General features: G+C 65.8%; 55 protein-coding genes and 1 tRNA gene (2 of these 56 cut by a window edge). 32 read left to right on the top strand and 24 right to left on the bottom strand.

All coding sequences use genetic code 11. The annotated features are described in order from the left end of the window. The 8 genes from ACVOLJ_RS01585 to ACVOLJ_RS01620 form a co-directional block, all read left to right on the top strand. On the top strand, positions 1–336 hold the final stretch of the coding sequence (locus ACVOLJ_RS01585) for a sensor histidine kinase (protein WP_475280534.1). It extends 1,014 nt beyond the left edge of the window; 336 of the gene's 1,350 nt are visible here — the last part of the coding sequence; its start codon lies off the left edge, out of view; it ends in the stop codon at positions 334–336. Between the two features lie 147 nt (positions 337–483). Then, entirely contained in the window at positions 484–1,080 is a 597-nt protein-coding gene (locus ACVOLJ_RS01590) for a hypothetical protein (RefSeq protein WP_475280535.1), read from the top strand. A gap of 134 nt (positions 1,081–1,214) precedes the next feature. Then, positions 1,215–2,405 (top strand): efflux RND transporter periplasmic adaptor subunit, encoded by a 1,191-nt coding sequence (locus ACVOLJ_RS01595; protein WP_475280536.1) that lies wholly within the window; start codon positions 1,215–1,217, stop codon positions 2,403–2,405. Beyond that, on the top strand, positions 2,402–4,366 hold the full coding sequence (locus ACVOLJ_RS01600; protein ID WP_481563282.1) for a MacB family efflux pump subunit: 1,965 nt from the start codon (positions 2,402–2,404) through the stop codon (positions 4,364–4,366). Before ACVOLJ_RS01595 ends, ACVOLJ_RS01600 begins: the two co-directional genes overlap by 4 nt. Positions 4,367–4,456: 90 nt before the next feature. Beyond that, a complete protein-coding gene (locus tag ACVOLJ_RS01605; protein WP_481563283.1) occupies positions 4,457–4,855 on the top strand; it encodes a hypothetical protein in 399 nt (132 codons plus the stop codon). A gap of 27 nt (positions 4,856–4,882) precedes the next feature. After that, positions 4,883–5,260 carry an EF-hand domain-containing protein gene (locus tag ACVOLJ_RS01610; protein ID WP_481563284.1) on the top strand — a complete coding sequence of 126 codons (378 nt, stop codon included), beginning with the start codon at positions 4,883–4,885 and terminating at the stop codon, positions 5,258–5,260. A 273-nt stretch (positions 5,261–5,533) separates the two neighbouring features. Next, the gene (locus tag ACVOLJ_RS01615) at positions 5,534–6,100 is read left to right on the top strand and encodes a UDP-N-acetylglucosamine acyltransferase (protein WP_481563285.1); all 567 of its coding nucleotides are present in this window, start codon (positions 5,534–5,536) and stop codon (positions 6,098–6,100) included. Continuing rightward, on the top strand, positions 6,097–6,567 hold the full coding sequence (locus tag ACVOLJ_RS01620) for a hypothetical protein (RefSeq protein WP_481563286.1): 471 nt from the start codon (positions 6,097–6,099) through the stop codon (positions 6,565–6,567). The genes ACVOLJ_RS01615 and ACVOLJ_RS01620 overlap by 4 nt, the downstream gene beginning before the upstream one ends. Before the next feature lie 152 nt (positions 6,568–6,719). Here the strand turns inward: ACVOLJ_RS01620 and ACVOLJ_RS01625 are convergent, their stop codons facing one another. Next, positions 6,720–7,127: a hypothetical protein gene (locus ACVOLJ_RS01625; protein WP_475280540.1), complete on the bottom strand. Its 408-nt coding sequence runs from the start codon at positions 7,125–7,127 to the stop codon at positions 6,720–6,722. Between the two features lie 552 nt (positions 7,128–7,679). Between ACVOLJ_RS01625 and ACVOLJ_RS01630 the strand changes: the two genes are divergently transcribed. Continuing rightward, positions 7,680–8,132: a hypothetical protein gene (locus ACVOLJ_RS01630; protein WP_475280541.1), complete on the top strand. Its 453-nt coding sequence runs from the start codon at positions 7,680–7,682 to the stop codon at positions 8,130–8,132. 58 nt (positions 8,133–8,190) lie between these two features. Here the strand turns inward: ACVOLJ_RS01630 and ACVOLJ_RS01635 are convergent, their stop codons facing one another. Further along, positions 8,191–8,634, bottom strand: coding sequence for a RidA family protein (locus ACVOLJ_RS01635; RefSeq protein WP_481563287.1), 444 nt, complete (start codon positions 8,632–8,634; stop codon positions 8,191–8,193). 487 nt (positions 8,635–9,121) lie between these two features. After that, positions 9,122–9,895, bottom strand: coding sequence for a hypothetical protein (locus ACVOLJ_RS01640; protein ID WP_475280543.1), 774 nt, complete (start codon positions 9,893–9,895; stop codon positions 9,122–9,124). A gap of 203 nt (positions 9,896–10,098) precedes the next feature. On the opposite strand from ACVOLJ_RS01640, the gene ACVOLJ_RS01645 reads away from it, so the two are divergent. From ACVOLJ_RS01645 to ACVOLJ_RS01655, 3 genes are all read left to right on the top strand, one after another. Beyond that, positions 10,099–12,852 (top strand): UvrD-helicase domain-containing protein, encoded by a 2,754-nt coding sequence (locus ACVOLJ_RS01645; RefSeq protein ID WP_481563288.1) that lies wholly within the window; start codon positions 10,099–10,101, stop codon positions 12,850–12,852. 601 nt (positions 12,853–13,453) lie between these two features. After that, entirely contained in the window at positions 13,454–14,275 is an 822-nt protein-coding gene (locus ACVOLJ_RS01650; protein ID WP_481563289.1) for a Fic family protein, read from the top strand. 5 nt (positions 14,276–14,280) lie between these two features. Further along, positions 14,281–14,976: a hypothetical protein gene (locus tag ACVOLJ_RS01655; RefSeq protein WP_481563290.1), complete on the top strand. Its 696-nt coding sequence runs from the start codon at positions 14,281–14,283 to the stop codon at positions 14,974–14,976. A gap of 172 nt (positions 14,977–15,148) precedes the next feature. On the opposite strand, the gene ACVOLJ_RS01660 is transcribed toward ACVOLJ_RS01655, so the two are convergent. After that, positions 15,149–15,238 (bottom strand) — tRNA-Ser (locus tag ACVOLJ_RS01660). Positions 15,239–15,323: 85 nt separating this feature from the next. Next, complete coding sequence (locus ACVOLJ_RS01665; RefSeq protein ID WP_025878750.1) at positions 15,324–16,316, bottom strand: LysR family transcriptional regulator; 993 nt, start codon at positions 16,314–16,316, stop codon at positions 15,324–15,326. 122 nt (positions 16,317–16,438) lie between these two features. Here ACVOLJ_RS01665 and ACVOLJ_RS01670 point away from each other — a divergent pair, with 122 nt between their 5' ends. Further along, positions 16,439–17,026: an FMN-dependent NADH-azoreductase gene (locus ACVOLJ_RS01670; RefSeq protein WP_475280547.1), complete on the top strand. Its 588-nt coding sequence runs from the start codon at positions 16,439–16,441 to the stop codon at positions 17,024–17,026. A gap of 197 nt (positions 17,027–17,223) precedes the next feature. After that, positions 17,224–17,574 carry an SH3 domain-containing protein gene (locus ACVOLJ_RS01675; protein ID WP_475280548.1) on the top strand — a complete coding sequence of 117 codons (351 nt, stop codon included), beginning with the start codon at positions 17,224–17,226 and terminating at the stop codon, positions 17,572–17,574. Positions 17,575–17,890: 316 nt separating this feature from the next. On the opposite strand, the gene serS is transcribed toward ACVOLJ_RS01675, so the two are convergent. Further along, a complete protein-coding gene (gene serS / locus ACVOLJ_RS01680) occupies positions 17,891–19,171 on the bottom strand; it encodes a serine--tRNA ligase (protein ID WP_481563291.1) in 1,281 nt (426 codons plus the stop codon). A 113-nt stretch (positions 19,172–19,284) separates the two neighbouring features. Here serS and ACVOLJ_RS01685 point away from each other — a divergent pair, with 113 nt between their 5' ends. Together ACVOLJ_RS01685 and ACVOLJ_RS01690 are read left to right on the top strand one after the other, a co-directional pair. Beyond that, a complete protein-coding gene (locus ACVOLJ_RS01685) occupies positions 19,285–19,929 on the top strand; it encodes an energy transducer TonB (protein ID WP_475280550.1) in 645 nt (214 codons plus the stop codon). 118 nt (positions 19,930–20,047) lie between these two features. Beyond that, positions 20,048–20,620 (top strand): energy transducer TonB, encoded by a 573-nt coding sequence (locus ACVOLJ_RS01690; RefSeq protein ID WP_475280551.1) that lies wholly within the window; start codon positions 20,048–20,050, stop codon positions 20,618–20,620. A gap of 141 nt (positions 20,621–20,761) precedes the next feature. On the opposite strand, the gene aroA is transcribed toward ACVOLJ_RS01690, so the two are convergent. The 4 genes from aroA to ACVOLJ_RS01710 form a co-directional block, all read right to left on the bottom strand. Continuing rightward, positions 20,762–22,069, bottom strand: coding sequence for a 3-phosphoshikimate 1-carboxyvinyltransferase (aroA, locus tag ACVOLJ_RS01695; protein WP_475280552.1), 1,308 nt, complete (start codon positions 22,067–22,069; stop codon positions 20,762–20,764). Positions 22,070–22,142: 73 nt separating this feature from the next. After that, on the bottom strand, positions 22,143–23,333 hold the full coding sequence (pheA, locus tag ACVOLJ_RS01700) for a prephenate dehydratase (protein WP_475280553.1): 1,191 nt from the start codon (positions 23,331–23,333) through the stop codon (positions 22,143–22,145). A 51-nt stretch (positions 23,334–23,384) separates the two neighbouring features. Next, positions 23,385–24,470 carry a 3-phosphoserine/phosphohydroxythreonine transaminase gene (gene serC / locus ACVOLJ_RS01705; RefSeq protein WP_481563292.1) on the bottom strand — a complete coding sequence of 362 codons (1,086 nt, stop codon included), beginning with the start codon at positions 24,468–24,470 and terminating at the stop codon, positions 23,385–23,387. 254 nt (positions 24,471–24,724) lie between these two features. Then, complete coding sequence (locus ACVOLJ_RS01710; RefSeq protein ID WP_475280555.1) at positions 24,725–25,534, bottom strand: FHA domain-containing protein; 810 nt, start codon at positions 25,532–25,534, stop codon at positions 24,725–24,727. 125 nt (positions 25,535–25,659) lie between these two features. Between ACVOLJ_RS01710 and ACVOLJ_RS01715 the strand changes: the two genes are divergently transcribed. The 3 genes from ACVOLJ_RS01715 (at position 25,660) to ACVOLJ_RS01725 (ending at position 27,777) form a co-directional block, all read left to right on the top strand. Next, positions 25,660–25,935, top strand: coding sequence for a polyhydroxyalkanoic acid system family protein (locus tag ACVOLJ_RS01715; RefSeq protein WP_230111956.1), 276 nt, complete (start codon positions 25,660–25,662; stop codon positions 25,933–25,935). A gap of 81 nt (positions 25,936–26,016) precedes the next feature. Beyond that, complete coding sequence (locus tag ACVOLJ_RS01720; RefSeq protein WP_475280556.1) at positions 26,017–26,508, top strand: phasin family protein; 492 nt, start codon at positions 26,017–26,019, stop codon at positions 26,506–26,508. A 237-nt stretch (positions 26,509–26,745) separates the two neighbouring features. Beyond that, entirely contained in the window at positions 26,746–27,777 is a 1,032-nt protein-coding gene (locus ACVOLJ_RS01725; protein WP_481563293.1) for a restriction endonuclease, read from the top strand. Positions 27,778–27,878: 101 nt separating this feature from the next. Here the strand turns inward: ACVOLJ_RS01725 and hutC are convergent, their stop codons facing one another. After that, the gene (gene hutC / locus ACVOLJ_RS01730) at positions 27,879–28,607 is read right to left on the bottom strand and encodes a histidine utilization repressor (protein ID WP_481563294.1); all 729 of its coding nucleotides are present in this window, start codon (positions 28,605–28,607) and stop codon (positions 27,879–27,881) included. A gap of 28 nt (positions 28,608–28,635) precedes the next feature. Beyond that, the gene (locus tag ACVOLJ_RS01735; protein WP_481563295.1) at positions 28,636–30,006 is read right to left on the bottom strand and encodes a formimidoylglutamate deiminase; all 1,371 of its coding nucleotides are present in this window, start codon (positions 30,004–30,006) and stop codon (positions 28,636–28,638) included. Between the two features lie 67 nt (positions 30,007–30,073). On the opposite strand from ACVOLJ_RS01735, the gene hutI reads away from it, so the two are divergent. The 6 genes from hutI (at position 30,074) to ACVOLJ_RS01765 (ending at position 39,219) form a co-directional block, all read left to right on the top strand. After that, a complete protein-coding gene (gene hutI, locus ACVOLJ_RS01740) occupies positions 30,074–31,297 on the top strand; it encodes an imidazolonepropionase (RefSeq protein ID WP_481563296.1) in 1,224 nt (407 codons plus the stop codon). Next, positions 31,294–32,835, top strand: coding sequence for a histidine ammonia-lyase (hutH, locus tag ACVOLJ_RS01745; protein ID WP_481563297.1), 1,542 nt, complete (start codon positions 31,294–31,296; stop codon positions 32,833–32,835). The genes hutI and hutH overlap by 4 nt, the downstream gene beginning before the upstream one ends. After that, complete coding sequence (hutG, locus tag ACVOLJ_RS01750; RefSeq protein WP_481563298.1) at positions 32,832–33,686, top strand: N-formylglutamate deformylase; 855 nt, start codon at positions 32,832–32,834, stop codon at positions 33,684–33,686. Before hutH ends, hutG begins: the two co-directional genes overlap by 4 nt. After that, positions 33,683–35,350, top strand: a complete 1,668-nt coding sequence (gene hutU, locus ACVOLJ_RS01755) for a urocanate hydratase (RefSeq protein WP_475280563.1) — start codon at positions 33,683–33,685, stop codon at positions 35,348–35,350. The genes hutG and hutU overlap by 4 nt, the downstream gene beginning before the upstream one ends. A gap of 133 nt (positions 35,351–35,483) precedes the next feature. Next, on the top strand, positions 35,484–36,920 hold the full coding sequence (locus ACVOLJ_RS01760) for a serine hydrolase domain-containing protein (protein WP_481563299.1): 1,437 nt from the start codon (positions 35,484–35,486) through the stop codon (positions 36,918–36,920). A gap of 190 nt (positions 36,921–37,110) precedes the next feature. Continuing rightward, on the top strand, positions 37,111–39,219 hold the full coding sequence (locus ACVOLJ_RS01765; RefSeq protein ID WP_481563300.1) for a TonB-dependent receptor family protein: 2,109 nt from the start codon (positions 37,111–37,113) through the stop codon (positions 39,217–39,219). Positions 39,220–39,263: 44 nt separating this feature from the next. Here ACVOLJ_RS01765 and ACVOLJ_RS01770 read toward each other — a convergent pair whose 3' ends face one another. From ACVOLJ_RS01770 to ACVOLJ_RS01785, 4 genes are all read right to left on the bottom strand, one after another. Next, positions 39,264–39,752: a hypothetical protein gene (locus ACVOLJ_RS01770; protein ID WP_475280566.1), complete on the bottom strand. Its 489-nt coding sequence runs from the start codon at positions 39,750–39,752 to the stop codon at positions 39,264–39,266. Positions 39,753–39,828: 76 nt separating this feature from the next. Then, positions 39,829–40,236, bottom strand: a complete 408-nt coding sequence (locus tag ACVOLJ_RS01775) for a hypothetical protein (RefSeq protein WP_475280567.1) — start codon at positions 40,234–40,236, stop codon at positions 39,829–39,831. Next, complete coding sequence (locus ACVOLJ_RS01780) at positions 40,233–40,607, bottom strand: VOC family protein (RefSeq protein ID WP_481563301.1); 375 nt, start codon at positions 40,605–40,607, stop codon at positions 40,233–40,235. The genes ACVOLJ_RS01775 and ACVOLJ_RS01780 overlap by 4 nt, the downstream gene beginning before the upstream one ends. A 488-nt stretch (positions 40,608–41,095) precedes the next feature. Continuing rightward, on the bottom strand, positions 41,096–41,671 hold the full coding sequence (locus tag ACVOLJ_RS01785) for a TetR/AcrR family transcriptional regulator (protein ID WP_475280570.1): 576 nt from the start codon (positions 41,669–41,671) through the stop codon (positions 41,096–41,098). Between the two features lie 68 nt (positions 41,672–41,739). Here ACVOLJ_RS01785 and ACVOLJ_RS01790 point away from each other — a divergent pair, with 68 nt between their 5' ends. Next, positions 41,740–42,285 (top strand): thioesterase family protein, encoded by a 546-nt coding sequence (locus ACVOLJ_RS01790; protein ID WP_475280571.1) that lies wholly within the window; start codon positions 41,740–41,742, stop codon positions 42,283–42,285. A gap of 4 nt (positions 42,286–42,289) precedes the next feature. Here ACVOLJ_RS01790 and ACVOLJ_RS01795 read toward each other — a convergent pair whose 3' ends face one another. Together ACVOLJ_RS01795 and ACVOLJ_RS01800 are read right to left on the bottom strand one after the other, a co-directional pair. Beyond that, positions 42,290–43,030: a hypothetical protein gene (locus tag ACVOLJ_RS01795; protein ID WP_475280572.1), complete on the bottom strand. Its 741-nt coding sequence runs from the start codon at positions 43,028–43,030 to the stop codon at positions 42,290–42,292. Between the two features lie 89 nt (positions 43,031–43,119). Further along, positions 43,120–44,250, bottom strand: coding sequence for an agmatine deiminase family protein (locus ACVOLJ_RS01800; protein ID WP_475280573.1), 1,131 nt, complete (start codon positions 44,248–44,250; stop codon positions 43,120–43,122). A 105-nt stretch (positions 44,251–44,355) separates the two neighbouring features. Between ACVOLJ_RS01800 and ACVOLJ_RS01805 the strand changes: the two genes are divergently transcribed. Continuing rightward, complete coding sequence (locus ACVOLJ_RS01805; RefSeq protein ID WP_475280574.1) at positions 44,356–45,216, top strand: LysR family transcriptional regulator; 861 nt, start codon at positions 44,356–44,358, stop codon at positions 45,214–45,216. A gap of 12 nt (positions 45,217–45,228) precedes the next feature. Here the strand turns inward: ACVOLJ_RS01805 and ACVOLJ_RS01810 are convergent, their stop codons facing one another. Further along, positions 45,229–46,020: an SGNH/GDSL hydrolase family protein gene (locus ACVOLJ_RS01810; RefSeq protein WP_475280575.1), complete on the bottom strand. Its 792-nt coding sequence runs from the start codon at positions 46,018–46,020 to the stop codon at positions 45,229–45,231. A 49-nt stretch (positions 46,021–46,069) separates the two neighbouring features. Then, on the bottom strand, positions 46,070–47,032 hold the full coding sequence (locus ACVOLJ_RS01815) for a DUF2268 domain-containing putative Zn-dependent protease (protein WP_475280576.1): 963 nt from the start codon (positions 47,030–47,032) through the stop codon (positions 46,070–46,072). A 140-nt stretch (positions 47,033–47,172) separates the two neighbouring features. On the opposite strand from ACVOLJ_RS01815, the gene ACVOLJ_RS01820 reads away from it, so the two are divergent. After that, on the top strand, positions 47,173–48,156 hold the full coding sequence (locus ACVOLJ_RS01820; RefSeq protein ID WP_481563302.1) for a hypothetical protein: 984 nt from the start codon (positions 47,173–47,175) through the stop codon (positions 48,154–48,156). 13 nt (positions 48,157–48,169) lie between these two features. On the opposite strand, the gene ACVOLJ_RS01825 is transcribed toward ACVOLJ_RS01820, so the two are convergent. From ACVOLJ_RS01825 to ACVOLJ_RS01840, 4 genes are all read right to left on the bottom strand, one after another. Further along, positions 48,170–48,505: a hypothetical protein gene (locus ACVOLJ_RS01825; protein WP_481563303.1), complete on the bottom strand. Its 336-nt coding sequence runs from the start codon at positions 48,503–48,505 to the stop codon at positions 48,170–48,172. A 147-nt stretch (positions 48,506–48,652) separates the two neighbouring features. Continuing rightward, positions 48,653–48,901, bottom strand: a complete 249-nt coding sequence (locus ACVOLJ_RS01830; RefSeq protein ID WP_481563304.1) for a hypothetical protein — start codon at positions 48,899–48,901, stop codon at positions 48,653–48,655. Positions 48,902–49,053: 152 nt separating this feature from the next. Then, the gene (locus ACVOLJ_RS01835) at positions 49,054–51,516 is read right to left on the bottom strand and encodes a S9 family peptidase (RefSeq protein WP_481563305.1); all 2,463 of its coding nucleotides are present in this window, start codon (positions 51,514–51,516) and stop codon (positions 49,054–49,056) included. A gap of 158 nt (positions 51,517–51,674) precedes the next feature. Further along, positions 51,675–52,004, bottom strand: coding sequence for a hypothetical protein (locus tag ACVOLJ_RS01840; protein WP_475280580.1), 330 nt, complete (start codon positions 52,002–52,004; stop codon positions 51,675–51,677). A 679-nt stretch (positions 52,005–52,683) separates the two neighbouring features. On the opposite strand from ACVOLJ_RS01840, the gene ACVOLJ_RS01845 reads away from it, so the two are divergent. From ACVOLJ_RS01845 to ACVOLJ_RS01860, 4 genes are all read left to right on the top strand, one after another. Further along, entirely contained in the window at positions 52,684–53,190 is a 507-nt protein-coding gene (locus ACVOLJ_RS01845; protein WP_475280581.1) for a hypothetical protein, read from the top strand. 13 nt (positions 53,191–53,203) lie between these two features. After that, positions 53,204–54,640: an XVIPCD domain-containing protein gene (locus ACVOLJ_RS01850; RefSeq protein ID WP_481563306.1), complete on the top strand. Its 1,437-nt coding sequence runs from the start codon at positions 53,204–53,206 to the stop codon at positions 54,638–54,640. A 71-nt stretch (positions 54,641–54,711) separates the two neighbouring features. Further along, entirely contained in the window at positions 54,712–55,488 is a 777-nt protein-coding gene (locus ACVOLJ_RS01855; RefSeq protein WP_475280583.1) for a HipA family kinase, read from the top strand. Next, positions 55,466–55,734, top strand: partial view of a DUF3037 domain-containing protein gene (locus ACVOLJ_RS01860; RefSeq protein WP_475280584.1) — the 5' portion only. Its footprint extends 124 nt past the window's final position; only the first 269 of its 393 coding nucleotides appear in the window; the start codon lies at positions 55,466–55,468; its stop codon lies beyond the right edge, outside the window. Before ACVOLJ_RS01855 ends, ACVOLJ_RS01860 begins: the two co-directional genes overlap by 23 nt.

Consider the following 55,734-nt stretch of genomic DNA (forward strand, 5'->3'; position numbering starts at 1 on the left):
GCCGGTGCGGTCGAACGGGTGATCTCCAACCTGGTGCTCAATGCGGCCGAGCATGGCGGGCGCCACATCATCGTGCGTGTGCAGGGCAGCTGCCTGGAAGTGGAGGACGACGGCCCCGGCATTCCGGTCGACCAGCGCGAACGCGTGTTCGAGCCGTTCCAGCGGCTGCGTCCGCGCCAGACCGGCGCCGGGCTTGGGCTGAACCTGGTGCGGCAGGTGATCGATCGTCATGGCGGCCACGTCACGATTCTGGATGCCCCCGGTGGTGGCGCCTTGATCCGCGTTGCGTTCCCGCTGCACCCGGGCGTTACCAGCGTGCCGCACGCGGAGCACTGACCACATCATCTGGACAGGAGTGACTGCCAGCTGTCCAGGTGCAGGGCACGGCACCAGCAGGCAAGGTTGCGGCAATGTTCGCTGCGCAGCATCGGCTCGACGGCACCTTTGGTGCCCTCGTGTTCCGATCTGACAGGAAGCCTGCATGTGACCCAGGGAACTCCGCCGCCACCCACGTCCGCACGCGCTGCGGCCGCGCGCAATGGGTCCGGCCTGACCGCCGCTGCGTGGAACCGGCGTTCGCCCGAATGGCGTGCGCGCGGGCTGGCACACTGGCCGCACTGGCTGCGGGCAATTGCCGAAACCGAACGGGCGAGCGTACTCATGCGCCTGTTCGCCGTGCTGTTCCTGCTGCTGCCCGGCACCGCACTGCTGATCTCGACCTACCGCCGCGCATCCGCCGTGATGACTCTGGCAGTACTTGCATTCACCGCCGTGCACGCCGCGCTGCACGCGCTGGCCGCGTGGCGGATAGCAACGCCGCGCCCGCTTCCCGCTCTGCTGCGCCGTGCGGATGTGCATGCAACCCGCACGATGCTCGCCGGCACATTGCTGCTGGTCGCCCTGGTCGTGAATGCCCACGACCTGCCCGTTGTGGCGCTGGCCGCCGTGTTGGCGGGCGCGCTATGCCAGCTCTGCAGCCTGCGCGTGGCCCACCATCGCCTGTGGCATGCACTGCTGGTTCTCGGCAGCGGTTTCCAGTTCATCGGCGTCGCACTGATCAGCGCCAGCGCCGGGGGCTGATCGCGCAGCGCCAGCGCAAGGTTCACGCAATCCTGCGCATCGAGACTCGACGGCCGTCCATGCCTGTACTGCAGGCATGGATCCCTTCTGTCGCGAGGATCTCCGATGAATGTCCCCACCTCGATGCTGCGCCGATGAGCGCCGTACCGCACACGCGCCGCCGCGTCCTGATCATTGTTGCCGCCCTGCTGTGCAGCGCACTGGCGCTGTTCGCATGGTTGCGGCCGGCACCCCCACCGCAACTGCAGGTCGCACCGGTGGTGCGGGGCGATATCGAACAGGTGGTGGAAGCCAGCGGCACGCTGAAGCCTTCGCGGCTGGTGAGCGTCGGTGCACAGGTATCCGGCCGTATCGATAAATTGCATGTGAAGCTGGGCGACAAGGTAAAGGCCGGCGACCCCATCGCGGATATCGATTCGCGCACCCAGCGCAATGCACTGTTGAGTGCGCAGGCCGCGCAGCGCACCGCACGGGCCAATCGCGATGCCCTGGCCACCGACCTGCGCCAGTTCGAGCTGACCCTGCATCGGCAACAGCAACTGGTGCGATCGCAGCTGGTGGCGCGCGCCGACTTCGATGCGGCCAAGGCCAAGGTCGATGCCACCCGTGAACAGATCGCCGCACTGGAGGGTGAGGTGGTGCAGCGGCAGACCGATGTGGACATCGCGCAGACCAACCTGGAATACACCCGCATCACCGCACCCACCGATGGCACGGTGCTGGCAGTGGTTGCGCGCCAGGGCCAGACCGTGAATGCAGTACAGAGTGCGCCGACCATCGTGATGCTGGGCAACCAGGACGTGATGACGGTGTATGCCGAGATCTCAGAAGCCGACGTCGTGCACACCGCCGTGGGCCAGGAAGCGTTCTTCACCATCCTCGGCGATGCCGGGCGCCGCTACAGCAGCACGCTGCGCGACATTGCGCCGGCACCGGAATCGATCACCAACGAAGACACCTCCAGCCTTGCTTCGCCGGCCATGGCGGGCGGCAACCGCTCGGCCATGTACTACAACGGCCAGTTCGACGTGGACAACCCCGATGGCCGCCTGCGCAGCTACATGACCGCCCAGGTCCGCATCGTGCTGGGCCGCGCCAGCAACGTGCTGACCATTCCCTCCGCGGCACTGAGTGTGCGCGCCGGCGACGGCAGCTATACCGTGCAGGTGCGCGGCGCCGACGGCCACGCTGCCGCGCGCCGTATCACCATCGGGCTGGACGACCAGATCCGGGCTGAAGTCCGCAGCGGGCTGAAACAGGGCGAGCAGGTGGTACTGGCCCAGGCCAGCGATGACACCGCCAGCGCGGCGGCGCAGCCGCAATGAGTACCGCCACGACCGAACCACTGCTTCGCGTTCGCGGGGTACGCCGCGAATTTGCCGCCGGCGAACAGACGCTGGTGGTGCTGGATGGCGTCGACCTGGACATCCACGCCGGCGAGCTGGTGGCGATCGTCGGTCAATCCGGCTCGGGAAAATCCACGCTGATGAACATCCTCGGCTGCCTGGACCGTCCCTCCGCCGGCGCCTACCAGATTGCCGGACGGGAAACCGCACAGATGTCGCCCGACGAGCTCGCCGAGCTGCGCCGCGAACATTTCGGCTTCATCTTCCAGCGCTACCACCTGCTGACCGACCTGACCGCGGTGGGTAATGTGGAAGTGCCCGCGATCTATGCCGGGATGCCCGCGCTAGTGCGCCATGCACGCGCTGCCGAACTGCTGGCACGGCTGGGGCTGGGCGAGCGCATGCAGCATCTGCCCGGTGAACTGTCTGGTGGCCAACAGCAGCGGGTATCGATCGCGCGTGCACTGATGAACGGCGGCGCGGTGATCTTCGCCGATGAACCCACCGGTGCACTGGACACCCATTCGGGCAAGGAAGTGATGAAGATCCTCGGCGAACTGCATGCCGAGGGCCACACCGTGGTGCTGGTAACCCATGACATGGCCGTAGCCGAACATGCCCAACGCATCATCGAGATCCGCGATGGGCGGATCGTGGATGACCGTGCAACCGGAACGACCTCGGCACGCGAGATGGCCGCCACCGCCCTGCCCCGGCGCAGCGATGGCAGCGGTTGGCAGGCGGTGCGTGATCGCTTCTCCGAAGCCTTCCGCATGGCCTTGCGCGCAATGAATGCCCATCGCATGCGCACCTTCCTGACCATGCTTGGCATCATCATCGGTATCGCTTCGGTGGTATCGGTCGTGGCGCTGGGTACCGGCGCACGACAGGCCATCCTCTCCAATATTGCTTCGCTGGGGACCAACACCATCGAGATCTATCCCGGCTCGGGATTTGGCGACCCGCATTCGGCGCGGGTGGAAACACTCACCCCCGGCGACAGCGCTGCCCTGGCCGGGCAGCCCTTCGTGGACAGCGCCACACCCGGCGTTGCCACCACCGGCACAGCCATGCGCGGCAACCGCTCGGCCAATGTGCAGGTGCAGGGTGTGAGCGAACAGTACTTCCGCGTGCACGGTCTGAAGCTGGGCGAAGGCACCTTCTTCGGCGCGCCCGGCGTGGCCGGTTACCAGCAGGTGGTGGTGATCGATGCCAATACCCGCGCGCGCTTCTTTGCAGCGACCGACAACCCGATCGGACAGACCCTGCTGCTGGGCAATGTGCCGGCGCGCGTGGTGGGCGTCGTCAAGAAGGATGCCGGTGCGGCTGGCGACGCCTCGCTGCTGCGGGTGTGGCTGCCCTACACCACCGCCATGGCCCGCATGCTCGGGCAGAGCCACGTCTCCAGCATCACCGTACGTGTGTCCGATGACATCACCATGGAAGCGGCCGAGCAGGCCATCGCGCGCCTGCTGGCGCGCCGCCATGGCAGCACCGACTTCTTCATGAGCAACAACGCGCAGATCCGGCAATCCATCGAACAGACCACCGGCATCCTGACCATGATGATCAGCTCCATCGCCGCCATCGCGCTGGTGGTGGGTGGCATCGGGGTGATGAACATCATGCTGGTATCGGTAACCGAGCGCACCCGCGAGATCGGCGTGCGCATGGCCGTAGGTGCGCGCCGCAGTGACATCCTGCAGCAGTTCCTGATCGAGTCGGTGCTGGTGTGCCTGCTCGGCGGCGTGCTGGGCATTGGCGTGGCGCTGCTGCTGGGCACAGTGCTGGCACTGGCCGATGTGGGCTTCAGCCTGGTGTTCTCGGCGAGCTCCATCATCGCGGCGTTCGCGTGTTCCAGCCTGATCGGCATCGGATTCGGCTTCCTGCCGGCACGTCGCGCTGCGCAACTGGACCCGGTGGAGGCGCTGGTTCGCTAGATGCAGCACTTTCCCGCAGCCACGGCAGGTTCGCGCAATGTCCACCCTGTGTACTGCTGCTACCAACGATGTCCGCACAGGAGCTGGACGATGTTTGCGAGAACAGGAAGAACCGCGCTGCTTCTGGCAGCAGCCGCACAACTGCTGGTGCTGATGCCGTACTCCGGCGACGCCCATGCGCAGCGTGGCGACCGCTACAACCCGCAGTGGAACCAGGACTACCGCGACCGGGACCGCGATGCATGGGAACGCCGTGAACGCGAGCGCGAGCGCGACCGGGAGCGCGAACGACGGCACGACGCAAAGACCACCGGCGTGGTGGTCGGCGTGGTGGGTGCTGCGGTGGTGGCCGGCGTGATTGCCGCTGCGGCCAAGCGCGAACGTGAAACCCGCGAACGTGCCGATTACTGCATGAACCGCTACGGCAACTACGACCGCCGCAACGACACCTACCGCGGCTCCGATGGCTACACCTACCCCTGCCGCTGACCTGCCCACTTCAAGGACCAACGACCCATGACCAAGACTGCTCTGTTGATCGCCCTGTGCACCGCCCCGTTGCTGGCCCAGGCCGCACCGGCCGATCCGAAACAGGCCTACATCGATTCCACGTTCACTGCCATGGACAGCAACAAGGACGGGCGTATCGACAAGGCCGAGTACACGAAATTCCAGCAGGGCCGCTTCAGCAAGCAGGCCGACTCGATCGACGCAGCGTTCACTGCGATGGACAAGAACAAAGACGGAAAGATCAGCAAGGAAGAAGCCACCGTGGTGCCGGAGATCGCGAAGTACTTCACGGGGCTGGACACCGATGGTGATGGCTTCCTGTCGCTGAAGGAGATGCAGCAGGCGATGGTGGCGGCGCAGACTGCGGATGCGCCGGGGAAGTGACTGCTGAGGGGGCAATGGGATGCGATGTCCTCGCTGCGCATTGCCCTGCCCTGCAACTGAAGGCGGCGGCTTCATAGCGTTGGCGGCTTGACGCCCCTACGGCCTGCCGGGGCTGGCCACCCTGCCCGTCGCCCCGTCCCTGAGGGCTTCAAGTATCCTAGCGATCGGCCGGTCCAAGGGCGGCAGGCACGCGTGCCATCGGCGCGTGGGACCCGCCTGCCGTTCCGGCCGATCAAAAGGAAAATTTGACCAGTTACCACAGGGGAAGAATGGATGAAGAAGTTTCTGGCCGCAGCGATTCTCGCTGCATCGCTCGCAGGATGTGCATCGAATCCGCCGCTCAATTTCTCGGTGCCCAATGTGGGCGTCAGCAGCAAGAAGATCGACGGTGAGCTGAAGTCACTGACGGTTACCTTGGCCCGCCCCGACGAAGCCAAGGGCAAGATGCCGGCGGCGGCCCAGCATGAAGTACCCCAGATGTGGCAGACCGCCTTGACCGAGGCTCTCAACAAGATGGCCATCTTCCGCGATGACGCGCCGGTGAAGCTGAACCTTGCAGTGAAGATCCTGGCATTGGACGTCCCGAATTTCGGAGCAACGATGACGACCAAGACCATCGCCCGCTACGAACTCATTGACCGTGCCACTGGCAGCATCGTCTACACCCAGGATGTGAGTGCATCAGGCGAGGTACCTTTCGATTACGCCTTCGTGGGCATGGTTCGCGCCCGTGAGTCGGTCAGTCGCTCGGCGCAGAACAACATCGCCCAGTTCCTGCAAGCCTTGGAAACGGTGGATGTATCCAAGCCGATGTTCCCGAGCAAGCAGGATGCACCGTGAAGCCGTTGATCGTCGTGGCGCTGGTTGCCGTGGCCCTGGCGGGCTGCACACCCAACGTTCGGACCGACAGCTACTCGGTCGGTTCGGTGGGCCAGGTCAACCGTACCGTCGGCGGTACGGTCATCAGTGTTCGCCCGATCAGCATTGACGGCACCCGTGGCGGTGGCGCGGCAGCAGGTGCAGCCGCTGGCGGCGTTGCGGGCTCCACCCTGGGCGGCAGTGATTCGGCGGCCGCCATTGGCGCCATTGGTGGCATTGTGGTGGGTGCCATTGCCGGTGCTGCGACGGAACGCTCGATGTCTCAGGCGAAGGGCCTGGAGTACGTGGTGCAGACCGAGAATGGCAACCTGATGACGGTCGTGCAGGGGCCAGAACCGATCTTCGGCAACGGCAGCAAGGTGCTGGTGCTGTACGGCTCACCATCCCGGATCATCGCCGACCCGCGCCAGGCGTCCAGCACACCATAGTGCCCGGCGATGCCCCTTGCATAAGGAGCATCGCCACTTTGAGCTTTCGCGAAACAGGACAGCGCTCCAGCAACGACAGCGCCCCGCGGGCATCAAACAGTGCTTCAATCTGGTTTGCGGAAGATGAAAACCGGATTGGTGGATCTTGGCACTCAAGGGACAAGACAGCGTTCGACCTGCAGCGACAGCGCCTCGCAGGCGTCGAACAGACCGTCGACCAGCGCCGCCGACGGATAGAAGCCTGCTTGATCGCTCTCCCGCGCTACGTGCGCCGCGTGCAACACCGCCGTAAGCGCGGTGATACCCGACGCACTGCGGGTCGCCAGGGCCAGATCGAGGACGCGCCCCGGTGTGAGCCGGGTTTCCACCCAGGGACTGCCGTCTGCACAGCGCCCCTCGCCGTGGCCGCGCAGGAAGGCAAAGAACGCGGACAACGGCGCGGACTCGGCGGCATCACAGAGCGCGTCTTCCATCTTTTCAGCAAGCGCATTGGGAATATCGCGCACGGCATCGCCGAGCAGCGCGTGCAGGCGGGGGTAGTCGGGAAGCAGATCAGACATGGCGGCAACCTCACGGTATGGCCACCTGCAGATGCAAGGTGGCGGACGGTGCGGGTTGGCGTGCCGGATACGTACCGCTAAAGCCGGCGGATCAGATGATCCCCACGCACCGTCCGCCATGGACTGGCAGACGGTGCATTGTCGTGATTGCAGTGGTGGCTGCAAGCGCGACCGGTAGCGGTACGTAAGTTCGGGACGCCAATCCCGGCCAGGGCGAGTGCCTTGGCGCAGGCAGCGTTGATGAGAAGCGCCACTAAAGAGAGAGGCAAATGCGTCGCTCAACCACCGAAGCACACCGTCAGGCATCGCGGAATGCCAATCCGTGATCGGTTGCACTGCGGGCATGTGCTCTGCAACAGGCTTCGCCGAGCACGCCATCGACGGGTCAGCCCGAATTCTGCCCCGCCGGGGGGCACAGGCAGGTTGAACCCGACAGTTCATCCCGAAAGCATGGGCGTCATGTGTTCATGTAAAGTCGCGCGAACAGGCCACGGTCCCGACGTCGGGCAGGCCGTCTCAACAGGGAGCAGACAGATGCATTCCAGGAGTGCCATGGCCGCACTGCAGCTGGCAATGGTTGCCACCACAGTGCTGATTGCGGGCTGCGCGCTGCCCACTCGGCAACCCGATGCCGCGGACGTCAAACCTGTTCCCGCCGAACGGCTGTTCGCGCTCGCCGATCAGGGCGCAACGACGGGAAATGTGGTGATCACGCGCGACATAGGCGCGATCAACGGCAAGTGCGCGGTAGGGGTCATGGTTGACGAACAGATGGCTGCCCATCTCAACACTGCCGAAACGGTCACCTTCGCGCTGAAACCGGGGCGGCATCTGATGACTGCCACCGTGCTTGAAGCATCCGGTCTGTGCGCGCTGGGCGTTACCAAGGCCGCGATTGCCCGGCGGCGCTCGATCGAGATTTTCGTCGATGAGGGTACGTCGCGGAAGTATCGGCTGTCCTATCCGACGGTTGATTCATCACCGGTGATCGAGCCGGCCTTCTGAAGGCCCAACGCCGCTGGCGAGGCGTTGGGCCATCTATCCAGATGACCCAACGCAGCCTTCAGTCCTGCACTTCAGCGCGGAAGGCAATCTCGATCAGCTGCTGCGGGAAGGCCAGCGCCGAAACCCCGATAAGATTGCTGGCCACCTGCGGAACCGGCTGGCCGTACATGGCCGGACGAACCTTGCCGCTGGCCGCGAACGCCGCCGGTACATCGATCACGAACAGCGTCTCTTCAACCACATCGGCCAGGGAGCCGCCCAGTTCGGCCAGCAGGATCTGCGCGTTCTCATAGGTGCGCTTCATCTGCGCCTCCATGGTGTCGAAACTGGCAGGCCGGCCATCGGCACCGAGCTCCGCCGGCGCTACCAACTGCCCATCCGACGTGTGCGAAAGCTGGCCCGACACGAAAATCGTGTTATTGACGCGCAACGCCTGCACATACCCGTATGCCGATTCCCACGGCACCCCGAAACTGGCGGTTTTGCGAACTGCGTTGGTCATGGGGGCACTCCGGTGTGTGAAAGCGCAATTCTGGCAACCCACGGTGGTGATCGCCTCCCCTGAACGGGGGAGTCCCGGTACAGCGCCGACGTTGCCTCTGCCAATCGAGCAGGCGCGGGAAAGAGCCAGTAAAGGCCATGGACTTACGACCATGAGCACGTGAACATGGCGCCCAGAAAAGAAGCAGCATCCCTACTGCATGGCATCCCGATGAAAACACTGGCGTTGATCGCACTTTCCCTCTCCCTCTGTGTCTCCCTTACCGGGTGCATCGCGCCCTTTCGCGTAAAGATGCGCGACTACGCGGCCGTCGACACGGCTGGGTCGGAACGGCCAGAGCCCTCCCCGCCGTCAGCGCCCCCGCAGTGATGAGGGGAAAAGTACCTTGCTGACCCAGGCAGAGGGCTACGAGTCGGCACGTTCGACCCGTTAGAGCGTCGCGAACTCAACCGGGGCGGCGACCGACGGCACGACGCCCTGCCCGATGCTAGCCGCCAACCATGATGAGCGGAGCGTGGCACTCGGTTCGGAACTTCGCCGCTTTCCGGTCCAGCGAGCGATGCAGCTTAGCGATCATCGCCGCCTTGTTGCGCATTTCCTCAATCGGCAGGATGCCCTTGGCGATGGCGAAGGTCCCCCCGAAATCGTTGGGCTCGGTACGGATATTCCAGACCAGCGTATCCATCCCCGCGCCGAACGCCAACAAGCTGTCCAGCGGCATGAACGCCCTCGTGCTGGCGTTGCCGTTGTTGTGCTTGGTCCAGAGCATTGCAGTAGTCAGGCTGGTGGAAGTAAACGAAAAGTCCTTCTGCGGATCAGCTGACCGGTACAGATGCATTCCGCTGCGTTGTGGGATCTTCAACGGCTCGCCGGCCTTCTGTGCGTCGAACCAGAAGTGCAGGATCACGACAATCTCACTCTCCGGCACCGCCCTGAGGTCCTTCACGCGTTCGGGCCGATGCTCGTAATCCAGCGACCAATCGAACGTCATACCAGGACCAACGTGCATCTTTTCCTTTGGCGTCCACGAGTAGCGTTCGGGCATCGCGGCTGGGTCACCCGTCGCCTCCATCACGTTCCGGGACGCGATCCATCGACCATCCTTATCGCTTTCCTCCACGATGCAGCCCAGGGTCGGGCCCATGGATTGCGCGCTGACAGGAAAAGCAGTCGCCAGTACAGCGAGAGCCAGCAGGGGGTTCCCAATCTTGGTGGTGAGCGTTCTTCCTGACATTGAAATCCTTCCGTGACTGTCATCCATTGAAGAGTTGAAACATGGGCCGCAGCAATGGCTACGACCTGCCGCAAGCCTACCGTACAGCGACGACGGACGGCGAATAACCAACCGCCTGCATGGTCACTTCAAACTGGAAGAAGCCACACGCCGCGTCAAGGCCCCTTATCATTGGGCTGTAAGGGCTCTGTACGCCCGGTTGACGCACGCAAGGCAGTATCTGGATGTCTATGGAATGGCGCCCCTCGGGCTGGGGCCGGCGAGTGACCCGCTCCCCACAGTGGTGGTTGCGGCTGGATGGCGAACACGTCGAGCTCCATCTCGGGGGCAAGCAGTATCGCCAGCGCGTGGATGAAGAGCGCCGCCTACGGGTCACTCCGGGGCTGTTCTGGTCCAGGGTCACAGTGCAGACCGGGGACGGCGCGGGGCTGTCCGTGGATGGGCTTCCCAAGCGGCAGGCGTCCCAGCTTGCGGCTGCCGTGCAGGACGTGCTTTCTGCGCGCACCACACGCGGGCGCAAGGCTCTGTTTGACACGATCCTGCAACAGATCCAGTCGTGGCTGGGTGCGGCTGACGCACTCACAGACCGGGGCAACGCCGGCCGCCGCTGGATCACCCACGAGCAGCAGCAGGCGCTGCTGGCCGACCGCCCCGTACTGCCGCTCCAGCATCCTGAGCTGGAACGCCTGTTCCTCGATGAAGAGGTCCACGCAGACCTGCAGTCCGGCAGTCACCTTGCGGCCCTGGATGCGCTGCGCGACTGGGAACTGGGCTGGCCTGATGTCTGGGCCGAAGCGAACGCGTCCATGGCCACGCGGGAACTCGCCTTGGCCAGGGACTTTCTGGACCGGGTCGAAAGCAGGCCGCTGACCGAAGAGCAGGCACGGGCGGTGATCTGTTTCGACAACCGCGTCCAGGTGGTCGCCTCGGCCGGCTCCGGCAAGACCTCCACGCTGGTCGCCAAGGCGGCTTATGCCATTGACCGTGGTTTCGTGGCGCCTGAGCGGATCGTCATGCTCGCCTTCAACAAGGAGGCCGCCCAGGAGCTGGAAGAGCGCGCGCAGCGCTCCTTCGCACGGCTCGGCATGACCGACACCGTTGTTGAAACCCGCACCTTCCATGCATTGGGCCTGGCCATCATCGGCAAGGCGACCGGGCGCAAGCCCTACATTCCCGAATGGGCCATTGATTCCACGCGGGGCTTCAACAAGCTGGCCGAACTGGTGGACGACCTGAAGGATCGCTCGACCCACTTCCGCACCCAATGGGACATGTTCCGCCTGGTGTTCGGCCGGGACCTGCCGCCGTTCGGTGCGGAGATGCTGGCCGATGGCTACGACCGCGACGGCACGCCCTACATCCGCACCCTGCAGGGGGAGCGGGTGAAGAGTCTGGAGGAGTGCGTGATCGCCGACTGGCTGTTCTACAACGGCGTGAGCTACGACTACGAGCGCCGCTATGAATTTGATACGGCCACCGACAGCCACCGCCAGTACCGACCCGACTTCTACTACCCCGACGCCGCGCTGTATCACGAGCATTTTGCGCTGGATGCCGATGGCCAGCCGCCGGAGCATTTCGCCGGCTATGCGGACGGCATGCGCTGGAAGCGCGAGCAGCATGTGGCACGCGGTACCGCCCTTGTCGAGACGACCTCGTTCGGCCTGCGCAGCGGGCATGCCCTGCACGATCTGGCTGAGAAGCTTGGCCAATCCGATGTCGAGCTTGACCCGAATCCGGACCGCGAGCTGCCCAACGAGGGCGCAAAGCCGATGCCGGATGCGGATCTGATCGGGTTGATGCGCACCTTCATTGCCCACGCCAAGAGCAACTGCCTGACGCTGGAGGATATGGCCGCACGCCTGCGGCAGATGCCAGAGGACCAGTTCAAGGAACGCTACCGGCGCTTCCTTGAGATCGCCGTCCCTGTCTTCCAGGCCTGGGACAACGCGCTGGCCGACGAACGCGGCATCGACTTTGAAGACATGCTCAACATGGCCGCCGGCATCCTGGAACAGGGGCACTACGAATCGCCCTACGAACTGGTGATGGCGGACGAATTCCAGGATGCCTCACGCGCCCGCGCACGTCTCTGCCGCGCATTGGTCAGTGCCCCGGGTCGATACCTGTTCGCGGTCGGCGACGACTGGCAGTCGATCAATCGATTTGCCGGTGCCGACGTTTCGGTGATGACCGGATTCCGCGACTGGATGGGGCATGGCCAGGTGCTGAAACTGCAGCAGACCTTCCGCTGCCCGCAGCAACTCTGCGACATCTCCAGCCAGTTCATCAGCAGAAACCCGGCACAGATGGCCAAGGCGGTTCATTCCGCAACGCCGGCGGTCGGCCCGGTGCTGCAGGCGTTCCAGATGACGCGGCGCGACGAGGTGCAGGACGGCATCCGCCAGTACCTTGCCGGACTGCATCTGCAATTGTTGTCCGGGCTACTGCAGCAAGGGCGCAACGGGCGCGTGAGCGTGTTAATCCTGGGGCGCTACCGGGCCGACCGCACTGCGGTTCCTGCCGATTGGAAGACGGCCTTCGGCAGCACGATGGACGTTGAGTTCCTGACCGTCCATCGATCCAAGGGCCGGGAAGCGGACTACGTGATTCTGCCGGGAATGGTGAACCGCGGCTTCCCGAGCCTGCGCTCGGATGACCCGGTGCTTTCACTGGCGATGCCGGATGGCGATACCTTCCTGCTGAGTGAAGAGCGGCGGCTGTTCTATGTGGCGCTGACACGTGCGCGCCGGTCCGTGGCGATGTTCACCCTGCAGGGGAAACACTCGCCGTTCCTGGATGAGCTGGTGCAGGAGGGGGCTGTGGAGGTAACCGCGATTTCAGGGGCGGCCATCACTGAAGAACGCTGCCCGGTCTGCAAGGTGGGCGTGTTCGTGGACAGGACTGGGCCGCATGGGGCTTTCCGATCGTGCTCCAGTTATCCCTTGTGCCATAACAAGCCGAAGGGTGGTCGTCGCTACTGAGTACACCGAAGGCGGCAGCCACCGGAACGGCGTGGATGACTTCATTCAACTCGCCGAGGCGCTCATGCGCGGCTCAGACGCCCTCACTGCTACCGCCACCCTTGGCCAACCGGGTGACTTCACGCAGCGAACTCTGGATGTCCGTGACTGAGCTGCATTGCGCTGCGCCGTAGCACTTGTAGTCCCCAGCAAGTGCCCCGACCGTTCGAAGACGTGACAGACCAGCCAAGTGTGGTGGCGCCGGTTCCGATGCTGCTTGTGCGACTGAGGGGCGATACCTCCTGAGGCAACGCGGTTTATCGCGTTTGGCCAGCCGCTGGGGCCGGGGACACGTAAAATTCAGGAAATGTTGTACCGCTGAATTTCGCCATTCGATGGGCAATTCGCCATCCCTTGTCTCATCTGGCGCGAGCACGGATCAACGCGGGTTTTCCCTACTTTTTGGAGCCAGCGTATTGCGCCAATGATGGCCGCGCCAAAGCACCCGCTTTGGCCGGGATTGGGGCCGCAAACTTGCGTATCACGACGATACAAACGGTCTGCCCGCCTATGGCGTTCGGTGCGCCCCGCTACTGAGGCCACCATCAGGGATGCATGAAATATGCTGTCGACAACTCAGCTCCGTCCAGGCTGCCTGTTTACACCGCTACCACTGATCAAGGAAGCGGCCGATCCCCGGATCTGGGAAGACCATGCAATCGTCGTCTCCAGCCCTCAACCGCTGTCTGGATACACATTCTCCTCAGCCCCACTTACTGACTGGAGAATGGATGAGGCAGCGTTACGGCCAATCCTGCTCATCACAGCACGGCTAAATCGTGTTCACGGGCTTCATTCAATAAAAAACCAATCGCTTGCTCCCTGCTTCGGGGACAGCATCATTCACAGTCTACGCCCGTTGGCAAACAGCGATATCCAGGATTGGAGACGTTTCCTTGAACAGATCACCCACTGCGCCGGGATCGCGTCGTTCCAACTTCGATCGGATCGCTCCTGGGTCGGTTCCGCATCACCATTGGAGGCAGGCCTGGTCTGTCCTTCCATAGCAAGAGTGCCGCATCAGATGCAGGATCTGATGTCGTTCCTTGCAGCTCATCTCGACAACCCAAATGGGCAGGTGGACGAAGCTGCAGCATTCCAATTCTTGTCGATCCATCCGCTGCATGACGGTAATGGCAGAGCGGTGCGATCCCTGCTGATCAAGATGTCATCCAGGAAGCAAAGCCTCTACCCGCTCTACATCGCATGGCGGCTGATGTTCGACAAGATTGGCCTGATCAGATCGTGGCAGGAAGGACCTCGGAGCGGTGGCACGTCATTTGATGAGAACCACTACATGCAGTGGCGCCACACAGGGTCCAGCATCGGAAAAGCCTATCTCGGTGCTGCACCGGTCCACAATAGTATGCGCGGGGTGAGGTAATGCGCATGAGATCGATCTTGCTTACAGCCATCCTGGCAGTCACCGCCACTGCCTGTTCGGAACAACCTACCTCAAGCCAGGGCGCAGCATCACTGGCGGCAGAACAGCTCGCGTCGTCCGCCGAATCTGCTCTCCCCCCACAGGCCAGCACGCCGCAACGCTCAATCACTGGTAGCCCATCGGGCTCCAACGCGGCGGCAATTGCAGAGCGCATGTGCATCGGAGACTGCAATGAAGCTGCCCCCTTGCAAGCAAAATCTCGAGAAGAGGCTGAGTGGCTGATCCGCCACAAGTACCCTTCAGAAGCTGAACTCGAATACATGCAGTCAGAGTCACTGGACGTACTGCAACAAAAGGCGTCAGCAGGTGACACCACCGCCGCCACCGTATTGGGAAAGCGAATCGCCTTGGAGAAGAACTTCATGGACGGCCAGGTCATGCTCCGAAATCAGGTGCTCTCGGGCAACTACTACGCGCTATATGCGATCTCGGAGTCATATCGTGAATCGAGAGTGCCAAACGCTGTGGATGGAGCAGCCTACCTCCGTTTGGCCTACATCATGGGCGATCAGAAGGCAGCGATCGAGATCGTGAGGATGCGCCTCAGCTCGGCTGAGCTGGCGGCTGCCGATAGCAGGGCGTCTCTGCTTTACAAGGGATTTGCAGGCGACCAAGTGCCTGATCCGCGCCCGCAAGGCTAGGCGTATCGCAGGCCAAGGGGTGTCCATTCAGGGACACTCCCACTCTGCCGTACGTGAATGACGTGAGCTGCTGCGGGGGGTGTCATCGAGATCGCGCCAAGGCAGGCGCCCTGCCCGCAGGTTCTCCTCCATCAAAAAAGGCCCCTGCGTAAACAGGGGCCTTTCAAAATTTTGGCGGAGAGAGTGGGATTCGAACCCACGGAAGGTTTAACCCTTCGCCGGTTTTCAAGACCGGTGCCTTAAACCGCTCGGCCATCTCTCCGTATCGGCCCAGCCTGCTGGCCGGGCACGCATTCTCGCACGGCCGGGCGATTTGCCCAAGACCGTTGTTGCGTCAGACGCCGGCCTCAGCCCGCGTCCACCGCCAACGCACCCAGCGCACTGGCCTTGATCCGCTCCTTGGCCTTCTCGCACGCACCACCGCAATCCAGGCGCGAGGCCTCCAGCTGCGGCGGCAGGTGCTCGGCCAGGAAGTCGATGAACACCCGCACCGCCGGCAGCAGGCCGCGGCGCGAGGCGAACACGGCATGGCACACGCCCTGCGGCAGCGACCAGTCCGGCAGCACCACTTCCAGCTCGCCATTGCGCACGGCATCGGCGCAGACGGTTTCCGGCAGCATGGTGATGCCGAAACCGTCCTTCACCATGCTCTGCAGCAGCGGGAAGTCGAAGCCAGCCACGCGCGGCTGCAGGTCCACCCGGCGCACCGCGCCTTCCGGTCCGTGCAGTTCCCAGCGTTGGCGCGCTTCGTCTTCACTGATGCTCAGGGTGACATGGTTGGCCAGCTCTTCCGGGTCCTTCGGACGACCGGCGCGGTCCAGGTACTTCGGGCTGGCCACCAGCAGCTCCTGCACCTGGCCGAAGCTGCGCATGACCAGGCTGCCATCGTCATCCAGCCGCGAACGCACGCGCAGGGCGACGTCGTAGCCTTCATTGATGATGTCCACCCGACGGTTGCTGATGTTCAGCTGCAGCCGCACCTTGGGGTACTGCTCCAGGAACTTGGGCAGCAGCTTGGGCAGCTGCATCTGCGCCAGCGATACCGGCACGCTGGCACGCACCAGGCCACGTGGCTCGGCGCTGAGGCGGTCCACCACCTCACGCGCGGCCTGGGCCTCGGCAAGCATGGTCTGCGCGTGGCGATGCACGCTGGTACCGACGTCGGTCACGGCGAAGCGGCGCGTGGAGCGCTGCAGCAGGCGCACGCCCAGATCGGTTTCCAACTGGCTGATACGGCGGCTCAGGCGCGACTTGGGGATGCCCAGTGCGCGCTCTGCTGCGGCGAAACCGCCGTGGTCGACCACCATCGCGAAGTAGTACAGGTCATTCAGGTCATGCATACCCGAGTTCCATATCTAGAACAATACGTGGCATTCAACCACCTTTATCCCGCCGATGCAACAACCTATCGTTCTCTCCGTCGGCGGCAAGCCCGCCACCTCTTCCGAACATAGGTACTGCCATGAAGCTTCTGCACATCGACGCCAGCGTGCTTGGCGACAACTCCGTCTCCCGCCACCTGACCGCCGCCGTGGTGGCCCAGCTCAAGCAGCAGATCGACGGCCTGCAGGTTGATTATCGCGATCTTGACGCCAATCCGGTACCGCACCTGCGCAGCGGCTCTCTGGCAAAGACCGACGCGGCCGAAGCGGCCGATGCTGAACAGGTGCTCGAGCAGTTCCTGGCCGCTGACATCGTGGTGATCGGCGCGCCGATGTACAACTTCAGCGTTCCTTCCACCCTGAAGGCCTGGATCGACCGCGTGGCGGTGGCCGGCCGCACCTTCAAGTACACCGAGAATGGCCCGGTGGGCCTGGCCGGTGGCAAGCGCGTGATCGTGGTCAGCAGCCGCGGCGGTATCTATACCGATTCGCCGGCGGACTTCCAGGAGCCCTTCCTGCGCCAGACGTTCGCCTTCTGGGGCATCAATGACATCGAGTTCGTGCGCGCCGAAGGCATTGCCTACTCGCCGCAGCACCGTGAGGACGCCATTGCCGGTGCGCTGGCCGCGCTGCCCTCGCACGCGTCTGCAGAAGTCGCTGCTGCGTAACGTGTTCCAGCGTTCGGTGCCCCTCTCTCCCTCGTATGGGCACTGAACGCGGGCCGGGATTCCCTCCCCCATCCCGGCCCACCCCGACGGCCCCGTTTTGCGGGACCGTTTTTTTGTGTGGCCTGAGCGGTGCGCCATCCACGCATGGCGTGGATGCAGCGCCATGCATAACACTCATCAGAACGTTAGGCTGAGTCATGAACTACATCGTGACCACTGCACATCGCAGCGAATTTCCGACCCCCTTTACCTTGCGCCGCGGCCAGGCGCTGGTGGTGGGCGAACGCTATGAAGGGCCGGAGGGCTGGGAAGACTGGTTCCTGTGCGAGGCCGAGGGGCAACAACCTGGATTCGTGCCGGCGCCGGTGATCGGTCGCGATGCTCAGGGTGGCGCGTTTGCCACTGAGGATTACTGTGCGCGGGAGCTGGATGTGGATCCCGGGCAGGTGCTGCACGGGCAACGCACGCTCAATGGATGGGCATGGTGCGTGCCGGAGAGCGGCGACGCCGGTTGGGTGCCGCTGGAGAAGCTGCGGGTGGTGGGCTGACGGAATGCGCTATCCACGCATGGCGTGGATCTACTGAACACCCTCGATGAGGAATGCGCTATCCACGCATGGCGTGGATCTACCGAACGCCCTCGATGAGGGATGCGCTATCCACGCATGGCGTGGATCTACTGAACACCCTCGATGAGGGGTGCGCTATCCACGCATGGCGTGGATCTACTGCAGAGCCTGCAGGCAGGGATGCGGACGCGGTGCCGGGAAGGCAGGCCCTCCGCCGAGGCAACGTCCGGTAGATCCACGCCATGCGTGGATCCGAGCTCCCAAAGCCGCCGGGCATGGCCCGGCGCTACCGGTTTCAGCCGATGGTTTCGATGCCACCCATGTACGGGCGCAGCACGTCCGGCACGGTGATGCTGCCGTCGGCGTTCTGGTAGTTCTCCATCACTGCGATCATCGCGCGGCCGACGGCCACGCCAGAGCCATTCAGCGTGTGCGCCAGTTCCGGCTTGCCGGTGGCCGGGTTGCGCCAGCGGGCCTGCATGCGGCGGGCCTGGAAATCGCCGGTGTTGGAGCACGAGGAGATTTCGCGATAGGTGTCCTGCGACGGCAACCAGACTTCCAGGTCGTAGGTCTTGATGGCCGAGAAACCCATGTCGCCGGTGCAGAGCAGCACCTTGCGGTACGGCAGGCCGAGCTTCTCCAGCACCACTTCGGCGCAGCGGGTCATGCGCTGGTGCTCGGCATCGCTCTCTTCAGGGCGGCAGATCGAAACCAGCTCGACCTTCTCGAACTGGTGCTGGCGGATCATGCCGCGCACGTCACGGCCACCGCTGCCGGCTTCGGAACGGAAGCACAGCGAATGCGCGGTCATGCGCAGCGGCAGGCGCTCGGCGTCGAGGATTTCGTCGCGGGCGATGTTGGTCAGCGAGATCTCCGAGGTCGAGATCAGGTAACGCTTCTGCTCACCCAGCTGGGTGATGAACATGTCTTCTTCGAACTTGGGCAGCTGGCCCGTGCCGTACAGGCTGTCGGCGTTGACGATCACCGGTACGTTGGTTTCCTGGTACTCATGCTCGCCGCTGTGCAGGTCCAGCATGAACTGGGCCAGGGCACGGTGCAGGCGCGCGATCGGGCCGCGCAGCACGGTGAAGCGCGAACCGGACAGCTTGGCCGCGGTTTCGCCGTCCAGCCACTTGTTGCGGGCGCCCAGCTCAACGTGGTCCAGCACCTTGAAGTCGAACTGGCGCGGGGTGCCCCAGCGCGACTGCTCGACGTTCCCGCTTTCATCGGCACCGGCCGGCACGTCGTCGGCCGGCAGGTTGGGGATGCCCATCGCGATCGTGTCGATCTTCTCGCGCAGCACCTCCAGGGCCACTTCCGAGGCCTTCAGCTCATCGGCGAACGCGGCGACCTCGGCCATGATGGCCGAAACGTCCTCGCCCTTGGCCTTGGCCTGGCCGATGGCCTTGGAACGGCTGTTGCGCAGGCTCTGCAGTTCCTGGGTGCGCACCTGGATGCGCTTGCGATCGGCCTCCAGTGACTCCAGGGCAGACACGTCGAGCTCGAAGCCGCGGCTGGTGCGCAGGCGTTCGGCGAGGTCGGCGGGCTGGTGGCGGAGCAGGGCTGGATCAAGCATGGCAGGCGTCGTGGTGGGTATCAGGAACGGGATTATCGCCTGTTATACGGATTTCTGCCGCCCGGTTCATTCCGGGCATGGCAGAATCGGGACATTCCGCACTGGTCTGGTCCATGTCTGCTCCCCGCTCGTCGCCTGCCAAGTCGTTCACCGTGCATATCCCGCGCAACGCCCTGAAGATTGCCGGCATCGCGTTCGGTGTGGGCATTCTGTTGTTCGTGGTGGTCTGGTTGGCCGGCCGCGACAAGGAATTCTTCCGCGCCGATGATCCGGCAGCGCAGACCCCGCAGGAAACCGCGCAGGTGGAGCCGCTGCCCGAGCCGCTGGCCGCCGCAGCCGGTTCCAGCGACATGCCCGCGGCCAAGCCCGCGCCGGTGCCGGAAGAGGACGCACCGAAACTGGTGGAAACCGCCCCGCCCCCGCCGCCCGCTTCGATCGAGCCGGCGGCGCCGGCCCCGGGCACTGCCGCGCCGGCCACCGCCAATGCGCAGCCGATGCCGATCAGCGGCCAGTCGCCGCCGCCGGATTACCCGACCGCTGCGCTGCGCCGTGGCGAGACCGGCAGCGTGGTGGTGCGGGTGGAAGTGGATGCCACCGGCTACCCGAACAATGTCACGCTGGTCCAGCGCAGTGGTTCGCGCGATCTTGACCGTGCCGCCACCGACGCCGTGCGCCGCTGGCGCTTTACCCCGGCGCACAGCAATGGCCAGGCGGTACCGGGCAGCATTGAAGTGCCGTTCGACTTCAAGGCGCAGTAACTGAACGCTTTCCGGCAGGCAAACTGAACCCTGCCGGTCGCGTTGACGCAACGCTGACACACCGCTACACCGGCTCGGGCAAGACTTTGGGCGTCGTTACTGACGCGAGGAGTTTGCGATGACTGCCACCACCCACGAAAACCTTCATTCGCCGCAGCTGCAGCAGGATGGCGCGGTTGAGCCGCGCGGCACATCCACCTGGCTGTGGCTGGCACTGATTGTGGCCATGTTCGCAGCGGCGCTGGTCTGGCTGCGGTATTCCAGCCAGGACGAGATTGCCCCGGCCCCGGTGAGCGAGCGCATGCTGCCGGCCACCGAGACGCCCGTAGCGACCGCGCCGGCGCCTGCCGCGCGCCAGGCTGCGCCGGCCCAGAACCAGCGCAAGGCGGCACCGGCGGCAACCCGCAACCGCGAAGCACGCCCGCTGGCCAGCAACGGCAAGCCGGCCTACCCCGCTGCTGCGTTGCGTAGCGGCGTGCAGGGCAGCGTGGTTGCCAGCCTGAACGTGGACACCCGCGGCAACGTGACCGACGCGGCGATCGTATCGCGCAGCGGTGAGCGCAGTCGTGACCTGGACCGCGCGGTGTTGAACACCGTGCAGGGCTGGAAGTTCGAACCTGCCGTGCGTGATGGCCGCAGCGTGGCCAGCGTGGTGCGCGTGCCGGTGGATTTCCGCACCGAGCAGCGTTGATCGCAGGTAGGGTGTGGGAACAGGACGGAGGCTTCGGCCTCCGTTTTTTTTGCGCCTGCCCGAAGCCGCTGGGCATGACCCGGCGCTACCCACGCGTTGTTCCCGGCAGCGCCGGGCCATGCCCGGCGGCTTCGGTACGGCTCAGGCCAGGTTGAACCCCACGCCACGCGCCAGCCCGTCGAAATCGGGGAAGGACGTGGCGACGTTGGCGATATCGTTGATGCGTACTTCGCCATGGCTGATCTGCCCTGCAATCGCGAAGGCCATCGCAATGCGGTGGTCGCCATGGCTTTCAATCGTGCCGCTGCCCAGCGATGCACCGCCATGCAGGGTGGCGCCGTCTTCGGTTTCATCCACCTGCATGCCCAGCGCGCGCAGGCCGGTCGCCATCGCGGCCAGACGGTCCGATTCCTTCACCCGCAGCTCGGCCGCGCCGCTCACCACGGTCTGCCCTTCGGCAGCGGCAGCGGCAACGAACAGCGCCGGGAACTCGTCGATCATGTCCGGCACCAGCGCCTCGGGAATGCGCGCGCCCTTCAGCGGGGCGTAGCGCACCACCAGGTCGGCCACCGGCTCTCCGCCCTGCTCTGCCGGGTTTTCTTCGGTGATGTCCGCGCCCATCAGGCGCAGTGCGTGCAGCAGGCCGGTGCGACGCGGGTTCAGGCCGACCTGCTTCAAGCGCAGTTCGGAACCGGGAATGATGCTGGCGGCAACCAGATAGAACGCCGCCGAAGAGAAGTCGGCCGGTACCACGATGTCGGTCGCACGCAGGCGCTGGCCGCCGCGCAGGCGGGCCTTGCCGGGCGAAAAATCGATGTCCACGCCGAACGCGGACAGCATGCGCTCGGTGTAGTCGCGGGTGGGGTGCGGTTCGGTCACGCTGGTTTCGCCGTGTGCGTACAGGCCCGCCAGCAGCACAGCGGACTTGATCTGTGCACTGGCCACCGGCGAGGCGAAGTCGATGCCGTGCAGCGTCTGCCCGCCATGCACGTGCAGCGGCGGCGTGCCGTCTTCTTCGGTGTCGATCTTCGCGCCCATCTGCGACAGCGGGCCGGTGACGCGGCGCATCGGACGGCCGGACAGCGATTCATCGCCGATCAGCGTGCAGTCGAAGGCCTGGCCTGCCAACAGGCCGGCCAGCAGGCGCATGCCGGTGCCGGCATTGCCGCAGTCCAACGGCGCGCTGGGCGCCTGCAGGCCGTCGATACCGACGCCGTGCACGATGCGCTGCGAAGCGCTGGGTGTTTCGATGCGCACGCCCAACTGGCTGAAGATGCGCGCGGTGGCGCGGGTGTCTTCGCCTTCCAGGAACCCTTCGATATGCGAGGTGCCATCGGCCAGCGCGGCAAACATCACCGAGCGGTGCGAGACCGACTTGTCGCCGGGAATGGTCAGGCTGCCCTGCAGGGGCTGGCCCTTGCGGGCAATCCAGTGCTGCGCGTTGCTCATCGTTCGATCGTTCCGTAAACGCCGGTTGCCGGCGATGCATCAGGGGCGGTGGCCGCAGCCACCACAACAGGAATCAGGGCACGGCCACCGGATAGGAGCCGAGCACCTTGATCTGTGCCGAGTGGGCTTCCAGCTCGGCCAGGGCCGCCTGCATCGGCGCATCGTCGATGTGGCCGGCCAGGTCGATGAAGAAGCCGTATTCCCACTTGCCGTGGTGCGACGGGCGCGACTCGATGCGGTTCATGCTGATGCCATGGCGGGCGAACGGGCTGAGGACATCGAACAGCGCGCCGGGCTTGTCATGGATGAACACCAGCACCGAGGTGCGGTCGTGGCCGGAGGTCGGGAAGATGTTGCGGCCCACCACCAGGAAGCGGGTGGTGTTGTCGGCATCGTTCTGGATCGGCTTGGTGACCACCTTCTTCAGGCCGTACACATGGCCGGCGCTCTCGCCACCGATGGCCGCTGCATCGTCGGCATTGCGCGCACGGCGCGCACCCTCGGCGTTGCTGGCCACAGGGATGCGTTCGGCCTTGGGCAGGTTGGCACGCATCCATGCCGAGGTCTGCATGAACGACTGCGGGTGGCCGTAGACGCGTTCGATATCTTCGATGCGGCCACTGCGCGACATCAGGTACTGCTGCACGCGCAGTTCCACTTCGCCGCAGATCTTCAGGTTGGACGTGAGGAACATGTCCAGGGTGATCTGGATGGTGCCCTGCCCGGAGTTCTCCACCGGCACCACGCCGAAATCGGCGTTGCCTGCTTCCACTTCCTGGAACACTTCTTCGATGCTGGCCATCGGCAGGCCCAGCGCCGAGCGGCCGAAGTGCTTGAGCACAGCCTGCTGGCTGAAGGTGCCTTCCGGGCCGAGGTAACCGATCTTCAACGGCTCCTGCTGGGCCAGGCAGGCCGACATGATTTCGCGATAGACGTGCACCAGCAGCTCATCGCTGAGCGGACCTTCATTGCGGTCCACCACCATGCGCAGCACCTGTGCTTCGCGTTCGGGGCGGTAGTAATCGACGGCAGCGGCGAGCTTGCCCTTGGCCTTGCCGACCTGGTGGGCGAACTGCGCACGCTCGGCGATCAGGCTCTGGATGTCGCGGTCGATCTGGTCGATCTTCGAGCGCACGTCCGCCAGCGCCAGCGGCGCCAGGGTGGGTGCCGGGGTGGCCTTCGACTTGCCCTTGGACCGGGGCTTGGCGCTGTCCTTGGCCGGTTCGGCCTTCTTCGACGCCTTCTTGCTGGGTTTGCTTGCCATCGGAATTCCTTGTTGCGGGGCACGCACCCGACGGTGCGCGCCGTTCATTGCTCAGCCGTGACGCTGCTGGAAATCGGCCATGAAGGCGACCAGCGCCTCGGCCCCGGCCAGCGGCATGGCGTTGTACAGCGAGGCACGGATGCCACCCACCACCTTGTGGCCCTTCAGCGCCAGCAGGCCAGCGGCCTTGGCGTCGGCGACAAAACGGGCGTCCAGATCGGCGCTGGGCAGGAAGAACGGAATGTTCATCCGCGACCGTGCCGAATGCGCCACCTCATTGCGGTAGAAACCACCCGATGCATCGATCGCGCCATACACCAGCGCGGCCTTGGCGGCGTTGCGCTTGGCGAACTCGACCACGCCACCTTCGGCGAGCATCCACTTGAACACCAGGCCCGCCAGATACCAGTTCCAGGTGGGCGGGGTGTTGAGCATGGAATCGCGGGCGACGTGCGATCGGTAATCGAAGATATCCGCGCGCGGCTGGCCGCTGCGCTCCAGCAGGTCACGGCGGATGATCATCACCGCGATGCCGACCGGACCGAGGTTCTTCTGCGCGCCGGCGTAGATGATGCCGTAGCGGCGCACATCCAGCGGTTCGCTGGCGATGGACGAACTGAAGTCGGCAACCAGCGGCACACCGCCGGTATCGGGCACATCACGGAACTCGACGCCATGGATGGTCTCGTTGGCGGTGATGTGCACGTAGGCGGCATCGGCCGACAGATTCCAGCCACTTCGCTCGGGCAGCTCGCGATAGCCGTTGGCCTCGCTGCTGGCGGCGATGTTGACATCCACATAGGGCGCGGCCTGCTTGACCGCGGTTTTGCCCCAGTGACCGCTGACCACGTAATCGGCACGCTGGCCGGGAGTGGCGAAGTTGAGCGGGATCAGTGCCTGCTGGGTGGTGGCGCCACCGGGCAGGAACAGCACTGCATAGTCGTCGGGAATGTCGAGCAGGCGGCGCAGATCGGCCTCGGCTTCGGCGGCCACGGACATGAATTCCGGCCCGCGATGGCTCATTTCCACGATGGAGGCACCGCTACCGTGCCAGTCCAGCATTTCCGCCTGCGCCTGGCGCAGGACCGATTCCGGCAAGGTTGCAGGGCCGGCACTGAAGTTGAACGCGCGCGTCATGTCACACCTGTGAGGCAAGACCCCTAGTATGCCGCAGTGCACCAGCCTTGCGGCCTTATGCGGCAAGGGAAATTTGGTTGCATCGGAATCCATTTGCCGCGCCGAGGACCGCTGGGGCCTTGGTAGTCGCCAACCTTGGTTGGCGTACGCCGGAAGGCGTCGTGCGCGCGGAAGGAGGAAGGAGCCTGCCAACCAAGGTTGGCATCCACCGGAGCGGGCCCAGTGGCGCCGGGCCGTGCCCGGCGAATGCAGGATCAGCGGGCGCCGAACCAGAGCAGCAGGCTGAGCACGGCGGCCAGCAGCAGTGCGCTGCCCAGCAGCCACGGCCAGCGCCGCACCCGGCGCGGGGCAGCCGGCAGCATCGGTGCCTGCTCGGCTTCGTCGGCCCCCTCATCGTCGGCCTGCGGCGGGCGCCGGCGCGGATCGTGGGGCACTTCCAGCACGAACCGGTGCTGGCCATCGAACACCAGCTGGTCGCCGGCCTGCAGCCAGCAGTGGCGCACGGCTACACCGTTCACCCGGGTGCCATCGGCACTGCCCAGGTCGCGCAGCAATACCCGTTCGCCCTGCACTTCCACCCGGGCGTGCTGTTCTGCGAAGTCGGGCTCATCGATCTCGATATCGGCATCGCTGCCACGGCCGATCACGCGCGCCTGCGCCAGGGTGAAACTGCGGCCATGGTGGAGGCCGCCAACACCGCGCAGCAGCCGCTGTTCCTCGCCGTGGTTTTCTGTACTGGATGCCGGTGCGGGCGCCTGCAGCAGGGTCTCGACCTCGCCGCGCAGGACCATTTCCACGCCATCCACATAGACCGCGTCCCCCGCCCGCAGCAGGGCCATGCGGCGAACCGGGCGACCGTTTACGTGGATGCCGCGGATGCCGTTGCCGACCTGCAGCCACAGACCGCGATCGTCCACGCAGAACTGCGCCAGCAGCAGTGCGCCGTTGCCGGCATCTCCCAGCCGCACGCTGCCGTTGGCCTGGCGCACGATGCGCTGCACCCCGGGCCGCAGCGGCTGGTCGGGCTGTTGTTGTTGGCTGAAGTGAACAAGCAGGTTCTGCACGCGGCGCAGACTAGCAGGTTGGCCGCCAACGAAGAAGAACCTGCGATGAGCGCTTGGCGCGGGCGCCATCGATGCGCACAATGCTTGCCCTCTTTGATCATCCCCGCCCTGCGCCAGGAGCCTGCATGTCCACCATCGATGTCCGCCACGCCCACACCCTGCCCGATACCCAGGCGCGTGAAGCGATCGAACAGGTTGCCGCCAAGCTGAGCGAACGCTTCGGCCTGAAGTCGTCCTGGGCAGCGGACGTGCTGAACTTCTCCGGCAGCGGCGTGGACGGCGCGATCGAGCTGCAGCCGGGTGCCGTGCGCGTGACCGCCAAGCTGGGCTTCCTGCTGTCGGCGATGAAAGGCATGGTGGAAAGCGAGATCCAGCGCGTGCTGAAGGAAAAGCTGGGCTGAACCTGCGCTGCGGCCGTCACGGCCCAGCAACGTCGGCGCGCGCTACTCTCGGGGGCAGACCCTACTCCCCCGGGAAGTGCGATGAACCGTTACGAGAATGACGACCGCCGCGATGACGACACCGGCTTCGGCGACCAGGCTGAGCGCTTCTCGCGCAGGCTGAGCGATTCGGCACAGCAGGTGTGGCTGGCCGGACTGGGTGCGCTGGGGCGCGCGCAGGCCGAGGGCGGCCGATTCTTCGATGGCCTGGTGAAGGAAGGCGAGGCCTGGGAAGCGCGCCGCCGTGAGCGTACCGGTGAGCAGGAGCCGGGTTGGCGCGACAACGTGGAGCACTCGCTGGACGATGCCCGCGAGAAGGCATCCGGCACCTGGACCAAGGTCGAGAAGGCATTCGATGACCAGGTGCAGGGGGTGCTCAAGCGCCTGCGCGTACCCACCGCCGACGAGGTGACCGCACTGGAGGCGCGCATCGACGCACTTACCGCCCGCCTGGCCAAGCTGGAACACCGGGCCTCGGCCGATGTCGACGCGCCCTCACCGGGCAGCCATCAGGCACCGGGCAGCGCACCCTGAACCACTTTTGTTGCAACGCAATAAATTTTCGCTGACAATCGCGTAGAACCCGCCAATCGCTTCGGCTGCCGTTTGTTCCCTCCCCTCACGGCTTCAGGATTGGCGGGTTTTTCGTGTCTGCGACACGCTGATCTGCGGGCTGCATCACGCTTCCTGTCGGGAACACCCTGACGCAATCGCCCGGCCGCACCTTTACACTGTGGGCCTCCGTTTTCGCCCCTTCCGTCGTCGCCCTGCATGCTTCCCTGGATTCTGGCCCTGCTGTCGGCCCTGCTTACCTGCGCCCTGGCCACCGTCCATCTGTGGTGGTTCAAGCGCCGACGTACCGAGATGCAACTGGGGCTGCAGGCATTGGCCGGCATGCACTGGCGCGAGTTCTCCACGCTGATCAAGCGCATGCTGCGCGAGCAGCGCGGGCTGCGTGAACTGCAGGACCCCAACGAAGAAAGCCGCGAGCCGAGCAGTGATTTCCTGCTCAGCGATGGCCCCAACCACTGGCTGGTGTCGTGCAAGCACGGCCTGGCCTATCGCATTGGCACTGCGGCAGTGAACGAGCTGGGCGCGGCCGCGCGACTGGCCGGCGCCAGAGGCGGAATGCTGATCACTGAAGGCCGCGTACAGCGCGATGGCCTGGCCGCCGCCGACAAGCAGGCCGTTGAAGTGCTGGACGGGCCACGCCTGTGGCCGCTGCTGCAGCCCTACCTGCCTGCCGATATCGATACCCGGGTACACGCCACGGCGCGCCACGAAGCGCTGCGCCGCATCGCCATCGCCGCGCTGGCTTCGGTAACCCTGGGGCTGCTGGTCGGGCTGGGCCTGCAGGGCATGCACACAGAGGCAGAGAAGGCGGCTCCAGCGCCGGCTCCGGTTGCCGCACCCGCACCGGCACCTGTCGAGCCCGACAAGGCAGTGGAAACGCCGGCAACCGGTGTCACCGCTCCGGCATCGGTTCCGGCATCAGCGCCGGCAACGGCGCCGCAGGGCACGACCGATGCCACACGCAACAACCCCAACCCCGACGCGGCCACGCTCGACCGCTACCAGGCCGAACTGGCACGCGCGCTGGCCGGCCAGTCCGGTATTGCCAGCGGCGTCTGGCTGACCCGGCAGACGCTGGCGATCAACCGCACCGGCGAACTCGAAACCGTGTGGCCACGGGTCTGCCAGGAAGTGCTGCGCTACCCCGCCCTGCGCAACGTGCGCGTGCAGCTCAATGCCCGGCCCGGCGTGGATGAGCCGGTGCGCTGGCGGCAATGCGCGACGTATTGATCAGGCAGCATCCACGCATGGCGTGGATCTACCCGGGGTTCTCGCGCACCGCGTAATCCAAACCGGGATTCAGTAGATCCACGCCGTGCGTGGATACGGCCCTAACGCGCCCCGGGTGCGAAGCGCGCCACAAGGTCCCACGCGTCGCCCAGGAACATCTGCCGCACGCGGGTGATCGGCTGTTCACCGCGCCAGGTAAGGCGCTCGATGACCAGACAGGCGGTGCCAGGCTTCACCTCCAGCAGCTTGGCGGTGGCCATGTCGGCCCCCCAGGCACTGATCCGGTGCTGGGCGCGCGTCCATGACACGTTCTGCAGCAGCCAGCTGCCCGGCGCGGTGGTGTTGAAGTCCACCTGCAGCACTTCAGGCACCCCGACCGGGCTGATCAGGCGGTGTTCCAGTGCCAGCGGACGGCCATCGGCCAGATGCAGGCAGCGCATCGCCAACAACTGCTCGCTGCCGGCCAGCTCCACTTCGCCGGCGTTGTCGGCGGCGGCCAGGCGCAGCTCCCGTTGCAGCAGCTGATAGCCATACTGGTGGCCGCGCGAGCCAACTTCCATTGCGATATCGGGAATCTCCAGCGCAACCTGTTCCAGGTGCGGCGGTTGCCGCGCCACGAACGAGCCGGCACGACGGCGCCGCTCGATCATGCCGCTCTCGGCCAGTGCGGTCAGCACCTTGTTCACCGTCATCCGCGAGCAGCCGTACTGCTCCATCAGCTCGTGCTCGTAGGGGATACGGAAGCCCGGCGCCCACTCTCCGCTGAGGATGCGGCTTTCCAGGTCGCTGCGGATGCGCTGGTTGAGCGTGGCGGACTTGCTGGCCTTCACGTGATGGGGTCTCGGTGGCGGGAAGCGATCAGCCAAGCACGCCACGCAGGGCGGCGGCGAAAGCGCGGGTGATCGCCTCGCGCTGCAGGTGGCGACCCTCGGCTACGCATTGGCGGCCATGGCGCCAGACCGATCGCAGCGCGCCATTACGTGCGGCGAACACCCAGCTGTCAAGCCATGCGTCACCCTGGCGCGCCTGCATTGCCGGGTGTGTGGCGTCCAGTTCAACCAGATCCGCGCTGGCCCCCACCTGCAGGCCCGCGACCACCCCGAGCGCCTGCGCGCCGCCCTGCACTGCGCCTTCAAACAGGAAGCGGCCGCTGCTGCGACTGGCATCCGGCGCCAGTACGTTGCGCCCGCGCAGAGCCAGGCGCTGGCCGTACTCCAGCAGGCGCAGCTCTTCGGCGGCATCGATCAGCACGTTGGAATCGGAGCCGACGCCGAAGCGGCCACCCTCGCGTGCGAACGCCTGCATCGGGAACAGGCCGTCGCCAAGGTTGGCTTCGGTGATCGGACACAGGCCGGCCACGGCGTTGCTGGCGACCATCTGCCGGCGCTCGTCGTCGGTGATGTGGGTGGCATGCACCAGGCACCAGCGCGCGTCCACGGACACGTGCTCGTACAGCCACTGCACCGGGCGCTGGCCGCTCCAGGCCAGGCAGGCCTCGACTTCACGTACCTGCTCGGCGATATGGATGTGGATCGGGCCGTCGGTGAGCGGAAGCAGCGCTCCCAGCTCTTCGCCGGTGACCGCGCGCAGGCTGTGCGGGGCGATGCCGAGCACCGCGTCGGGCAGCGTGGTCAAGGCCGGCTTCGCTGCGTCCAGCAACCGTGCGAAGCCGTCCACATCGTGGATCAGGCGGCGCTGCGCCGGATTCGGCGGCGCGCCACCGAAATCAGCATGGGCATAGAACACCGGCAACAGCGTCAGGCCGATGCCGGTCTGCTCGGCGGCGGCGGCGATCCGCGCACTCATCTCCGCAGGGTTGGCATACGGCCTGCCATCGGCGTCGTGGTGCAGGTAGTGGAATTCACCGACACGGGTGAAGCCGCTCTCCAGCATCTCCATGTACGCCTGCGCGGCGATGGCCTGCACCGCCTCCGGGCGCAGGTGGGCCAGGAAGCGGTACATCAGCTCGCGCCAGCTCCAGAAGCTGTCGCCGTCACCGCCGCCGATCTCGGCCAGACCGGCCATGCCACGCTGGAAGGCGTGGCTGTGCAGGTTCGGCAGGCCCGGCACCAGGATGCCGACACGGGTGTCCCCGTCCTGCGCGCCCCGCCCCTGCGTGATCGCCGCGATGCGGCCGTCGCGCACCTGCAGGCGCACATCGGTGGCCCAGCCCTCGGCCAACAGGGCGTGGGCGGCATGGAAGCAGTGCGGGGAACGCGAATCGGACATGGCTGGACAACCCGAAATGGACGCCTATATTGTATAGACATATAAGCACAGCCGCGTTGTGGATGCCATGCACGTCGATACCCTCTGGTCCAACGTTCACCTGATCACCCTTGATGGCGAGGGACTTGCCCTGCAGCGCGATGCCGTCCTGGCCTGCCGCGACGGCCGCATCGTCCACGTCGGCCCGGCCGGCAGTGACACCCACCTGCGACCGACCACGCGCATCGATGGCGAGGGCCGCTGGATCTCGCCCGGCCTGATCGACTGCCACACCCATCTGGTCTACGCCGGCAACCGCGCCAACGAATTCGAGCAGCGCCTGCAGGGCGTCAGCTATGCCGAGATCGCCCGCGCCGGCGGCGGCATCGTGTCCACCGTGCGCGCCACCCGCGCCGCCACCCCGGAACAGCTGGCCCGCGAAAGCCGCCCGCGCCTGCTGGCGATGCGTGCCGAGGGCGTGACCACCATCGAGATCAAATCCGGCTATGGGCTGACCCTGGAAGACGAGCGCAAGCAGCTGCAGGTAGCGCGTGCACTGGGCGAGGAATGCCGGGTCAACGTGGTGCCGACCTTCCTGGGCGCGCACGCGGTGCCGCCGGGCCGTGAGGCGCAGGAGTACACCGACGAGGTGTGCAACATGATGATTCCCGCCATTGCCGCCGAAGGCCTGGCCGAAGCGGTGGATGTGTTCTGCGAGAACATCGCGTTCTCGCCCGCGCAGGCGCGACAGGTGTTCGAGGCCGCGCGCGCGCACGGACTGGCGATCAAGATCCATGCCGAGCAACTGAGCAACCAGCATGGCGCCGAACTGGCAGCCGGCTTCGGTGCGTTGTCGGCCGACCATATCGAACACCTGGATGACGCCGGCATCGCCGCGATGGCGGCGGCCGGAACCGTGGCGGTGCTGCTGCCCGGTGCCTTCTATTTCACCCGCGATACCACCCTGCCACCGATCGCCGCGCTGCGTGCGGCCGGCGTGCCGTTGGCGCTGGCCACCGACAGCAACCCCGGTACCTCGCCACTGACCAGCCCGCTGCTGGCGATGAACATGGGCGCGACCCTGTTCCGCCTGACCGTGGACGAATGCATCGCCGGCTTCACCCGTGAAGCAGCGCGCGCACTGGGCCGTGGCGATCGCATCGGTCGCCTTGCCATCGGCATGGACTGCGACCTGGCGATCTGGGACATCGACGCCCCCGCCGACCTGGTCTATCGCATTGGATTCAACCCGCTGCACGCGCGCGTGGTGCGCGGACAGCCCGACCTGCCTGCCTCCTGGAGCAACACATGAGCAACACCCTGGTTCTTCGCCCCGGCCATGTCACCCTTGCCCGGTGGCGGCAGGCCTATCGCGGCGCACCGCTGGCACTGGACCCGGCCGCGCTGCCGGCCGTGCGTGCCAGTGCCGCGACCGTGGCTGCCATCGTCGCCAAGGGCGCGCCGGTGTATGGCATCAACACCGGCTTCGGCAAGCTGGCCAGCGTGCGTATCGAGCGCGAAGACCTGGCCACCCTGCAACGGAACATCGTGCTCTCGCACGCGGCCGGCGTGGGCGAACCGATGCCGGCCAACGTGGTGCGGCTGATGATGGCGCTGAAGCTGGTCAGCCTCGCCCAGGGTGCTTCGGGCGTGCGCGAGGAAACGCTGCTGCTGCTGGAAGCGCTGCTGGTGAAAGGGGTGGTGCCGGTGGTACCGGCGCAGGGCTCGGTCGGCGCGTCCGGCGATCTGGCGCCGCTTTCGCACCTGGCCGGGGTGATGATCGGCGTCGGCGAAGCCTTCGTCGGTGATGAACGCCTGCCCGCCGTGGACGCGCTGGCACGCGCCGGCCTGCAGCCGGTGGAGCTGGGTGCGAAGGAAGGCCTGGCGCTGCTCAACGGCACCCAGTTCTCCACCGCCTATGCCCTGGCCGGTCTGTTCGAAATCGAAACTGTGTTCCAGGCCGCACTGGTGACCGGTGCGCTGTCGGTGGAAGCGGCCAAGGGCTCGGACACGCCGTTTGATCCGCGCATCCATGCCCTGCGTGGACAGCGTGGGCAGATCGCCACCGCCGCCACGCTGCGCAGCCTGATGCAGGACTCGGGCATCCGCGAATCGCACCGCGACAACGACGTGCGCGTGCAGGACCCGTACTGCCTGCGCTGCCAGCCACAGGTGATGGGCGCGGCACTGGACATCCTGCGCCAGGCGGCGACCACGCTGGAAATCGAAGCCAACGGTGTGTCCGACAATCCGCTGGTATTCACCGAGACCGGTGAAGCGCTGTCCGGTGGCAATTTCCACGCCGAGCCGGTGGCCTTCGCCGCCGACATGCTGGCGATGGCGGTGTGCGAGATCGGCTCGATCAGCGAACGCCGCCTGGCGATGCTCGTTGACCCGGCGCTGTCCGGCCTGCCGGCGTTCCTGACCCCTCGCCCCGGCCTGAATTCCGGCTTCATGATTCCGCAGGTTACCGCTGCCGCGCTGGTCTCGGAGAACAAGCAGCGCGCCTATCCGGCCAGCGTCGATTCGATTCCGACCTCGGCCAACCAGGAAGACCACGTGTCGATGGCCGCGCACGGTGCACGCCGACTGATGCAGATGGCCGAGAACGCCGCCAACGTGATCGGCATCGAACTGCTGGCCGCCGCGCAGGGCTGTGATTTCCATGCGCCGCTGCGCTCCAGTGCCGCACTGGAAACCGTGCGCACCACGCTGCGCGCGCAGGTGCCGACGCTGGAAGAGGATCGCTACTTCCACCCGGACATGGTGGCCGCCACCAACCTGGTGCGCAGCGGTGCGTTGGCGCAGGGCCTGGCCCATCTGTTGCCAAGCGTGGAGCCGCAGGCATGAATGCCCACCCCGAATGGCTGACGGTGCACGAGGGCGATGCCCCGTTGATCGTCAGCTTCCCGCACACCGGCAGCGAGTTGCCGCGCGACCTGATCGGCGATTTCCACTCGCCGTGGCTGGCGCGCCGCGATGCCGACTGGTGGGTGCACGAACTGTACGACTTCGCGCGGGGCATGGGCGCAACCACGGTGCGCTCTGCGATCTCGCGCTCGGTGATCGACCTCAACCGCGACCCCAGCGGCGTCTCGCTGTACCCGGGCCAGAACACCACCGGCCTGTGCCCGCTGACCACCTTCGACAACCAGCCGCTGTACCACGCCGGCCGCGAGCCGGATGACACGGAAATCGCGCGCCGTCGCGACACCTATTTCACGCCCTACCACGATGCGCTGGCCACACAGATCGCGCGCCTGCGTGTACGCCACGGCACGGTGGTGGTGTACGACGCGCACTCGATCCGCTCGCATATCCCGCACCTGTTCGAGGGTGAGCTGCCGCAGTTCAATCTTGGCACCGCCGGCCCCTCGGGCGCGCCGGATACCTCCTGCGACAACGCGCTGAGCGACGTGGTGGAAAACCTGCTGAAAATCAGTGGCATGAGCCAGGTGCGCAACGGTCGCTTCAAGGGCGGCTGGATCACCCGCCACTACAGCAGCATCGCCGGTGGTGTGCACAGCCTGCAGATGGAACTGGCCTGCCGCGGCTACATGCACGAATCGCTGCCGGACCAGGTGGACGAGCACAGCTGGCCCACCCCGCTCGACACCGACCACGCCGCACCGTTGCGCCACACCCTGGCGCAGGTGCTCAACGCCTGCCTCGAATTCGCTACCAACCGGAGCGCCGCATGACCCGCAACGACCCGTCCCGCACCATCGCCGCGCCCACCGGCAGCACGCTCAACGCCAAGAGCTGGCTGACCGAAGCGCCGCTGCGCATGCTGATGAACAACCTGCACCCGGACGTGGCCGAGCGGCCGCAGGAACTGGTGGTGTACGGCGGCATCGGCCGCGCCGCGCGCGACTGGGAAAGCTTCGACGCCATCGTCGAAACACTCAAGCGGCTGGACGATGACCAGACCCTGCTGGTGCAGTCCGGCAAGCCGGTGGGCGTGTTCCGTACCCATGCCGATGCACCGCGTGTGCTGATCGCCAATTCCAACCTGGTGCCGCGCTGGGCCAACTGGGACCACTTCAACGAGCTGGATAGGAAGGGCCTGGCCATGTACGGCCAGATGACCGCTGGCAGCTGGATCTACATCGGCGCGCAGGGCATCGTGCAGGGTACCTACGAAACCTTCGTGGAAATGGGCCGCCAGCATTTCGGTGGTGACCTGACCGGCAAGTGGCTGTTCACCGGCGGCCTCGGCGGCATGGGTGGCGCGCAGCCGTTGGCCGCGGTGATGGCCGGCGCCTCGTGCCTGGCCGTTGAATGCCGCAAGAGCAGCATCGACATGCGCCTGCGCACCGGCTATCTGGATACCTGGACCGACAACCTGGATGAAGCGCTGCGCCTGATCGACGAAGCGTGCAAGGCCGGCACGCCGAAATCGGTGGGCCTGCTCGGCAACGTTGCCGATGTGTTGGCCGAACTGCTCGCGCGCGGCATCAAGCCGGACATGCTGACCGACCAGACCTCCGCGCACGACCCGGTGAACGGCTACCTGCCGCAGAGCTGGACCGTTGAACAGTGGGACGACAAACGCGTGTCCGCCCCGAAGGAAGTGGAGAAGGCCGCGCGTGCGTCGATGGCCAATCACATCCGCGCCATGCTCGGCTTCCACGCGCTTGGCGTGCCCACCGTGGACTACGGCAACAACCTGCGGCAGATGGCGCTGGAAGAAGGCGTGGCCAATGCCTTCGATTTCCCGGGTTTCGTACCGGCCTACATCCGCCCGCTGTTCTGCCGCGGCATCGGCCCGTTCCGTTGGGCCGCACTGAGTGGTGACCCGGAAGACATCGCCAAGACCGATGCCAAGGTGAAGGAGCTGATTCCGGACAATCCGCACCTGCACCGCTGGCTGGACATGGCCGCCGAGAAGATCAAGTTCCAGGGCCTGCCGGCGCGCATCTGCTGGGTGGGCCTTGGCGACCGCGATCGTCTCGGCCTGGCGTTCAACGAGATGGTTGCCAACGGTGAACTGAAGGCACCGGTGGTGATCGGCCGTGACCATCTGGATTCAGGCAGCGTGGCGTCGCCGAATCGCGAAACCGAGGCGATGGCCGATGGTTCCGATGCGGTGTCCGACTGGCCGCTGCTGAACGCACTGCTCAACACCGCCAGTGGTGCGACCTGGGTGTCGCTGCACCATGGCGGCGGCGTGGGCATGGGCTTCTCGCAGCACGCCGGCATGGTGATCGTCTGCGACGGTACCGAAGCGGCGGCGAAGCGGATTGCGCGCGTGCTGTGGAACGATCCGGCCACCGGCGTGATGCGCCATGCCGATGCGGGGTATGAAATCGCGATCGACTGCGCAAAGGAAAAGGGACTGGATCTGCCCGGCATCCTGGGCTGACTGTGTAGGTTGCCGGCCAGCGGCCGGCACTACCGCAAGGCACCTGTAGAGCCGGGCCATGTTCGGCTCTACAGGGTTGACCCAGTGCCCGCCGCTGACCAACATGCGCCATCAACGCTGATGGATCACCGCGATGTACCGCACGCTCATTGCTGCATTGCTTTGCGCACTGTTTGCCATTCCGGTCGCTTCGGCGCGTGACGTCCCCGCCGATCTCTCTACTCAGCTCGACGCCCAACTGCAGACCAACCGCGAGCGCTATGGCATTGCCGGCCAGGCGGTACTGGTCGCCCACAACGGCCAGGTGCTTTACCAGGGCGCCAGCGGCGAACGCGATCCCGTCGCCCATGCAGCAGCCGCTGTTGATTCCATCTTCGCCGCACAGTCGATGGCCAAGCTGCTGACCAGCACGCTGGTGATGCAGCTGGTGGACCAGCGCAAAGTGGATCTGGATGCACCCGCAAGCCGCTATGTGCCGGGCCTGCCGACTGCATGGCAGGCAATCCACGTGCGCGACTTCCTCAACCACAGCTCCGGCATCGCCGAGTACTACGACCGCGTCGACAACCGCTGGGTGAGCAAGGGCTACCCCGGTGTTGCACCGAGTCTCAGCGCTGCATTGAAGGTTGCTGGCGCCGCACCGATGCAGTTCATCACCGGTACCCGCGTGCAGTACACCCAGGCCAACTACCTGGTGCTGACCGCCTTGCTGGAAGCGCAGTACCGCAAACCCTACCCGGCTATCGCGCGCGAACGCATCCTGCAGCCGTTGAAGATGGCCCGCACATCGTGGGGCGTGGCAAGCGTGCCTGTGCAGCGCGCGGCGGTGCCGTACATCGGCAGGCAGGGCGGACTGCAGCCGGCCAATGAAGATCCCTGGCCGAACTACGGTTGGGGCCACGCCGATCTGCAGACCACCGTGGGCGACATGAACCTTTTCCTGCAAGCGTTGGCGACCGGCAAGCTGGTACGCACCTCCTCACTGGAAACGCTCTGGCAGCCGCAGAAACTGAGCGGTGGCGGCAGCAACTTCTTCTCCACTGGCTGGGACACCACCCGCAGCGACGGCTACACCCAGGTTGGCCACGATGGCGGTACCCGCGTACGTGCGCGGCTGGCCTACCGGGGTACGCTTGCCAGCGGTTACTGGGTGTTCGTGTACCTGACCAATGGCAGCGCCCGTAACGTGTGGTCGAGCACGCTGGTGGAAAGCACGATGGCGGTGGCCGCACCGGAGGAATTTCCGCATGCGGTGCTGTCGGAGCGGCTGATCGGCTATGCGTTGGATGACGGCGCCGATGCGGCGCAGCTGATGCGTAGCTGGCTGCGCGGCAGCAATAGGGTTGCTGCCAGCGAACTGGAACGCGCGATCAATGCCGATGGTTACGCCATCCACGAGAGCCTCGGTGCAGGCAAGGCGTTGAAGGTGTTCGCTCTCAATACCGAGCTGTATCCGGATTCGGCCAATGCGTGGGACAGCCTGGCCGAATGCCACGGGGCGCTTGGCGAGAAGGAAACTGCGGATCGGTTGTATGCGAAGGCCAAGGCGCTGGCCAAGCCCTCGCCGTAACCCCCGCTGTAGAGCCGAGCCTCTGCTCGGCTGCTCTTCGTTGCGATCGCAGAAAAACCGCGCTGCGCGCGATAGCCAAGCATGGGCTTGGCTCTACAAAGGTCGCGCTGGCCATACGCGACCGGTGGGTGACGTGACGCCGCCGACCTGTTAACTTGCGCGCCACTTTCGTAGTTTACAGCATTCCCGCATGTCGCTCTCGCCGTACCGCCCCACCCCATCGCTGCTGTTCCTGGCCGTTTCCCTCGGCCTTTCCATCACCGCCCATGCCGCCCCGCAGGCCACCACGCTGGATGCGGTGCAGGTCACCGCTGGTGATGCCAGCGCGCAGGCGCGCGAGGCACTGAAGCGCATACCCGGCGCCAGCAACGTCATCGACGTGGCCAAGGCAGACAGCCGCCTGTCCAGCAGCGCCGATGTGCTGGCCTACCAGCCCGGCATCAGCGCGCAGTCGCCGGGTAACGAGGGCACCAAGATCTCGATCCGTGGCTCGGGCATCAACCGGGGCCCCGGCGCGCATGCTTCGGGTATTGCTGTGTCGATCGACGGCCTGCCGCTGACCGGCCCCGGGGGCACGCCGTATGAACTGCTTGAACCGCTGTGGCTGTCGCGGGTGGAGGTATTGCGCGGCGCAAACGGTTTCGAGCGTGGCGCGCTGGCGCTGGGCGGTGCCATCGACTACGTGAGCCGCAGCGGCCGCGATTCGGCCGGCGTGCAGCTGCACTACGAAGCCGGCAGCCGCGGCTACCAGAAGCGCGGGATCAGCTGGGGCGGCGTCAATGGTGATGTCGACTACTTCCTGGCCTACACCGATACCGAATTCGACGGCTACCAGCGCCATGCGCGCGGCGATGGCAAAGGCGCGATGGCCAACATCGGCTGGCAGATCACCCCCGACCTGCAGACCCGCTTCTTCGTGCGCTATCGCGAAACCAATCACGAGACGCCCGGGCGCCTGACCCGTGACCAGATCCGCAACGATCCACGCGCGGCCAATCCTGCAAACCTCGCCATCGACGCGCAACGCCCGCAGCCGGGTAGCACGTGGGTGGGCAATGTCACCACGCTGCAGATCGATGAGGATTCCTCGCTGCAGGCCGGGCTGGTCTATCACAAATATCCGATGGACTTGAACGAGAGCCTGTACCGCCAGCAGCTGGACTACGCCAACCTCAACGCCACGCTGGATTATCGCCGCCGCCATGCACTGTTCGGCCTGGACAGCGAAACCACCGTCGGCCTGCGCGTCACCCACGACCTGGATGCCGACGTGCGCGAGTCGCTGCGCTTTGCCAGCAACGGCTATGCCGCCGGCACGCGCACGCGCGACTTCCGCCACCATGGCACCGACAGCACCCTGCACGTCAGCAACATCCTCAGCTTGAACGATCGCCTTCGCCTGCAGACCGCACTGGCCGTCATCAACACCCGTCGCGATGTGCAGGTCACCTGGCCGGCCACGGGCGGTCGCCTGCGCGGCGATGACTGGGACTATGCACCCCGGCTGGGTTTCACCTGGCAGCAGACGCCGCAGACGCAGTGGTTCGGCAACCTCAGCCGCTCGGTGGAAGCACCGCACCCGTGGTCGATGATCTGGGGCTCGAACCAGTATTTCGGCCCGGGCAATGGCCCCTCAACCGGGCGCCAGCGCACGCCGGTGCCGATGCAGAACCAGACTGCGACCACGCTGGAACTCGGCGCACGCGGCGAAGCGGCGCTGGGCCGCTGGGAACTGACCGGCTACTACGCGCACGTCAACCACGAGCTGCTGAGCGTGGAGCTGCAACCGGTGCCGAACCTGTTCATCGCCGAGAACAATGCCAGCCCCACCGTGCACCGCGGCATCGAAGCCGGGCTGGACAGCACGCTGTGGCAGGCCGTGCCGGGCCGTCTGTCGTTGCGCCAGGCGTACACCTTCAATGATTTCCGCTATCGCCATGATGCGCGCTTCGGCAGCAACCGCCTGCCGGGCCTGCCGCAACATGCCTACCAGGCCGAACTCCGCTTCGACCACGCCTCGGGCCTGTATGCGGCGCTCAATACCGAATACGCCTCGCGCATCGCGGTGGACTACGCCAACAGCTACTGGGCCGATAGCCATGTGATCTTCGGCAGCCGGATCGGCTACGACGCACCCGGTGGCCGCTGGCAGGCGTGGGCAGAGATGCGCAACATCGGCGACCGCCATTACGCAGCGACGGTGACGCCCGGCTACAACGATGCCGGCAAGGACGTGGCGCGCTCAACGCCAGGCGAAGGCCGTGGCGTGTATGCGGGCATGCGCTGGCGCTTCGACTGATCCTGCATGGCGGCAGCGCCGGGCAGTGCCCGGCGCTCCAAAGATCAGGCAATGCGCCAGGACGGCAGGCGCTCGCTGCGCTTCCAGATGGCAGGGGCGATACCTACCATCAACAGCCCCGCCAGCCATTTCGGCGAGGTACTGAGCAGCGTCGTGGCCAGCGACGGGTCCAGCGGCGCGGTCTCGTTCTGCCACGGGTTGTAGCCGAGGTAGATGATGCTGCCAGCCCACCACAGCAGGGCCACCCCGATGCCCACCAGAAGCAGGGCCATCGTGCGGCAGGTCCAGCGCTGCGAGGTCGTCCCCCATTCGCGGGAAATGGCCACCAGCAGGCCAACCACCAGCAGCGACACCAAGGCCACCAGGCCGATGTCCACCGTATGCCCGACACGCTCGTAGCTGCAGGCTCGGCAGTGCACTTCCTCGGCTACAGCATCCGCGGCGGGTTGAACCGCCGCAGGCGCGGACTGGGCCATCGCCGTGAACGGCATCAACAGGGCGAACATCGCGCCCATCATCCAACGAATCAACATCCTGTTCCTGCGTGCAGCGACATCCATGCGCTTTCTCCTTGCGTGTGATTGAAATCAAAGGTCGAGGCAAACCCTGCTACAACGCCTTGAACACCTGCATCAGGCTGACCGCATCGGGCGCGAACGCCTGCGCAAGCCAGCCCAGACCAGCGAAAAACACCAGCAGGCCCAGCAGCGGCCAGATCGTATGGGACAGGCACAACCGCCACCAGCCCTGCGCCTGCATGCCCTGCATACGCCGGTACAGGCCGCCGGCGAACACGCCATAGGCCACCAGCACGGCCAGTGGATAGCGCAGCAGCATCGCGTCCAGGCCCGCCAGGCGCAGCAGGTGCGAGGCGAGGAACCCGGCAGCGCCGGTCAGCACGACGATCAAGGCCATCTGCAGCCGTGGCCAGCCACGATGCTGCAGTTGCCGACGTGCGTGCATCGTTTCGGTGCTGCGGCGGCGCGGCATCGAAACGGGCTGGCGGACGTGCTTCATGCCGCCTTGGTCACCGCCTCGATGCGATGGCCATCAGGATCGATCACGAACGCAGCGTAGTAGCGGTCGCCGTAATCCGGGCGCGGGCCGGCAGGTCCGTTGTCCTGTCCTCCGGTTGCCAAGGCGGCGCGATGGAATCCATCAACGGCTTCGCGCGTGGCTGCTGCGAGCGCCAGGTGGAAGCCTGGTCCCGGCGCGCTGGCACCCTCGCGCAGCTTCAGGCACAGCAGGTCTTCATCATCGACCAGGCCATAGCCGATCGCGGTGTTGTCTTCGAAAACGCGGCGGTAACCGAGTGCCGCGAGCGCGGCATCGTAAAAGCGACCGGCACGCTCCAGATCGCGGACACCCAGCGAGAGGTGGTGCAGCATGCAGACATCCTTGCCAGGCACGCGCGGGCTGCGCTGGCCGGATTCTACCCTACCGTGGCGGCGCGTCTACAGGCCAGCGCCAATCGCAGTCCTGCGGCATCCACAGCAACCGCAGCGCGGTGCGGATCCTATATTCTGGGCGGCCAAGGAATGGAGCAGCTCCCGCATGCAGGCGTCCCAGTTCACCCGTCCTGTCGCCAGCATCATGTTCCTGCCAATGATCGGCCTGGCCGGTTGGGGTTCGTGGTTCGGCACCTATTGCATGAGTGACGGCTGCCTGGGTGTGTTTGCGCTTTGGCTTGCCGCACTGGCAGCCCTGGTGCTGCAGGCCCTGCTGGTCCTGCCCCTGCACGCCTGGGCACTGAAAAGGCAGGGTGCCGATGCGGCCCGCCGCTATGTGCGCTGGCTGGCTGCATCGATCATCGCCGTGCTGTCGCCCATGTTTGCATGGTTGGGCCTACATGTTCTTCAAGTAGTCCGCACGCCGCTCAAGGGGGCGATGTGGCGCGCAGCAACTGCGCAGCCACCTGATCGAACGGGGCGATGTCCTGCAGTGCGCGGCTCATCGCCACCGCGCCTTCCACGCTGGCAATCACCAGGCTGGCCAGCCCGGCCGCAGCGTCAGGCGCGTGCCCATCGGCAACGAACGCTTCAGCCAGGTGGCCCTGCCAGCGAACGAATACTTCGGCGGCAGCCGCGCGGGGTTGGCTGGGCGTCGCCTCCACCGGTTCCTCCACGGCAGCGGCCAGCACCGGGCAGCCGGCGCGGAACTCGGAGCGCAGCAGGCGCTCGCGCCACATTGCCAGGAACTGCTGCAGGCCCTGCACCGCCCCGCCCTTCAACAACTCCACCAGCAGCGCCTCTACCTTGTCGCCGGCCATGTGCGTAGCGCGCGCCAACAGCTCCTGCTTGCCGCCGGGAAAGTGGTGGTAGGTGGATCCCAATGGCGCGTCGGCCAGCTTGGTCACCTCGCGGATGCTGGTGGCATTGAGGCCCACGCGCGCCAGCATCTGCGCCGCCGCATCGATCACACGCTGGGGGGCATCGGACGATCGCGGGCTCACGGCGGCTCCTTGCTAAGACAGTCGTCATAGACTAGCGTATCGACGATATTATTACAGTCGTCATAGTCATGAATCTCTGGTTCCGCTTGCTCCATCTACTGCTGTGCAGCCTGTTCCGGCCCAAGCTGGAGGCCCCGTTCGGGGTCTCGCGACTGCAGTTCCGGGTACTGCCCAACGACCTGGACAGCAACCTGCACATGACCAACGGCCGCTACTGGAACATCTTCGACCTGGGCCGGCTGGACCTGATCCTGCGCATGGGGCTTGGCAGGGTCGCGCTGCGCGAGAAGTGGGCGCCGATCGTGGGCGCCGGCACCATCCAGTTCCGCCGCGAGCTGAAACCGTTCCAGCGCTTCATTCTGGAAACGCGGCTGGTGGGTTGGGTCGGCTCACGCGGCATCATGGAGCAGCGCGTGCTGATCGGCGCCGAGCAGAGGATCGCGACCCGCGCACTGCTGGTCACCGGCATCTACGACCGTCGCGCGCGCCAGTTCCTGGGCATGCCGAAGATGATGGAAGCGATCGGCGTGGTTGCGCCGCCCTCGCCCCCGCTCAGCGCGGCCGCCGAGGCCCTGCTGGCGGCCGATGCGGCATTGAAGCAGGACGACGCGTAAACCGTCAGCGCGCGGCGACGTGGGGCGGCGGCGAGGTTTCAGCGGTGATCTGCGTCGCTCCACCCACGTGCAGCACGTATTCGAACGTCTGGCGCATGCCACTGTACGAGTCGCCATCGGGCGCACCATAGTTGGCACCCACGCTGAGGGTGTGCCGGCCACGCGGCAGCGGTTTCAGCATCAGCCAGTAGCCGTCGGCCGCCACCAGCGGCGAGCTGTCATCGTCGGGGTCGATGTGGAAACAGCCGTCGCTCTTGACCCGATGCCTGCGCATGTCACCCAGCGGCTGCCCGTCCAGCAATACCACGGCGCTGACCAGGTGTTCGTTGTTGACGGCAGCACCGGCCTGCAGTTCCTGGCAGGACACGCTGCTGTCCGGCTGGAAATAGGCCATGTTGATGATTGGCAGCAGCAGGTGCCTGCCCTCCGGCACCACGCACTCGCGCGTGGGCTGGAAGCGGCCGTTGGTGCCGGCCAGGTTCCAGACCGGCCCGTCCTGGCCAGATCCGCACAGGCGTCCGTCGGGATCCAGATACGGCGGCACCCGCTGTGCGTCCACCCAGCGCCACCAGCGCGCCGTCCACTCCGGCAGACCGATGCCCGCCACCGGTGCGGTGGTGGTCATCGACGCCGATTGCGAAACCGGCGACGCGGTTGCATCGCCTGCCTGTGCCGCCATCATCATGGCCAGCATTGCGATGGCCGCACCACCGGCGCGCGCGCCCTTGCCGATTCCCCGCTGCATTCCCTGCACTCCTGATCCCGGCGGCCGCTTCATGCATCCGCTCCGGCGGCCACTCTAGCGCATCGGCGGCCGGATACCGCCCAGGCCTGTCACACCTTGGGCATGTTCTTCGTCACGCAATGGATGCCGCCGCCGCCACCGGCGATCGCATCGATGTCCACCTGTTCGATCGCCCGTCCCGGGTACAGGTCTTCCAGCAGTTCGCGGCAATAGCCATCGGCGTGATCGTCGCCGAACTGCGGGGCCACCACCGCGCCATTGACCGGCAGGTAGTTGATGTAGCCCATCGCCAGATCGTCGTTGTCGTGGGTGTGCACGTTGTTGCGCCCCTCCAGTGGCGGCGGCAGCGTATGCACCTGCAGGCGGCGACCATCGGCATCGGTGGCTGCACGCAGCATCTCCAGATGTTCGCGCGTCAGGTCGTAGTCGTAGGACTCCGGATCATTGTCCAGATTGGCAATCACCACGCCCGGGCGCACGAAGCGGGCATAGAAATCCACGTGCGCATCGGTGATGTCCTTGCCGGCGATGCCCGGCAGCCAGATCACCTTGCGCAGGCCCAGGTGGTGCTTCAGCTCGGCCTCGATCTCCGCACGCGACCAGTCCGGATTGCGGTTGCGGTTGACCCAGCAGCTTTCGGTCAGGATCGCCGTGCCGTGGCCGTCCACTTCGATACCGCCGCCCTCGCCCACCAGGTCGCTTTCCAGCAGTGTCGCGCCGGTGATCTGTGCGAGCCACGGGGCCACCGCAGCATCGTTGCGCGCGCTCTGCTTGCCACCCCAACCGCTGAAGTTGAAGTCAACCAGGCCCAGCCCACCCTTGCCATCGGTGACGAAACAGCCGCCGTAATCACGCACCCAGATGTCGTCCAAGGGCACTTCCAGGAACTCGATGTTGTCGCGGCCGCAGCGGTCCTGCGCCTGCTTCAACTGCGCCGGGCGGCACAACACGCTGACCGGCTGGTGGCCGGCGATGGTACGGGCCAGGCGGGCCACCGCACTGTTCACCGCATCGGCCTGCGCGCCCCATACGCGGGGCTGGGCGGCGAACGCGAGGAACACGCGCTCCTGCGGGCCATGCTCGTCGGGCATCCGCCAGTGGCCCGCAGCCGGTGCCGCCGCCACAGCGCGTCCAGCCACGCCGGCCAGGCCCAATGTGGCCAGAGCGCCAAGACCGGTGGCGCCGGCCATCTGGGTGAGGAAATGACGACGGGTGTTCATGGCTGGCTCCAGGGCCGGTGTGGGGTGGACCTCATGCTGCGCTTGCAGTGACATAAGCACAAACGATAGATTCAGCCGCCTATTGAACAGATTTACTTATCGATAATGCTCAAGCGATGGCCACCCATGAATGCGCTGCGTGGCTTTGAAGCCGCCGCCCGGCTCGGCAGCTTCCACCGCGCAGCCGAGGAACTGCACCTGAGCCAGTCGGCCATCAGCCAGCAGATCCGCGGCCTGGAAGAGGCGCTGGAACAGCCGCTGTTCTTCCGCCAGGGCCGCAGCGTCAGCCTGACCGATGCCGGCATCGACCTGCTGGAAACCACCCAGTCACTGCTGCGGCAGCTGGCCAGTGGCATCCGCCGCCTGGACCAGTACCGCAAACCCAATCAACTGATCGTCAACACCAGCCCGGCCTTTGCCCGTCATTGGCTGGTACCGCGCCTGGCCGATTTCCGCCGCCAGCATCCGCAGGCCGACCTGTGGCTGCTGACCAGCGAACAGGCGCCTGACATGGCGGCACAGACCGTGGATATCGCCGTGCGCGATGATCTCGATGCGCAGGCGCACTGCCAGTACCGCCTGCTGCTGCAGGACCGTCTGTATCCGGCCTGCCATCCCAGTGTGCTGGCGCTGCCGGTTGCCGACCGCACCACCCTGCATGGCGAGCGCGAAATGGACTGGAGCCAGTGGCAGGTACAGGGCGGTGCCGATGTCGGCCAGCGCCGCGAGGGCATGAATTTCTCCGAACCCGGCCAGCTGCTCGACGCGGCCTGCCAGGGCCTGGGCATCGCGCTTGTCAGCGAGCTGCTGTCCGCCCGTGCCTGCGAGCAGCGGTTGCTGCTGCCACTGGATGATGCGCGCCTGCGCGGACCGCGCTGGAGTTGGCTGCTGCATGAGGACAGCGCCGCGGACCCGCTGGTGAAGCACTTCTGCGACTGGCTGCTGGCCGCGCTCGCCGCGCGCTGACCGGCGCAGCGATCATCGCTGCTGTTTCAGCGCGCGACCCAGCGCGGCCTCTGCAAGCGGCGCCATCAACGCATAGCCCCTGGCCGTGGGATGCACACCGTCCGTGGCCAGTGGCCGGTCGAGTCCACCGGCAGCGTTGGCCATGGACGTGTAGTAGTCCAGATACACCAGCTTCTGCGCATCGGCGTACTTTTTCAGCGCGGCATTCAACGCACGCACCTTGGGTGCTGGCCTGGCACCGGGCATCCACGGGTAGTCGCTGACAGGCAGCACCGATGCCAGTACCACGCCGATGCCATGCGCCCGCGCCAGTTCGACCATCGCATGCAGGTTGTCCTCGATCATCACCTGCGTGGCCGGACCGGTATTGCCGGCGATGTCGTTGGTGCCGGCGAGGATCACCACCACCTGCGGGCGCAGCGCCAGCACATCCTGCGGGAAACGCAGCAGCATCTGTGCGGTGGTCTGGCCACCGATGCCGCGATTGAGGTAGCCCCTGCCCGGGAAGAACGTACTGCTGCCTTCGGCCCCCCAGCCTTCGGTGATGGAGTCGCCATAGAACACCACACGTGGCTGCCCGGCCTTCGGCACCGGCAATCGCGCGTTGGCGTCGCGATAGCGCTGCAGCTGCGGCCAGTCCAGCAGCCGCTGCTGCATGAAGCGCACTTCGTCCGGGTGCAACTGCGCGACCGGGCGGTTCAACAACGGATTCACCGCAGGCACACCGGCGGCCTGCGCTGGTACGGCCGCCACACTGCCGGCGACCGCCATCACCATGGCCGCCAACGCAACAGACATGCGCATATGTACGCTCCTCTTCGCAGGGTTTGCGGCAGTCTAGCCCCGTGCAGGCTCAGCGCGCAGGCGCCCGCGCCGCCACCCCGGTCACCTTCGCCGGCATCCACATGCCGGGCGTCCAGCCGCTGGCTTCCAGAATCGTCTTCGGGTTGTCCTGCTCGATCAGCGCGCGCACCGCTTCGCGCTTGTCTTTGGCCTGCAGGTAATACGCCTTGGCGATGCGATAGCCGACCCAGTAGCCCAGATCGTAGGGCTCCTGCGACCCCGGCGTGTAGTTGTACAGCCAAGGCTTCAGATCGGTGCTGTCCAGTTCCAGCGCGAACGCGCTTTCGATATGCACTTCCCTGCCACGCGTCCAGGCGGCATGCCGACCATTGCCGACATTGCCTGACACCAGTTCGGCGATGAACTCGGCGATGCCCTCGCCCAACGATTCACGCAGCACCGTCGCCTGCGGATCTCCCGGCGTGTACTCGCTCACCCCGCTCTGCTGGATATGCACGTACTCATGCGCGATGACGTGCACGAAGCGATCCTGCGCGTTGGCGTTCATGAATTCGGCCGCGCACAGGGCTTCCAGGCCGATGACCACGCCCTTGGGATAGGTCATGCCAACCGGCTTGCTGCGGCCGACCACGATGGCCACCGGCGGGAACTTCGCCTGCGGGTAGATCGCCTGCAGATTGGCAAATACCTTTACCAGCCGCTGGCGCACGGCCGGCAACTCGGCCAGGCAGGTGCGGCCATTGGCATACATCGACGGGTCGCGCAGCATCGCCTCGGCGATACGCGGAGCGGTCACCCGGCGCAGCCTGGCGAATTCGCGCAGGCTCGGCGTGCCCTCGGCCAGGTACTGCTCCAGCTGGGCCACGCTGGGTCTGCCGGCGGTGGTCTCGTAGAGCGCGTAGAAGCGGGTGGCATCGGTGCTCAGGATCTCCGGCCCCGGCCCTGCGGCGTGGGCCGTGCCAAGCGCCCCGCCGATGGCCAGGGCAAGCAGGCAACGCAACGACACGAACATGTCTCCGTCCTTGGTGGAGTGCACGCGAAGCGCGCAATCTACCACTGCGGCCCAGCATGCGCAGCGGTATCGTGCGGCACCGTGCACACCTGTGCCAGACTCGCCACGGCACGCTGCCAGGGACAAGAGGGAAAGCCAGGATGATGATCGTTCCAGCCTACTGGGCCGAAGCCCGCCTGCAGGCCCGTTTCCGTGGCCGGCCGGTGGTGGTGCGCCGCTTCGGCTGGTCGGATGAGGGCCCTGCGGAGGCCCAGGGACACGCCGACCGCCGCGCCAACGAAGCGCTCAACGCCATTCTTGCCGGGCAGGCACTGCCGCGTCGCGAGGCCCGCAGCAACTACGGAGTGGAAGGCGTGCCGATCCGCGAGCAGATCGTGCAGCGCGACAGCGATGTCATCATCACCCGCAACAGCTATGGCGCACTGTGCCTGAACACCCCGGACGTGCTGTTTGCCGATATCGATCATGCGCAACCTCCGGCAGGCTGCGTGATGCCCGCTGTCATCGCCTCGGTGCTGCTGCTTGCCGGGGCCATCATCGGCACCCTGCTCTGGCATTGGCTGGTGGGCCTGGTGCTGGGCGTGGCAGCCGTGCTGCTGGTCAACACTGCAATGCTGATGCAGCGCAAGCGGCGCCTGGCCGCTGCCGGTGGCGCCGAAGGCGTGGCCCTGCAGCGCGTCGCTGCCTTCAGCGAGCAGCACAAGGACTGGCATCTGCGCGCCTACCGCACACCGGCGGGACTGCGCGTGCTGGCCATGCATGCCACGTTCTCGCCCGAGGACGAGCAGCTGCAGGTGTTCTTCAAAGCACTGGGCACCGACACCCTGTACGCACGCATGTGCCGGCTGCAGCACTGCTTCCGGGCACGGCTGACACCGAAGCCATGGCGCGTCGGCCTGAATTACCGCATCCGCCCGCCGGTGGCCGCATGGTCAGCCGAACAGGCCAACAACCCGGATCGACTGGCCTGGATTGCCGAGTACGAAAAGAAGAGCGATGGCTTCGCGGCGTGCGCCTATCTGCGCAGTTTCGGTGATACCACCCGGGTGCATGCCAAGGCCGAGCATGTGCGCGACCTGCACGACCGGCTGTCGCATGCGCGGGATCGGTTGCCGCTGGCCTGAGCGCAGGTCGCGCTCAGCGACCACCCTGTACGAACGGCTGACCGGCCAGCGTCGTTCCAACCAGCACCGCGACCTGCTGCCCGCCTTTTGTGAAACTGCTGCTGCAGTTGCTGCCCCCCTTCTGGCAACCCACTTCAGGGAAACCTTCCAGCGCTTCGGCGGCATCGCTTGGCACGTGTGCCTGCCACCCGGCTGCATCAAGCAGGCGCTTGGCTTTGGTATAGGGCATGCCGGCGGTGATGCCCAATGCGGCCAGTTCGCTGGGCAGCTGCTGCGCCAGGGCAGCAGAAGGCAGCATGGTCAGGGACAAGGACAAGGACAAGGACACTGCAAGCGCGATGGCTTTCATGGAGCAAACCGGTAGCAAGCTTCAGGCCTGCAGCGTACCCCAGCTTCGTGGCGTTGCCATGCCAGCATTACAGTTGGTTACGAAACTGCATAAGGCCCGCACAAACTGGTGCTTGATGGCGCGGGGTGGGCCAGCATGGGCGCGCCGCTAGTCAACGCCGATCACGGTCAAGCGATCATCGGCCTTCGGGTCCAGTGTCAGGAACAGTGTCTGGCCGTTCCTGGCATAGCCCACCGTACACACGGCCTGCCAGCCGTTGCCACAGTCCAGCTCGGGATGCGCTTCCAGCGGCGGGCGGCCTTCGTAGTCATGCGGCTGTGCGATCCAGCCCTCGGCCAGCAACGATCGGCGCGCCTGTGCGTAGTCCATGTCCAGGCGTAATCCAAGTTGTTCCATGGCCGCCGCAAGTGCAGCGGGCGGCACGGGATCGGGCGCGGGAGAGGAGGCAGCAAGCGCTGCAGCAAGAAACAATGCGTTCATCGCAGCAGCATGACAGGAATGCGGAAAGGCCGCCCGCAGGCGGCCCTTCCGTTATCGCTACGCAGAACCTACTTCGCGTTCTTCACGTAGGTATCGAACCAGTTCAGCATTTCCGACACCAGCTGTTCGTTCGATTCCAGCGCGGTGTACCAGTGCGGTTCGTTGGGCAGCATCACCAGGCGGGTGGTACCGCCGTTGCCGCGGATCGCCTGGTACAGCTTGCGCGACTGGAACGGCTCGGTGCCCGGGTTGGCATCGTCCTCGCCGTGCACCAGCAGCAGCGGCAGCTTGATCTTGTCGGCGTAGAAGAACGGCGAGGCCTTCAGGTACACGTCCTGTGCCTGCCATACCGAGCGCCGCTCATTCTGGAAACCGAACGGGGTAAAGGTCTTGTTGTAGGAACCGCTGGTCGCCACGCCGGCCTTGAACAGTTTGGTGTGCGCGATCAGGTTGGCGGTCATCAGGCCGCCATGGCTGTGCCCGGTTACGCCGATGCGGTTGCGGTCGACCACCCCCATGTCCACCGCCTTGTCCACCGCCGCCTTGGCGTCGGCTTCCAGCTGTTCCAGGTAGGTGTCATAGGCGTTCTTGGGGTCACCCACGATCGGGAACGAGGCGTTGTCGATGATCGCGTAGCCGGCCAGCAGCATCAGGCGGTACGGCTGCAGACGGGTGAAAGTCTGCTGCGAACCGGACACCTGCCCGGCCTGCGCGGCATTGGCGAAGTCGGCAGGATACGCATACAGGATCGCCGGCACGCGCTGGCCTTCCTTGTAGCCTGGCGGGGTGTACAGGGTGAACGACAGATCCACGCCGTCGGCACGCTTGTAGGTCACCAGCTGCTTCTTGATCTGGCGCACTTCCGGGGTCGGGTCGCCCAGTCTGGTCAACGCGGTGGCAGCAGAAGCAAACTGCGCCTCGCCGGTCTTCGCATTGGCCACGGCCTCACCCTGCTGGCGAATGAAGGCGTTCGGCGGGTCGATCACCGACTGGTGCCAGGTCAGGTAGCGGCCCGGCGTGTTGCTGAAGCCAAGGAACTGCTCATAGGCATCGGCGTTGCTGCGGAACAGGCGTTCGCTCTTCAGCGTGCCCAGATCCAAGCGATCGAGGAACGGCCGGTCGCCCTGCGGCGAAGCACCCTGCCCGCGCAGGAAGACGAAGTTGCCGTCCTGGCGCACCACCGATGCGCCGTTGGGCAGGCGCTTGAAGACCAGATTGCCGGGGTCGCCGTACAGCTCATCGCTGGACATGTCCCACAGCAGGCGGCCTTCCTTCTTCGGCTGGTCGACATCGACGATGCGGGTCTGCACCCAGTGCCGGTTCTCGTCGTTCTCGAACAGGAAGGACACCGCCGGGTCAGCCGACCAGGCCAGGCCTTCGAATCGCTGCGCGGTGCGCGCGATCTCCACCGGCTTGCCGTTGAAGGGCGCCTTCAGCATCAGCACGCGGTCGCGGTGCGGCACGCTCACCTTCCAGTCGCCCTTGTCCAACGCTTCGGCGTAGACCAGGGTGGCCGGGTCGGTGGAGCGCCAATCGAAACCACGCGGGCCTTCCGGCACGCCGTGCACCGGCACGCGGTCGGCCAGCGGCAGGCTGGCAATGGCTGCGGTCTTGCCGCTGGCGATGTCCAGCACCGCCACGTCGTTGGCGAAGCGCTGGTAGGTCACCGCGTGCGAGAACGGCGGCTTGATCGACTCGGTCAGCACGTGCACGCCATCGGGTGCCGCGTTGACGTCGTTGTAGATGGCGGCGGCGCCAACCGGGCGCACCTTGCCGCTGGCGGCATCGACCACGGCCAGCTGTGAGGCACCGTAATAGGCAAACAGCTTCTCGTCATGCACGCTGGTCAGCGTGTCGCGGGCCTCGTAGGTGCTGCTCTCGCCGCTGCTGCCCAGCGATTCCTGCGCATCCGGGCCGGTCGGGGTGCCGCCGTTGGACGGTGCTGGGCCCTGATTGGCCGGCACCAGCTTCACCAGCAGGTTCTGGCTGCCGCCCAACCACTGCACCGTGCTGCCGAAGATCGGGTTGAGCTGCACGCCGGGCACCTGCTTCACCTGGCCGGTGGCCGCATCGCCCACCCACAGCTGCACGCTGCTATCGACCGCGTTCTGGAAGGCGAAGTGGCTGCCGTCGGCCGACCACTGCGCGCCGCCAGCACAGCCCTGCGGCAGGTTGACCTTGGTATTCGTGCCGCTGCTGATCTCGACCAGGGTGAAGTCGGCCACGCAGGCCGGAATGCCATAGCCGCCGGGGGTGTCATGGCGGCTGCGGTTCTTCGGCTCCAAGCGCACGCCGGCCAGCTTCAGGTACGGCTGTGCCACACGGGTGATGGAGGGATAAGTCTGCGCGGTGGTCAGCAGCAGGCGCTGGCCGCTGGGGTCCACGTTCGGGGCCGGCGGTGGCGGTGCCTTCAGCACCTTGAGCAGCTGCTCGGGCGGCTTCGCATAATCGGCAAGCGCCGGGCCGGCAGCCACGAGGCCGAGCGTGGCAACGGCAACGGCCGCCGCCAGAGAGGTACGACGGATGAGCATCCTTATCCCCTGGGTATGAGTTGGGCGCCCGCACACGGGCATCGACCGAATCTAGCACCGCCGGCCCGTTCGGGAATGGGCCGGAAGGGCTAGCCGCCCGACACTGCAAAGCCACGCCAGGCCAGCGCCCGGCGTGAAGCACCCGACCAGCTCCCACGCTACTGGCGGGCGTGCAACTCCCAGGTCGACAGGTAGTCCGGGTCGATCACCGTCACCCCACTGGAACGCAGCTGGTACTCGCCCGGCGCGGCCGGCAGGTACTGGTCCAGCATCGGTGGCAGGTAGCGCTCATGCCCGTCGTCCCCATCGGCCAGCACCAGCCCCTCTTCGGCGCTGACCCGCAACACGGTGCCGGTGAACTGTTCCACCCCCTGCACCTGGCCATCGCCACCAAAACGGGTAACGCCCACCAGCACCAGCTTGCCAATCATCTGCTCGGCCTTGGCATCATCCAGGGGCGGCAGTGTTCCACGGAATTCGTTGCTCATCGTGCACCTCGGAAGCCTGCATGGATATCGTGGAGGAGGCTTGCTTCCAACGCAGCGATGCGGAAACGCAGCGTCGGCGCAGCAACTCGAAGGCGTACATGTACCGGCAATGCGAACTGATCGGGATGGGACTGTGCCCCTCCACGCTCAGCTGACGGAAACAGTGTCCATGAAGCTGCATGAACCGTGGCATCTCCTTCCATGCGTGACACGCGGCTCCCAGACCTCGGCAGGCGGGAACCAGACACGGGAAAGAGACGGATGATGTCGTTCTGCATCACGGGGCATCCTTGCCATGAAGCGATCATCGTGGGCTGCGGTCAGCGCAGCGCAAACCAGGAAACGTGGTCTGATGCGCGACAGTGGTGGAGACGTTGCAGGGCTGCCTCCCGTTGAAGGTGGCACCCTGCACGGGGACCTCTGCACGACGCGATGCTGCCACCGGCTGCGAAATGGGGAAGTGAAGGAATCCGGGTGACAGCACGCTGATTCCAGCGGGTTTGGGCCATTTAACCTGTGATTCACCTGCCCCTCTTTAGGGTCAGCGCTCATCCTGCAAGGAACGCTGATGCCAGGTTACGCATTCACCCGGCCATGGACCCTCGTCCTTTGCGCGACAACGCTCTGTGCCTCCGCACATGCGACCGAACGTTCGCCGACTTCCCAAGGAATCTCCACCATGGCATCGACTGCCCCCGACGCTGCAACGCCAGCGCCGTTCACCGCCGAACAACTGCTGCTGCGCCTGCTGGACCTGATCAACAGCACCGCCGCCGCGCACGAGCTGAGCCTGGAACGGGTGTCGCAGGCGATGCAGGCACCGGCCCAGGCCTTCGCACCCGGACACTTCGGCTACGGCGGCCAGCTGACCCCGGAATGGAGCTACGGCCTTGAAGTGAGGCAGGCCGGCACCGCCGGCGCACGACTCGACCTCAACTTCATCGACACCACAGCGGAGCGCAAGGCCTCTGCCACTGCCATCTGCGCGGTCGACTTCAGCCAGTTCGCCTCCGCCCTGCAGGCCGCGGGTTTCAAGCGCGAGACAGTGCGCGGCGAACACGGCCGGGTGATCCATGACCGCTTCGATCGTCCAGGCCTGAGCATCAAGGTCGACACCATCGCAGAACACCAGACCCCAACTGGCGAGCCGGCGCATGCCTGTGTCCGCCTCGTGACCGTGCAGTAAGGAGCACCGCACCATGCCTACGCTTTCAGCGGATACGGAACGCCTGCTGACCGAATTTGCGGGAAAACCCGATGTGACGGCCGATCAGGTCGACAACCTGCGCAGAACCATCGCCGGTTCCCCGGCACTGGCGGACCAGGTCGGCGCCGCCATCGCCGCCGGTCATCTGCAGCACTTTGAACTGCTGCCCGCGGGCAGCAATGCCAGCGGAGACTTTGACACCGACGCCAAAGCCATCCGCCTGACGGCAGCCGACCTGTCCACACCGGCCGGCCACGCCAGATACGATGCTGCCGAACTGACCTTCACCCTGGGCCACGAGATCCAGCATGCCTTCAACGATGCAGTGACCGAACGGGCCTACGAGCAGTTCGAAAAGGATCTCGCGGAGGTTGCCGGGCGTGATTCGACCCACGACTACACTCAGGCCATCGGCACCCTGCTCGCAGCCAACCGGCGCGACGAGGCATCGGCGAATATCGAGGGCTGGAATGCCCTGGTCGGCATGGTCAAGGCCGCCAAGCCGGACGCCACGCTGCAGGATGTCTACGCTGCAAGCAACCGTGCAGAGGAATTCGTGCGCGTGCAGCCCGGCCCGCCGATGCGCTATGCCGCGCATCCGGAACTGACGCTCAATCCGGACCTGAGCATGAGTGCAACGGCCGCCAATATCGAGGGCATGGCCAAGTACTACTACGACGAAGGTGTGTCGTCGCAGCTCGGCCGCAACGGCAATTCGGACTACCAGAATTACTACGCGGCCTATGCAATCGGCCGCGCCTGCGTGTACGAGGCGGCCAACCCGGCGCCGGATGGCGTCAGCCGCATGTCGGTGAACATGGCGCAGCTCGGGCTGCAGGAAAGCCTGCTGGAACAGAATGGTCTTCGCCTTGGTGAGGGCACCCCGCCACGGCAGCCCTACTTCGACACCAGCACCTCACCGCCGACGCTGCAGTATTTCGACCACACCGAAGGCAGCCACGCCCACGCGCCCATCACCGCACCATCGGCGCAGGCCGGCGATACCCACCACGCCTTGCCGCTTGCGGGCGGCAACGACCGTGCCCTGCACGATCAGATCCGCAGCAAGGTGGCAGAGCTGGATGCGGCCAACGGCCGCAGTTTCGATGCATCCAGTGAACGCCTGAGCGCAAGCCTGCTGGTACTGGCCCGCGAAAATGGACTGGACCGTGTGGATCACGTGGTGCTCAGCCGGCAGTCGGGCGATGTCGCTGCGGCACAGAACGTCTTCGTGGTGAAGGGTGCACTGGACGATCCCGCATCGCAGCGCGCGTCGGCAGCCACGGCCGAAGCCGCACAGCGGCCGGTGCAGGACAGCCTGGACAGCCTCGCCCTCGTCAACCAGCGCCAGGCAGAGCACACCTCGCAGGAACAGACCCGCCAGCGCGAACAGGTGCAGGAGCAGCAACGCGGCGCATTGTCGCACTGAGGAAAGGGACGGGGGCGCATCGACTGCATTCCCCCGGCGCTCCTGCGCCGGCAGCACGCTAGAATGCGCCCATGCGCACCGTCCATGCCCTCCGCTACATCACCCCACTGCGCGAGGGAGGCTCCCTGCCCGCTGTGGTCGAGACCGACGATGACGGCATGGCCGTACTCAAGTTCCGCGGTGCCGGACAAGGACCGAAAGCGCTGATTGCCGAGCTGATTGCCGGTGAAATGGCCCGCGCGGTCGGCCTGCCGATTCCTGAGATCCTGTTCGTCGAACTGGACAGCGAGTTCGCCCGCACCGAGCCCGACCCGGAAATCCAGGACCTGATCCGCGCCAGCGAAGGCCTGAACCTGGGCCTGGACTACCTGCCTGGCGCGATCAATTACGACCCGGCGGCGATGCCTGTGGACGCCGACCTGGCCTCGCGCATCGTCTGGTTCGATGCGTTCACCAGCAATGTCGACCGCACCACGCGCAATCCCAATCTGATGGTCTGGCACCGCAAGCTGTACCTGATCGACCACGGTGCGGCGATGTACTTCCACCACGACTGGGCCAATGCCGGTGATGCCTGCGAAAAACCCTTCGTGCTGATCCGCGACCACGTGCTGCTTTCGTTCGCCAGCCGCATCGCCGCGGTGGATGCCGAGCTGGCCGCGCGCCTGCCCGATGCCGAAATCGAGCGCATCGTAGGCCTGGTGCCGGACAGCTGGCTGATCGATGAGCCGGCCTTCGACAGTCCAGACGCCTATCGGCAGGGTTACATCAACTATCTGAAGCATCGCCTGAAGGTGCGTTCGGTGTTCGTGCAGGAGGCCATCCGTGCCCACGCTGCACACGTATGACTATGCCGTCATCCGCGTGGTACCGCGGGTGGAGCGCGAGGAATTCATCAACGTGGGTGTGATCGTGTCCTGCCCGGGCGCGCGTCACCTGGAGGCGGCCATCGAGATCGATGCCGCACGCATGCACGCGTTCGCACCGTCCCTGGACCTGGACGCGCTGCAGCCGTGGCTGGATGCGATCGTGGCGATCTGCCGCGGCGATGCCAGCGCCGGGCCCATCGCGCAGTTGCCGGCACGCGCACGCTT

The sequence above is a fragment of the Stenotrophomonas sp. STEN046 genome, assembly GCF_056759755.1.

Coding starts and splice junctions, on each gene's coding strand:
- ACVOLJ_RS01610 (WP_481563284.1), top strand. CDS start 4,883: ATGACCAAGACTGCTCTGTTGATCGCCCTGTGCACCGCCCCGTTGCTG.
- ACVOLJ_RS01780 (WP_481563301.1), bottom strand. CDS start 40,607: ATGCTGCACCACCTCTCGCTGGGTGTCCGCGATCTGGAGCGTGCCGGT.
- ACVOLJ_RS01595 (WP_475280536.1), top strand. CDS start 1,215: ATGAGCGCCGTACCGCACACGCGCCGCCGCGTCCTGATCATTGTTGCC.
- ACVOLJ_RS01600 (WP_481563282.1), top strand. CDS start 2,402: ATGAGTACCGCCACGACCGAACCACTGCTTCGCGTTCGCGGGGTACGC.
- ACVOLJ_RS01765 (WP_481563300.1), top strand. CDS start 37,111: ATGTCGCTCTCGCCGTACCGCCCCACCCCATCGCTGCTGTTCCTGGCC.
- hutH (WP_481563297.1), top strand. CDS start 31,294: ATGAGCAACACCCTGGTTCTTCGCCCCGGCCATGTCACCCTTGCCCGG.
- ACVOLJ_RS01725 (WP_481563293.1), top strand. CDS start 26,746: ATGCTTCCCTGGATTCTGGCCCTGCTGTCGGCCCTGCTTACCTGCGCC.
- ACVOLJ_RS01615 (WP_481563285.1), top strand. CDS start 5,534: ATGAAGAAGTTTCTGGCCGCAGCGATTCTCGCTGCATCGCTCGCAGGA.
- ACVOLJ_RS01835 (WP_481563305.1), bottom strand. CDS start 51,516: ATGCTCATCCGTCGTACCTCTCTGGCGGCGGCCGTTGCCGTTGCCACG.
- ACVOLJ_RS01815 (WP_475280576.1), bottom strand. CDS start 47,032: ATGTTCGTGTCGTTGCGTTGCCTGCTTGCCCTGGCCATCGGCGGGGCG.
- ACVOLJ_RS01625 (WP_475280540.1), bottom strand. CDS start 7,127: ATGTCTGATCTGCTTCCCGACTACCCCCGCCTGCACGCGCTGCTCGGC.
- ACVOLJ_RS01800 (WP_475280573.1), bottom strand. CDS start 44,250: ATGAACACCCGTCGTCATTTCCTCACCCAGATGGCCGGCGCCACCGGT.
- ACVOLJ_RS01845 (WP_475280581.1), top strand. CDS start 52,684: ATGGCATCGACTGCCCCCGACGCTGCAACGCCAGCGCCGTTCACCGCC.
- ACVOLJ_RS01805 (WP_475280574.1), top strand. CDS start 44,356: ATGCTCAAGCGATGGCCACCCATGAATGCGCTGCGTGGCTTTGAAGCC.
- aroA (WP_475280552.1), bottom strand. CDS start 22,069: ATGAGCAACGCGCAGCACTGGATTGCCCGCAAGGGCCAGCCCCTGCAG.
- serC (WP_481563292.1), bottom strand. CDS start 24,470: ATGACGCGCGCGTTCAACTTCAGTGCCGGCCCTGCAACCTTGCCGGAA.
- ACVOLJ_RS01645 (WP_481563288.1), top strand. CDS start 10,099: ATGGAATGGCGCCCCTCGGGCTGGGGCCGGCGAGTGACCCGCTCCCCA.
- ACVOLJ_RS01685 (WP_475280550.1), top strand. CDS start 19,285: ATGTCTGCTCCCCGCTCGTCGCCTGCCAAGTCGTTCACCGTGCATATC.
- ACVOLJ_RS01630 (WP_475280541.1), top strand. CDS start 7,680: ATGGCCGCACTGCAGCTGGCAATGGTTGCCACCACAGTGCTGATTGCG.
- ACVOLJ_RS01635 (WP_481563287.1), bottom strand. CDS start 8,634: ATGACCAACGCAGTTCGCAAAACCGCCAGTTTCGGGGTGCCGTGGGAA.
- ACVOLJ_RS01850 (WP_481563306.1), top strand. CDS start 53,204: ATGCCTACGCTTTCAGCGGATACGGAACGCCTGCTGACCGAATTTGCG.
- ACVOLJ_RS01735 (WP_481563295.1), bottom strand. CDS start 30,006: ATGTCCGATTCGCGTTCCCCGCACTGCTTCCATGCCGCCCACGCCCTG.
- ACVOLJ_RS01715 (WP_230111956.1), top strand. CDS start 25,660: ATGTCCACCATCGATGTCCGCCACGCCCACACCCTGCCCGATACCCAG.
- ACVOLJ_RS01640 (WP_475280543.1), bottom strand. CDS start 9,895: ATGGATGACAGTCACGGAAGGATTTCAATGTCAGGAAGAACGCTCACC.
- pheA (WP_475280553.1), bottom strand. CDS start 23,333: ATGGCAAGCAAACCCAGCAAGAAGGCGTCGAAGAAGGCCGAACCGGCC.
- ACVOLJ_RS01840 (WP_475280580.1), bottom strand. CDS start 52,004: ATGAGCAACGAATTCCGTGGAACACTGCCGCCCCTGGATGATGCCAAG.
- ACVOLJ_RS01790 (WP_475280571.1), top strand. CDS start 41,740: ATGAATCTCTGGTTCCGCTTGCTCCATCTACTGCTGTGCAGCCTGTTC.
- ACVOLJ_RS01670 (WP_475280547.1), top strand. CDS start 16,439: ATGAAGCTTCTGCACATCGACGCCAGCGTGCTTGGCGACAACTCCGTC.
- ACVOLJ_RS01820 (WP_481563302.1), top strand. CDS start 47,173: ATGATGATCGTTCCAGCCTACTGGGCCGAAGCCCGCCTGCAGGCCCGT.
- ACVOLJ_RS01605 (WP_481563283.1), top strand. CDS start 4,457: ATGTTTGCGAGAACAGGAAGAACCGCGCTGCTTCTGGCAGCAGCCGCA.
- ACVOLJ_RS01830 (WP_481563304.1), bottom strand. CDS start 48,901: ATGGAACAACTTGGATTACGCCTGGACATGGACTACGCACAGGCGCGC.
- hutI (WP_481563296.1), top strand. CDS start 30,074: ATGCACGTCGATACCCTCTGGTCCAACGTTCACCTGATCACCCTTGAT.
- ACVOLJ_RS01795 (WP_475280572.1), bottom strand. CDS start 43,030: ATGCAGCGGGGAATCGGCAAGGGCGCGCGCGCCGGTGGTGCGGCCATC.
- ACVOLJ_RS01690 (WP_475280551.1), top strand. CDS start 20,048: ATGACTGCCACCACCCACGAAAACCTTCATTCGCCGCAGCTGCAGCAG.
- ACVOLJ_RS01810 (WP_475280575.1), bottom strand. CDS start 46,020: ATGCGCATGTCTGTTGCGTTGGCGGCCATGGTGATGGCGGTCGCCGGC.
- hutG (WP_481563298.1), top strand. CDS start 32,832: ATGAATGCCCACCCCGAATGGCTGACGGTGCACGAGGGCGATGCCCCG.
- ACVOLJ_RS01855 (WP_475280583.1), top strand. CDS start 54,712: ATGCGCACCGTCCATGCCCTCCGCTACATCACCCCACTGCGCGAGGGA.
- ACVOLJ_RS01825 (WP_481563303.1), bottom strand. CDS start 48,505: ATGAAAGCCATCGCGCTTGCAGTGTCCTTGTCCTTGTCCTTGTCCCTG.
- ACVOLJ_RS01720 (WP_475280556.1), top strand. CDS start 26,017: ATGAACCGTTACGAGAATGACGACCGCCGCGATGACGACACCGGCTTC.
- ACVOLJ_RS01675 (WP_475280548.1), top strand. CDS start 17,224: ATGAACTACATCGTGACCACTGCACATCGCAGCGAATTTCCGACCCCC.
- ACVOLJ_RS01665 (WP_025878750.1), bottom strand. CDS start 16,316: ATGCATGACCTGAATGACCTGTACTACTTCGCGATGGTGGTCGACCAC.
- ACVOLJ_RS01770 (WP_475280566.1), bottom strand. CDS start 39,752: ATGTTGATTCGTTGGATGATGGGCGCGATGTTCGCCCTGTTGATGCCG.
- ACVOLJ_RS01655 (WP_481563290.1), top strand. CDS start 14,281: ATGAGATCGATCTTGCTTACAGCCATCCTGGCAGTCACCGCCACTGCC.
- ACVOLJ_RS01650 (WP_481563289.1), top strand. CDS start 13,454: ATGCTGTCGACAACTCAGCTCCGTCCAGGCTGCCTGTTTACACCGCTA.
- ACVOLJ_RS01775 (WP_475280567.1), bottom strand. CDS start 40,236: ATGAAGCACGTCCGCCAGCCCGTTTCGATGCCGCGCCGCCGCAGCACC.
- serS (WP_481563291.1), bottom strand. CDS start 19,171: ATGCTTGATCCAGCCCTGCTCCGCCACCAGCCCGCCGACCTCGCCGAA.
- ACVOLJ_RS01760 (WP_481563299.1), top strand. CDS start 35,484: ATGTACCGCACGCTCATTGCTGCATTGCTTTGCGCACTGTTTGCCATT.
- hutU (WP_475280563.1), top strand. CDS start 33,683: ATGACCCGCAACGACCCGTCCCGCACCATCGCCGCGCCCACCGGCAGC.